This window comes from Pantoea sp. ICBG 985 (genome assembly GCF_002928365.1).
GTDB lineage: Bacteria > Pseudomonadota > Gammaproteobacteria > Enterobacterales > Enterobacteriaceae > Pantoea > Pantoea dispersa.
In genome coordinates, this window is record NZ_POWM01000005.1 from 1 (window position 1) to 57,671 (window position 57,671).

The 57,671-nt window shown below is 58.7% G+C and carries 46 protein-coding genes, 1 rRNA gene and 1 riboswitch; of the genes, 31 read left to right on the top strand and 16 right to left on the bottom strand.

Annotated elements, in window-relative coordinates:
* From rrf to aceK, 5 genes are all read left to right on the top strand, one after another.
* A 5S ribosomal RNA gene (rrf, locus tag C1Y42_RS15345) occupies positions 1-113 on the top strand; the annotation flags it as partial.
* Between the two features lie 299 nt (positions 114-412).
* Entirely contained in the window at positions 413-1,342 is a 930-nt protein-coding gene (metA, locus tag C1Y42_RS15350) for a homoserine O-succinyltransferase (RefSeq protein ID WP_031279798.1), read from the top strand.
* A 270-nt stretch (positions 1,343-1,612) separates the two neighbouring features.
* Positions 1,613-3,211 carry a malate synthase A gene (gene aceB, locus C1Y42_RS15355; RefSeq protein ID WP_104093892.1) on the top strand — a complete coding sequence of 533 codons (1,599 nt, stop codon included), beginning with the start codon at positions 1,613-1,615 and terminating at the stop codon, positions 3,209-3,211.
* Between the two features lie 16 nt (positions 3,212-3,227).
* The gene (gene aceA / locus C1Y42_RS15360; RefSeq protein WP_059012753.1) at positions 3,228-4,532 is read left to right on the top strand and encodes an isocitrate lyase; all 1,305 of its coding nucleotides are present in this window, start codon (positions 3,228-3,230) and stop codon (positions 4,530-4,532) included.
* Positions 4,533-4,598: 66 nt separating this feature from the next.
* Positions 4,599-6,335 (top strand): bifunctional isocitrate dehydrogenase kinase/phosphatase, encoded by a 1,737-nt coding sequence (aceK, locus tag C1Y42_RS15365; RefSeq protein ID WP_104093893.1) that lies wholly within the window; start codon positions 4,599-4,601, stop codon positions 6,333-6,335.
* On the opposite strand, the gene iclR is transcribed toward aceK, so the two are convergent.
* A complete protein-coding gene (gene iclR / locus C1Y42_RS15370) occupies positions 6,332-7,162 on the bottom strand; it encodes a glyoxylate bypass operon transcriptional repressor IclR (RefSeq protein WP_058757603.1) in 831 nt (276 codons plus the stop codon). The two genes, aceK and iclR, sit on opposite strands and share 4 nt — an antisense overlap.
* Positions 7,163-7,358: 196 nt before the next feature.
* Here iclR and metH point away from each other — a divergent pair, with 196 nt between their 5' ends.
* Complete coding sequence (gene metH / locus C1Y42_RS15375) at positions 7,359-11,042, top strand: methionine synthase (RefSeq protein WP_104093894.1); 3,684 nt, start codon at positions 7,359-7,361, stop codon at positions 11,040-11,042.
* 149 nt (positions 11,043-11,191) lie between these two features.
* Here the strand turns inward: metH and C1Y42_RS15380 are convergent, their stop codons facing one another.
* The 5 genes from C1Y42_RS15380 to pgi form a co-directional block, all read right to left on the bottom strand.
* The gene (locus C1Y42_RS15380; protein ID WP_058780911.1) at positions 11,192-13,282 is read right to left on the bottom strand and encodes a YjbH domain-containing protein; all 2,091 of its coding nucleotides are present in this window, start codon (positions 13,280-13,282) and stop codon (positions 11,192-11,194) included.
* Entirely contained in the window at positions 13,282-14,019 is a 738-nt protein-coding gene (locus C1Y42_RS15385; RefSeq protein WP_021508033.1) for a capsule biosynthesis GfcC family protein, read from the bottom strand. The genes C1Y42_RS15380 and C1Y42_RS15385 overlap by 1 nt, the downstream gene beginning before the upstream one ends.
* The gene (locus tag C1Y42_RS15390) at positions 14,016-14,663 is read right to left on the bottom strand and encodes a YjbF family lipoprotein (RefSeq protein ID WP_104093895.1); all 648 of its coding nucleotides are present in this window, start codon (positions 14,661-14,663) and stop codon (positions 14,016-14,018) included. The genes C1Y42_RS15385 and C1Y42_RS15390 overlap by 4 nt, the downstream gene beginning before the upstream one ends.
* A 78-nt stretch (positions 14,664-14,741) precedes the next feature.
* A complete protein-coding gene (gene yjbE, locus C1Y42_RS15395) occupies positions 14,742-14,990 on the bottom strand; it encodes an exopolysaccharide production protein YjbE (protein WP_021508031.1) in 249 nt (82 codons plus the stop codon).
* Positions 14,991-15,631: 641 nt separating this feature from the next.
* The gene (pgi, locus tag C1Y42_RS15400) at positions 15,632-17,278 is read right to left on the bottom strand and encodes a glucose-6-phosphate isomerase (RefSeq protein WP_021508030.1); all 1,647 of its coding nucleotides are present in this window, start codon (positions 17,276-17,278) and stop codon (positions 15,632-15,634) included.
* 381 nt (positions 17,279-17,659) lie between these two features.
* Positions 17,660-17,854, top strand: a riboswitch (Lysine riboswitch).
* Between the two features lie 110 nt (positions 17,855-17,964).
* Between pgi and lysC the strand changes: the two genes are divergently transcribed.
* Together lysC and panS are read left to right on the top strand one after the other, a co-directional pair.
* Positions 17,965-19,320 carry a lysine-sensitive aspartokinase 3 gene (lysC, locus tag C1Y42_RS15410; protein WP_021508028.1) on the top strand — a complete coding sequence of 452 codons (1,356 nt, stop codon included), beginning with the start codon at positions 17,965-17,967 and terminating at the stop codon, positions 19,318-19,320.
* Positions 19,321-19,582: 262 nt separating this feature from the next.
* On the top strand, positions 19,583-20,506 hold the full coding sequence (gene panS, locus C1Y42_RS15415) for a ketopantoate/pantoate/pantothenate transporter PanS (protein ID WP_058769993.1): 924 nt from the start codon (positions 19,583-19,585) through the stop codon (positions 20,504-20,506).
* Between the two features lie 190 nt (positions 20,507-20,696).
* Here panS and C1Y42_RS15420 read toward each other — a convergent pair whose 3' ends face one another.
* The gene (locus C1Y42_RS15420; RefSeq protein ID WP_031279795.1) at positions 20,697-21,290 is read right to left on the bottom strand and encodes a YhgN family NAAT transporter; all 594 of its coding nucleotides are present in this window, start codon (positions 21,288-21,290) and stop codon (positions 20,697-20,699) included.
* Positions 21,291-21,508: 218 nt separating this feature from the next.
* Between C1Y42_RS15420 and asd the strand changes: the two genes are divergently transcribed.
* The 6 genes from asd (at position 21,509) to glgP (ending at position 32,410) form a co-directional block, all read left to right on the top strand.
* Positions 21,509-22,618, top strand: coding sequence for an aspartate-semialdehyde dehydrogenase (gene asd, locus C1Y42_RS15425; protein ID WP_104093896.1), 1,110 nt, complete (start codon positions 21,509-21,511; stop codon positions 22,616-22,618).
* 358 nt (positions 22,619-22,976) lie between these two features.
* Positions 22,977-25,163, top strand: coding sequence for a 1,4-alpha-glucan branching enzyme (gene glgB, locus C1Y42_RS15430; RefSeq protein ID WP_058757592.1), 2,187 nt, complete (start codon positions 22,977-22,979; stop codon positions 25,161-25,163).
* Positions 25,163-27,142 carry a glycogen debranching protein GlgX gene (gene glgX / locus C1Y42_RS15435; RefSeq protein WP_104093897.1) on the top strand — a complete coding sequence of 660 codons (1,980 nt, stop codon included), beginning with the start codon at positions 25,163-25,165 and terminating at the stop codon, positions 27,140-27,142. Before glgB ends, glgX begins: the two co-directional genes overlap by 1 nt.
* A gap of 10 nt (positions 27,143-27,152) precedes the next feature.
* Complete coding sequence (gene glgC / locus C1Y42_RS15440) at positions 27,153-28,445, top strand: glucose-1-phosphate adenylyltransferase (RefSeq protein ID WP_104093898.1); 1,293 nt, start codon at positions 27,153-27,155, stop codon at positions 28,443-28,445.
* A gap of 62 nt (positions 28,446-28,507) precedes the next feature.
* A complete protein-coding gene (gene glgA, locus C1Y42_RS15445) occupies positions 28,508-29,941 on the top strand; it encodes a glycogen synthase GlgA (protein WP_058757589.1) in 1,434 nt (477 codons plus the stop codon).
* 21 nt (positions 29,942-29,962) lie between these two features.
* Complete coding sequence (gene glgP / locus C1Y42_RS15450; protein WP_058769996.1) at positions 29,963-32,410, top strand: glycogen phosphorylase; 2,448 nt, start codon at positions 29,963-29,965, stop codon at positions 32,408-32,410.
* A gap of 84 nt (positions 32,411-32,494) precedes the next feature.
* Here the strand turns inward: glgP and C1Y42_RS15455 are convergent, their stop codons facing one another.
* Positions 32,495-33,052 (bottom strand): DcrB family lipoprotein, encoded by a 558-nt coding sequence (locus tag C1Y42_RS15455; protein WP_059009882.1) that lies wholly within the window; start codon positions 33,050-33,052, stop codon positions 32,495-32,497.
* Between the two features lie 115 nt (positions 33,053-33,167).
* Positions 33,168-33,833 carry a 7-cyano-7-deazaguanine/7-aminomethyl-7-deazaguanine transporter gene (locus C1Y42_RS15460; protein ID WP_021508018.1) on the bottom strand — a complete coding sequence of 222 codons (666 nt, stop codon included), beginning with the start codon at positions 33,831-33,833 and terminating at the stop codon, positions 33,168-33,170.
* A 303-nt stretch (positions 33,834-34,136) separates the two neighbouring features.
* Between C1Y42_RS15460 and tusA the strand changes: the two genes are divergently transcribed.
* Entirely contained in the window at positions 34,137-34,388 is a 252-nt protein-coding gene (tusA, locus tag C1Y42_RS15465; RefSeq protein ID WP_021508017.1) for a sulfurtransferase TusA, read from the top strand.
* An 18-nt stretch (positions 34,389-34,406) separates the two neighbouring features.
* Here tusA and C1Y42_RS15470 read toward each other — a convergent pair whose 3' ends face one another.
* Together C1Y42_RS15470 and C1Y42_RS15475 are read right to left on the bottom strand one after the other, a co-directional pair.
* The gene (locus C1Y42_RS15470; RefSeq protein ID WP_104093899.1) at positions 34,407-36,674 is read right to left on the bottom strand and encodes a zinc/cadmium/mercury/lead-transporting ATPase; all 2,268 of its coding nucleotides are present in this window, start codon (positions 36,672-36,674) and stop codon (positions 34,407-34,409) included.
* Between the two features lie 92 nt (positions 36,675-36,766).
* Complete coding sequence (locus C1Y42_RS15475) at positions 36,767-37,396, bottom strand: lysoplasmalogenase (RefSeq protein ID WP_104093900.1); 630 nt, start codon at positions 37,394-37,396, stop codon at positions 36,767-36,769.
* A gap of 162 nt (positions 37,397-37,558) precedes the next feature.
* Here C1Y42_RS15475 and C1Y42_RS15480 point away from each other — a divergent pair, with 162 nt between their 5' ends.
* Complete coding sequence (locus C1Y42_RS15480) at positions 37,559-37,915, top strand: DUF2500 domain-containing protein (RefSeq protein ID WP_021508014.1); 357 nt, start codon at positions 37,559-37,561, stop codon at positions 37,913-37,915.
* Between the two features lie 43 nt (positions 37,916-37,958).
* Here the strand turns inward: C1Y42_RS15480 and C1Y42_RS15485 are convergent, their stop codons facing one another.
* A complete protein-coding gene (locus C1Y42_RS15485) occupies positions 37,959-38,225 on the bottom strand; it encodes a DUF1145 family protein (protein WP_021313674.1) in 267 nt (88 codons plus the stop codon).
* Positions 38,215-38,814: a 16S rRNA (guanine(966)-N(2))-methyltransferase gene (gene rsmD, locus C1Y42_RS15490; protein WP_104093901.1), complete on the bottom strand. Its 600-nt coding sequence runs from the start codon at positions 38,812-38,814 to the stop codon at positions 38,215-38,217. Before rsmD ends, C1Y42_RS15485 begins: the two co-directional genes overlap by 11 nt.
* Before the next feature lie 231 nt (positions 38,815-39,045).
* Here rsmD and ftsY point away from each other — a divergent pair, with 231 nt between their 5' ends.
* From ftsY to rpoH, 4 genes are all read left to right on the top strand, one after another.
* Entirely contained in the window at positions 39,046-40,563 is a 1,518-nt protein-coding gene (gene ftsY, locus C1Y42_RS15495; RefSeq protein ID WP_104093902.1) for a signal recognition particle-docking protein FtsY, read from the top strand.
* A 5-nt stretch (positions 40,564-40,568) separates the two neighbouring features.
* Entirely contained in the window at positions 40,569-41,237 is a 669-nt protein-coding gene (gene ftsE / locus C1Y42_RS15500; RefSeq protein ID WP_021508011.1) for a cell division ATP-binding protein FtsE, read from the top strand.
* Positions 41,227-42,213, top strand: a complete 987-nt coding sequence (gene ftsX / locus C1Y42_RS15505) for a permease-like cell division protein FtsX (RefSeq protein WP_104093903.1) — start codon at positions 41,227-41,229, stop codon at positions 42,211-42,213. Before ftsE ends, ftsX begins: the two co-directional genes overlap by 11 nt.
* 240 nt (positions 42,214-42,453) lie before the next feature.
* Entirely contained in the window at positions 42,454-43,311 is an 858-nt protein-coding gene (rpoH, locus tag C1Y42_RS15510; RefSeq protein ID WP_021508009.1) for an RNA polymerase sigma factor RpoH, read from the top strand.
* Positions 43,312-43,588: 277 nt separating this feature from the next.
* Here rpoH and panM read toward each other — a convergent pair whose 3' ends face one another.
* On the bottom strand, positions 43,589-43,975 hold the full coding sequence (panM, locus tag C1Y42_RS15515) for an aspartate 1-decarboxylase autocleavage activator PanM (protein WP_058770001.1): 387 nt from the start codon (positions 43,973-43,975) through the stop codon (positions 43,589-43,591).
* Positions 43,976-44,378: 403 nt separating this feature from the next.
* On the opposite strand from panM, the gene C1Y42_RS15520 reads away from it, so the two are divergent.
* The 10 genes from C1Y42_RS15520 (at position 44,379) to ugpQ (ending at position 54,643) form a co-directional block, all read left to right on the top strand.
* The gene (locus tag C1Y42_RS15520; protein WP_021508007.1) at positions 44,379-45,506 is read left to right on the top strand and encodes a branched-chain amino acid ABC transporter substrate-binding protein; all 1,128 of its coding nucleotides are present in this window, start codon (positions 44,379-44,381) and stop codon (positions 45,504-45,506) included.
* 150 nt (positions 45,507-45,656) lie between these two features.
* The gene (livH, locus tag C1Y42_RS15525; protein ID WP_010615899.1) at positions 45,657-46,583 is read left to right on the top strand and encodes a high-affinity branched-chain amino acid ABC transporter permease LivH; all 927 of its coding nucleotides are present in this window, start codon (positions 45,657-45,659) and stop codon (positions 46,581-46,583) included.
* Positions 46,580-47,851 (top strand): high-affinity branched-chain amino acid ABC transporter permease LivM, encoded by a 1,272-nt coding sequence (locus C1Y42_RS15530; RefSeq protein ID WP_058780903.1) that lies wholly within the window; start codon positions 46,580-46,582, stop codon positions 47,849-47,851. Before livH ends, C1Y42_RS15530 begins: the two co-directional genes overlap by 4 nt.
* Positions 47,848-48,615, top strand: a complete 768-nt coding sequence (gene livG, locus C1Y42_RS15535; protein WP_104093904.1) for a high-affinity branched-chain amino acid ABC transporter ATP-binding protein LivG — start codon at positions 47,848-47,850, stop codon at positions 48,613-48,615. The genes C1Y42_RS15530 and livG overlap by 4 nt, the downstream gene beginning before the upstream one ends.
* A 1-nt stretch (position 48,616) precedes the next feature.
* Complete coding sequence (livF, locus tag C1Y42_RS15540; RefSeq protein WP_010615896.1) at positions 48,617-49,330, top strand: high-affinity branched-chain amino acid ABC transporter ATP-binding protein LivF; 714 nt, start codon at positions 48,617-48,619, stop codon at positions 49,328-49,330.
* Positions 49,331-49,721: 391 nt separating this feature from the next.
* On the top strand, positions 49,722-51,038 hold the full coding sequence (gene ugpB / locus C1Y42_RS15545) for a sn-glycerol-3-phosphate ABC transporter substrate-binding protein UgpB (protein WP_058757579.1): 1,317 nt from the start codon (positions 49,722-49,724) through the stop codon (positions 51,036-51,038).
* A 61-nt stretch (positions 51,039-51,099) separates the two neighbouring features.
* Positions 51,100-51,990 (top strand): sn-glycerol-3-phosphate ABC transporter permease UgpA, encoded by an 891-nt coding sequence (ugpA, locus tag C1Y42_RS15550; RefSeq protein WP_104093905.1) that lies wholly within the window; start codon positions 51,100-51,102, stop codon positions 51,988-51,990.
* Positions 51,987-52,829, top strand: a complete 843-nt coding sequence (gene ugpE, locus C1Y42_RS15555) for a sn-glycerol-3-phosphate ABC transporter permease UgpE (RefSeq protein WP_021508002.1) — start codon at positions 51,987-51,989, stop codon at positions 52,827-52,829. The genes ugpA and ugpE overlap by 4 nt, the downstream gene beginning before the upstream one ends.
* Entirely contained in the window at positions 52,830-53,903 is a 1,074-nt protein-coding gene (locus C1Y42_RS15560) for a sn-glycerol-3-phosphate import ATP-binding protein UgpC (RefSeq protein ID WP_021508001.1), read from the top strand.
* Positions 53,900-54,643 (top strand): glycerophosphodiester phosphodiesterase, encoded by a 744-nt coding sequence (ugpQ, locus tag C1Y42_RS15565; RefSeq protein ID WP_021508000.1) that lies wholly within the window; start codon positions 53,900-53,902, stop codon positions 54,641-54,643. Before C1Y42_RS15560 ends, ugpQ begins: the two co-directional genes overlap by 4 nt.
* Here ugpQ and C1Y42_RS15570 read toward each other — a convergent pair.
* The gene (locus tag C1Y42_RS15570) at positions 54,640-54,936 is read right to left on the bottom strand and encodes a DUF2756 domain-containing protein (protein ID WP_058780901.1); all 297 of its coding nucleotides are present in this window, start codon (positions 54,934-54,936) and stop codon (positions 54,640-54,642) included. The two genes, ugpQ and C1Y42_RS15570, sit on opposite strands and share 4 nt — an antisense overlap.
* 203 nt (positions 54,937-55,139) lie before the next feature.
* Between C1Y42_RS15570 and ggt the strand changes: the two genes are divergently transcribed.
* Positions 55,140-56,891: a gamma-glutamyltransferase gene (gene ggt / locus C1Y42_RS15575; protein ID WP_021507998.1), complete on the top strand. Its 1,752-nt coding sequence runs from the start codon at positions 55,140-55,142 to the stop codon at positions 56,889-56,891.
* A 57-nt stretch (positions 56,892-56,948) separates the two neighbouring features.
* Here ggt and C1Y42_RS15580 read toward each other — a convergent pair whose 3' ends face one another.
* Complete coding sequence (locus tag C1Y42_RS15580) at positions 56,949-57,452, bottom strand: GNAT family N-acetyltransferase (protein ID WP_058770006.1); 504 nt, start codon at positions 57,450-57,452, stop codon at positions 56,949-56,951.
* Positions 57,453-57,671: the final 219 nt, after the last annotated feature.

Genomic DNA, 57,671 nt, shown 5'->3' on the forward strand with positions numbered 1-57,671 from the left:
GGCGGCAACAGCGCGGTGGTCCCACCTGACCCCATGCCGAACTCAGAAGTGAAACGCCGTAGCGCCGATGGTAGTGTGGGGCCTCCCCATGCGAGAGTAGGGAACTGCCAGGCATCAAACCAGTAAAGAAGCCCCGGACGAGAGTCCGGGGCTTTTTTACGTCCGTACTCCGGCAAATTTCCCGCTAAAAACCCTTCCATAACGACTTATTTAATCCTGAAAAAATTCTAACGCACTTTTTTCCCGACCTCATTCCTGCTGCTCACCGCGCGGCGCTCGGGGCTATTGCCGCTCAATGCTGAAACATTTTCATAAACCGCATGAAGACTCGACATCCAGCGACAGCCAGGCTAATCTCGGGCATCTGGATGTCTAAACGTTTATATGGTTATCAGCAAGAGGTCAGCAGGTTATGCCAATCAGGATCCCCGACGAATTACCGGCAGTGAATTTTTTGCGTAATGAGAATGTCTTTGTCATGACTTCATCGCGCGCCAGTGTTCAGGAGATTCGTCCGCTTAAAGTGTTGATCCTTAACCTGATGCCTAAGAAAATTGAAACCGAAAACCAGTTTCTGCGCCTGCTCTCTAACTCGCCGCTGCAGATCGATGTTCAGCTGTTACGCATCGACAGCCGCGAGTCGCGCAACACGCCAAGCGAGCATCTGAACAACTTCTACTGCAACTTCGACGATATCGCTAACGATAACTTTGATGGCCTGATTGTCACTGGCGCGCCGCTGGGGCTGGTTGATTTCAATGATGTTGCCTACTGGCCACAGATTCAGCGCGTGCTGCACTGGGCGAAAGAGCACGTCACTTCTACGCTGTTCGTTTGCTGGGCGGTGCAGGCGGCGCTTAACATCCTGTATGGCATTCCTAAACAGACGCGACAGAACAAGCTGTCTGGCGTCTATGAGCATCAGATCCTTCATCCGCACGCGCTGCTGACGCGCGGATTTGATGACAACTTCCTCGCGCCGCATTCACGCTATGCTGATTTCCCCAGCCAGCTGATCCGTGACTACACCGATCTTGAGCTGTTTGCCGAATCGGAAAGCACCGGTGCCTATCTGATGGCGAGTAAAGACAAACGCCTGGCCTTTGTTACCGGCCATCCGGAATATGACGCTCTTACGCTGTCGGGTGAGTACCATCGGGACTACGAAGCCGGCCTGCACCCTGAGGTGCCGTTCAACTACTTCCCGCAGGACAATCCGGAATTGCCGCCGCGCGCCACCTGGCGTAGCCACGGCAACCTGCTGTTCTCCAACTGGCTCAACTACTACGTCTACCAGATTACGCCATTCGATCTGCGTCACATGAATCCAACGCTCGAGTAAAACGCCTGCTAAAAGCGCGTTTAAACCTGCCGTGACAGCCGCGTGTTGTCGCGGCTTTTTTTTGCCTTTTTTCTATGATGGAACGTATTGCCTTTATTTCGTGAGATTAAATTACAGTTAAATCAGATAAATAAAATCAAATAAACAATAAAATGGAAATAGTTTTTGAAATTAAAATAAAAATGATTATGCTCTGATCTTGCCGGTTAAAAAACACCCTACAGCCCGATCCTGTCGTTAGAAAAAGGATCAAACCAGGAGGCAGCCCGCATGACAGACACGGTTATCAGCCCGACACTGACCTTTAGCCAGCCCTTTACCCACGCGGAGAAGCAGCTGCTGACGCCCGAAGCCATTGATTTCCTGCACTCGCTGGTAGTGCGCTTTGCACCCGAGCGCGAGCGTCTGCTGAAAGCGCGTCAGCAGCGCCAGCAGCGCTACGATCAGGGGGCGTTGCCAGACTTCGATTCGGAAACCGCTTCCATTCGGCAAAGTGACTGGCAGGTGAGGCCCATTCCTCAGCTACTGCGCGATCGCCGCGTCGAAATCACCGGTCCGCCAGATCGCAAAATGGTGATCAACGCGCTGAACGCTAACGTCAAAGTGTTCATGGCCGATTTTGAGGATTCTCTGGCACCGACCTGGCAAAAACTGCTTGATGGCCAGCTGGCGCTGCGCGATGCGGTTAACGGCACGCTGAGCTTCACCAGCGAAAACGGCAAGATCTACCAGTTACGATCCGATCCGGCGCTGCTGATGTGCCGGGTTCGCGGCTTACATCTGGATGAGAAGCATGTTGAGTGGCGCGATCGGGCCATTCCCGGCGGGTTATTCGACTTTGCGCTCTATCTGTTTCACAACGTCACCGCGCTGCTGGATAAGGGCCACGGTCCGTGGTTCTATCTGCCGAAAACCGAGCATGCGGCGGAAGTGGCATGGTGGCGGGAAATCTTCCGCTTCAGTGAAGATCGTTTCGATCTGCCGCGCGGCACCATCAAAGCCACGGTATTGATCGAGACGTTGCCCGCGGTATTCCAGATGGATGAGATCCTGTGGGAACTGCGCGATCACGTGGTTGGCCTCAACTGTGGTCGCTGGGATTACATCTTCAGCTACATCAAAACGCTGGGCCAGCATGGTGACCGCATTCTGCCGGATCGTCAGCAGATCAGCATGGACCAGCCGTTCCTCGAGGCTTATTCGCGCCTGCTGATCAAAACCTGTCACCGGCGCGGTGCGCTGGCGATGGGCGGCATGTCGGCGCTCATCCCGGCCAAAGACACTGAACGCAACGCCTGGGTGATGCAGAAAGTGCAGGAGGACAAAGCACGTGAAGCGGGCAACGGCCATGACGGTACCTGGGTCGCGCATCCAGGCCTGGCGGATATCGCCATGGCAGAGTTTGACCGTCAGCTGGGCGATCGCCCCAATCAGCTGCACGTCAGTCGTGAACAGGATACGCCGATCACCGCCGAGCGCCTGCTGCGCCCGTGCCGTGGTCAGCGCACCGAAGCCGGGATGCGCGCCAACATCCGCGTTGCGCTGCAATATCTGGAAGCGTGGATCAGCGGCAATGGCTGCGTGCCTATTGATGGGCTGATGGAGGATGCCGCTACCGCGGAGATTGCCCGCACCTCCATCTGGCAGTGGATTCACCACAAGCAAATCCTCAGCGATGGTCAGCTGGTGACCGCCGCGCTGTTCGAACAGTTTCTTGATGAAGAGCTGGCGGCCCTGCGCCACAGCCTGGGTGACACGCGCTTTGACGCCGGTCGCTATGAAGATGCGGCTGCGCTGATGGCGCAAATCACCACCGACGAACAACTGGTTCCTTTCCTCACCCTGCCGGGCTACCGCCTGCTGCCCTGACTCTGGAGATACTGCTATGTCAAATCGTACCCAACAGATCGCTCAACTGGAAAACAGCTGGCTGGCATCACGCTGGCAGGGCATTACCCGTCCTTACAGTGCCGAAGAGGTCATTAACCTGCGCGGCTCCGTTAATCCCGCCTGCACGCTGGCGGATCGCGGCGCGAGAAAGCTGTGGGCACTCCTGAATGGCGAGGCGAGCAAAGGCTATATCAACAGCCTCGGTGCCCTGACCGGCGGGCAGGCGGTGCAGCAGGCGAAAGCCGGCATTGAGGCGATTTATCTCTCCGGCTGGCAGGTGGCGGCCGATGCAAACCTGGCCGGGCAGATGTATCCGGACCAGTCGCTGTATCCGGTCAATTCGGTGCCGAACGTGGTGGAACGTATCAACCAAAGTTTTCAGCGCGCCGATCAAATCCAGTGGGCGAGCGGACTGTCGCCGGACGATGACGGCTTTATCGATTACTACCTGCCGATTGTCGCCGATGCGGAAGCCGGATTTGGCGGGGTGCTCAATGCTTTTGAGCTGATGAAAGCGATGATTCAGGCCGGTGCCGGCGCGGTGCACTTTGAAGATCAGCTGGCGGCGGTGAAGAAGTGCGGACACATGGGCGGCAAAGTTCTGGTGCCGACGCAGGAAGCGATTCAGAAACTGGTGGCGGCGCGGCTGGCGGCCGATGTGATGGATGTGCCCACGGTGCTGATTGCGCGCACCGATGCCGACGCTGCCGATCTGATTACCTCCGATTGCGACGAGCGTGATGCGCCGTTTATCACCGGGGAACGGACCGCTGAAGGCTTCTTTCGCACCCATGCCGGTATCGAACAGGCGATAGCCCGTGGCCTGGCGTATGCGCCGTATGCCGATGTGCTGTGGTGCGAAACTTCCACGCCGGATCTGGCGCTGGCGCAGCGCTTCGCCGAGGCGATTCACGCGCAGTATCCCGGCAAGCTGCTGGCTTACAATTGTTCGCCTTCGTTTAACTGGAAGAAGAATCTCGACGATCGCACCATTGCCCGCTTCCAGCAGGCGCTGAGCGAGATGGGCTACCGCTTTCAGTTCATCACTCTGGCCGGCATTCACAGCATGTGGTTCAACATGTTCGACCTCGCGCACGCTTATGCGCAGGGCGAAGGCATGCGCCACTACGTGGAAAAGGTGCAGCAGCCGGAATTTGCCGCACGCGAACGCGGCTACACCTTCTCTGCGCATCAGCAGGAAGTGGGCACCGGATATTTTGATCGCATCACCACGGTGATTCAGGGCGGCAGCTCGTCGGTCACCGCGCTGACCGGCTCCACCGAAGCCGCACAGTTCTGATCAGCGTACTCGCGGTGCGCAGCATGGCGCACCGTTTCACTGGCTCACGCTTGCCGGAGATTGCCGATGTCACCGAGAGAATCCCTTATCGCCCACACGATTCTGCAGGGTTTTGATGCGCAGTACGGTCGCTTTCTCGACATTACCGCAGGCGCGCAGCAGCGCTTTGAACAGGCGGACTGGCAGGCGGTGCAGCAGGCGATGAAAGCGCGTATCCATTTGTACGATCATCACGTCGGGCTGGTCGCCAATCAGTTGCGCATCCTCAACGAGATGGCCGACTGGGATGACGCCTTCTGGCTGCGGGTGAAAAGCCACTATGCCACGCTGCTGCCGGGCTATCCGCGTCATGAAATTGCCGAAAGCTTTTTTAATTCTGTCTATTGTCGCTTGCTGGGGCACAGCCACTTACTGCCTGAGCGGCTGTTTATCCTGCCGTCACAGCCGTACGCGCCCGCGCCGCCGGCGCAGCGACCGCTGTCGCGCCTGTACCGGCCGCAGCACAGCTGGCATGAGACGCTGCGTCAGGTATTGAATGACATTCCGTTGCGGCTGACGTGGCAGGATCAGACGCGCGACATCGGCTGGATTGTGCGTCATTTGCACGAGCAGTTCAGCGCGGCACAGCTGGCCAATGCCACGCTGGACGTCGCCAGCGAGCTGTTTTATCGCAACAAAACCGCCTGGATTGTGGCGCGGCTGCAGCTGAGCGCGGGCGAGATTGTGCCGTGCCTGCTGCCGATCCAGCGCGACGATGCCGGCCGGTTGTGGATTGATACCTGTCTCACCGACAGCAATGACGCCAGCATCGTGTTTGGCTTTGCCCGCGCCTATTTCATGGTGTATGCGCCGGTGCCGGCCGCGCTGGTGGCCTGGCTGCAGCCGATTTTGCCGGGCAAAACCCTCGCCGAGCGCTATATGGCGATTGGCTGCCAGAAACACGGTAAAACCGAATGCTATCGCGAATATTTAGATTACCTGGCGCACAGTCAGGAAGCATTCACCATCGCACCCGGCGTGCGCGGTATGGTGATGCTGGTATTTACGCTGCCCGGTTTTGATCGGGTATTTAAGGTGATTAAAGATCGCTTCGCGCCGCAAAAAGAGGTGACGGATGCGCAGGTGCGCGCCTGTTACCGGCTGGTCAAAGAGCATGACCGCGTCGGGCGCATGGCTGACACCCAAGAGTTTGAGCATTTCGCCATCCCGCGCGCGCGCATTCCGGCGGCGCTGATGGCGGAATTTGAGCGCGAGATTCCGGAAAAAATCGAGCTGCGCGATGACGTACTGATCATCCGCCACTTATGGCTGGAGCGTCGTATGCAGCCGCTTAACCTGTGGCTGATGCAGGCGACGCCGGAACAGCGCCAGCACGCCATTGAGGAGTACGGCGATGCGATTTGTCAGCTGGCGGCGGCCAATATCTTCCCCGGCGATATGCTGTTTAAAAACTTCGGCATGACGCGCCATGGCCGCGTGGTGTTTTACGACTATGATGAAATCCGCCCGATGACCGAGCTGGTGTTCCGCGATGTTCCGGCGGCGCGTTACGAAGAGGATGAGCTGCAGGCCGAGCCGTGGTACAGCGTCGGGCCGGATGATGTGTTTCCGGAAACCTTCCGCTACGCGCTGTGCAGCGAACCGGCGACCGGAAAACTGCTGCAGGCGCTGCATCCGCAGTTGTTCGATCCTGGCTGGTGGCGCGCCCTGCAGGCGCGGATCCGTGCCGGGCATATTGAAGAGGTGATGGCGTGGCGCGCCGGACAGCGTTTCAGCGCGCGCTACGCGTCAGTGGCCGCCTAGCGGCCGGCATAGCTCAGCGTCACCTGCTTCGCCGCGCGGATCACCAGCGCCCCGAGTTCGGTAATGCGGTCGTCGGTCATACGCGCCAGCGGGCCGGAGATGGAGATGGCGGCAAACGGTTCGCCGTGTTCATCATAAATCGGTGCCGCCACACAGCGCAGGCCGAGCGCGTGCTCTTCGTCGTCGTGCGAAAAACCCATCTTACGGATCAGCGCCAGATTCTCCTTCAGGCTATGCGGCGACATCAGGGTTTTCGGCGTGTAGTGATGTAATCCCTTCTGATGCAGCAGGGCGGTGACCTGATCATCGCTGAGGTGAGCGAGAAACGCTTTGCCGGCACCGGACGCATGCATCGGCAACTTGCCGCCAATCGGCGCTGACATGCGCATCAGCTGGGTGCACTGTACCTGGTCAATAATCACTGCCTGATAATCACTGAGATCCAGCACCGCCAGATTCACGGTTTCGCCGGCTTCTTCCATCAGCCGGCGCAGAATCGGGTGCACAATCGCCAGCAGATTGCGGCTCTGCAGAAAACTGCTGCCGACCACAAAAGCATGAGCGCCAATGGTCCATAAACCGAGGTCGCCCACCTGATGCACAAATCCCTGCTGCTGCATGGTGGTCAGCAGGCGATGAGTGGTGGAGTTGGGAAGCCCGGCCTGTTGCGCCAGCTCGGTCAGCGCCACGCTACCGTGTGATTCGGCAATCAGCTCCAGTAAACGCAGCCCGCGCGTCAGAGATTGTACCTGGCCGCCGGCAGGGGCACTGGCCGCCGGAGCCGTACGGGGTTTTTTGCCGCGTTTCGCGGGCGCAGGGGTTGCCATAACATCTCCACAGCCATTGCAGGTATGGAAACCATTTTCGTTTTTAATGGTATGAATGCAAACGCTGGCTGACTGGTCGGATCTGCTGGTCATTTTGCCGCCGGTGGCCGCAAACGGGTGACTTTTGCTCATTTGAAAGTTGTGCCAGTATGACTGGCTGGCATTTAGTCAGCGTAATGACGTGGATGGGGCAAGAGTGAGCAATAAAACCGCAACGCTACAGCAGCAGCTGGCACAACGCATCATGATTCTGGACGGTGGCATGGGCACCATGATCCAGAGTTACAAACTGGATGAGCAGGATTTTCGCGGCAGCCGCTTCGCTGACTGGCCGTGCGATGTGAAGGGCAATAATGACCTGCTGGTGCTGAGTAAGCCGGACGTCATTCGCGAAATCCACGATGCTTACCTGGCGGCTGGCGCGGATATTCTCGAAACCAACACCTTCAACGCCACCCCGATTGCCATGGCCGACTATGAAATGGCCGCGCTGTCGGCGGAGATCAACTTCGAAGCGGCGAAACTGGCGCGCGCCTGCGCCGACGCGTGGACGGCAAAAACGCCCGATCGCCCGCGCTACGTTGCTGGCGTGCTCGGCCCGACCAACCGCACCTGCTCGATCTCGCCTGACGTCAACGATCCCGCGTTTCGTAACATCACCTTCAATCAGCTGGTGGACGCCTACCGCGAATCGACCCATGCGCTGATTAGCGGCGGTGCTGACATCATCATGATCGAAACGGTGTTCGATACCCTGAATGCCAAAGCGGCGATCTATGCGGTACAGAGCGAGATGGAAGCGATGGGCGTGACGCTGCCGCTGATGATCTCCGGCACCATTACCGATGCGTCAGGCCGCACGCTCTCCGGCCAGACCACGGAAGGATTCTACAACTCACTGCGCCACGCGGAGCCGCTGTCGTTCGGCCTCAACTGCGCGCTTGGTCCGGACGAACTGCGCCAGTATGTGCAGGAGCTGTCGCGCATTGCCGAAGGCTATGTCAGCGCCCACCCCAACGCCGGTCTGCCGAATGCCTTCGGCGAATATGATCTTGATGCGGCGACGATGGCGGCGCAGATTGGCGAGTGGGCGCGCGCCGGTTTCCTCAACATTATCGGTGGCTGCTGTGGCACCACGCCGCAGCACATTGCGGCGATGGCGGCAGCGGTCGAGGGCGTGCCACCGCGGCCGCTACCGGAAATAGCCGTCGCCTGCCGTTTGTCTGGCCTCGAACCGCTCAATATTCAGGCCGATTCACTGTTCGTCAACGTGGGTGAGCGCACTAACGTGACCGGCTCGGCCAAATTTAAGCGCCTGATTAAAGAAGAGAAGTACAACGAAGCGCTGGACGTGGCGCGCCAGCAGGTGGAAAACGGTGCGCAGATTATCGATATCAATATGGATGAAGGCATGCTGGATGCGGAAGCGGCCATGGTGCGCTTTCTCAATCTGATTGCCGGTGAGCCCGATATTGCGCGTGTGCCGATCATGATCGACTCCTCGAAATGGGAGGTGATTGAGAAAGGCCTGCAGTGCATTCAGGGCAAAGGCATCGTCAACTCCATCTCGATGAAAGAGGGCATCGAGCCGTTTATTGCGCACGCGCGCAAAGTGCGGCGCTACGGCGCGGCGGTGGTGGTGATGGCGTTCGACGAAGTGGGCCAGGCGGATACCCGCGCGCGCAAAATTGAGATCTGCCGCCGCGCCTACCACATCCTCACCGAAGAAGTCGGTTTCCCGCCGGAAGACATCATTTTCGACCCCAATATCTTTGCCGTCGCCACCGGCATCGAAGAGCACAACAACTACGCGATGGATTTCATCGGTGCCTGTGAAGACATCAAACGCGAACTGCCGCACGCGATGATCTCCGGCGGCGTCTCCAACGTGTCGTTCTCGTTCCGCGGTAACGAACCGGTGCGCGAGGCGATTCACGCGGTGTTCCTCTACTACGCCATCCGCAACGGCATGGACATGGGCATCGTCAACGCCGGTCAGCTGGCAATTTATGACGATCTGCCGGCGGAGCTGCGCGATGCGGTTGAGGACGTGATCCTCAACCGGCGCGACGATGGCACCGAGCGACTGCTGGCGCTGGCGGAGAAGTATCGCGGCAACAAAGACGAGGGTGAGCAGGACAAGCAGCAGGCCGAATGGCGCAGCTGGGACGTGGTGAAGCGGCTGGAATATTCGCTGGTGAAAGGCATAACCGAGTTTATCGAGCAGGACACCGAAGAGGCGCGCCAGGCCGCGGCACGGCCGATTGAAGTCATTGAAGGGCCGCTGATGTCCGGCATGAATGTGGTCGGCGATCTGTTTGGCGAGGGCAAAATGTTCCTGCCGCAGGTGGTGAAATCGGCGCGCGTGATGAAGCAGGCGGTGGCCTACCTCGAACCCTTTATCCAGGCGAGCAAAGAGGCCGGCCGCAGCAACGGTAAAATCGTGCTGGCGACGGTAAAAGGCGACGTGCATGACATCGGCAAAAATATTGTTGGCGTGGTGCTGCAGTGTAACAACTACGAAATCATCGACCTGGGCGTGATGGTGCCGGGCGACAAAATCCTGAAAACCGCGCGTGAGGAAAACGCCGACATCATCGGACTTTCCGGCCTGATTACCCCGTCGCTCGACGAGATGGTGAACGTGGCGAAAGAGATGGAGCGCCAGGGCTTTACGCTGCCGCTGCTGATTGGCGGGGCCACCACCTCGAAAGCGCACACGGCGGTGAAGATTGAGCAGAATTACAGCGGCCCGACGGTCTATGTGCAGAACGCCTCGCGCACCGTCGGCGTGGTCTCATCGCTGCTGTCGCCCACGCTGAAAGAGGCGTTTGTGGCGCGCACGCGTAAAGAGTACGAAACCGTGCGGATTCAGCACGCGCGTAAAAAGCCGCGCACGCCGCCGGTCACGCTACAGGCCGCGCGCGATAATCATTACGTCATTGACTGGCAACGCTACACGCCACCGGTGGCGCATCGCACCGGCGTCAGCGCAGTGGAGGCCAGTATCGATACGCTGCGCAACTACATCGACTGGACGCCGTTTTTTATGACCTGGTCGCTGGCCGGCAAATATCCGCGTATCCTGGAAGATGAGGTGGTGGGCGAAGAAGCCACGCGGCTGTTTGCCGATGCCAATGCGATGCTGGATAACCTCAGCGCGCAGGGCACGCTCAGGCCGCGCGGCGTGGTTGGTATTTTCCCGGCTAACCGGGTTGGCGACGACATTGAAATCTACCGTGACGAGACCCGGCGCGAGGTGCTGTGCGTCAGCCATCATTTGCGTCAGCAAACGGAAAAAACCGACTTCGCCAATTATTGTCTGGCGGACTTCGTGGCGCCGAAATCCAGTGGTAAAGCAGATTATCTCGGCGCGTTTGCCGTCACCGGCGGGCTGGAGGAGGATGCGCTGGCGGCGGCGTTCGACCAGCAGCACGATGATTACAACAAAATCATGGTGAAAGCGGTGGCGGATCGCCTGGCGGAGGCGTTTGCCGAATACCTGCATGAGCGCGTGCGTAAGGTGATCTGGGGCTATGCCGCCCATGAAAATCTCAGCAACGACGAGCTGATTCGCGAAAATTACCAGGGCATTCGTCCGGCGCCGGGCTATCCGGCCTGTCCGGAACACACCGAGAAGGCACAAATCTGGCAGCTGCTGGATGTGGAGCATCACACCGGCATGAAACTGACCGAATCTTTTGCCATGTGGCCCGGTGCCGCGGTGTCCGGCTGGTATTTTAGTCATCCGGAGAGTAAATATTTCGCCGTGGCGCAGATTCAGCGCGACCAGGTGGAAGATTACGCGGCGCGTAAAGGCATGAGCGTCAGCGACGTGGAACGCTGGCTGGCACCGAATTTAGGCTACGACGCGGATTGATGAATTGCCGGCGCAGAGCGCGCGCAATCAACTGCGCCCTATTGCTTGCGCAATAAATTGCGCCGCTACAAATACGTGCACACTCTGTAGCGGCGCGATTCATCGCGCGTTTTTTTAAAACCGGCGCGGGTTTAACCCCGCGCTACGATTTAATTAAAACGCGCATCGCGATCGGCGGTCAGATCGTACAGCTGGTACTTACGGCCCAGCATCTGACCACCGTCACGCGTCAGCGGCACCCAGTTCACCTGCGCACGGCCACGGGTTGGCGAGACGGTAAACAGATCCATCGGAATCGAAATATAGAAACCTTTGGTGAAATCCCCTTCGCCATACGCTTCGGCTGACACGTTGGTTTTGGTGGCGTAGAAGCCGACCATTACGCCGCTGTCAAAGCGCTTCGACACATCCAGCGTGACCCCTTTGTCCTTCGCCAGATATTCACCGACGCTGGCTTTCACCAGCACATCCTGCATGAACCACGGACGCCAGTAAGCGGTAAGGTGCCCGGTCGGCGCCTTGTAATCGGTGAACTGCATCATGTTGTCCCAGTCACGCTGCTTCACGTAGTTCGCATCGAGACCAAAAGCCCAGTTGCTGTCCACCGGGCGATACAACAGTTCGCCGCCCACGCCGCCGTACATGGTTTCCAGATAGCCACCGTACACCTGGCCGTAGAAGCCATTGCCGAGATAGCGCATGTAGTTGGCCTGCAGATCATTCACGTAAACGTTGTTCTCCACGTAGTCGCGAATGTGGGTGCGCACGCGCGGCAGCGTCGAGTCGGCTGGCGCGCCGTTGTAGTTGAACTTGTCATAGTTATTGGCGATGTTGCCAAACAGGCTGCCGCCAATCAGCCAGTGATCGGTCAGCCAGTAATCGACATTGCCCATTACGCCGAGCTGGTACATGTAGAAGCTTTCCGGACCGCCGACCGACTGGTTCAGCACCGGCGACAGGCTGTAGTTAAGGCGATCCTTACGGATGAAATAGCCCTGTTCGGTGGTGCCCGGATCGATCGGTTCTTCACGCGTCTGCTGCAGCGGCTGCTCGTGGCCGAGCGGATAGCCGCGCAGTTCGTTATTCAGGCTGGCCACATCGGTGCGCGTGGTGACCTGCGGCATGTTAAAGCGCGACTCGGTGACTTCAATCGTATCAATGCCAGCCGGCAGATTGTTCATGATGATGCGGTTAGCGCGGTCAACGCCTTCGCGCGTGTCGCGATATTTGGTCTGCTCACCGGAAACGTACAGCGTGCGGCCTTTAGTCTGGATGCGCGGACCATCCAGTCCGGCATTGTATTTCAGATCGGTAAGCTGATTAGCGACCACCGTCGGCTGCAGCAGATCGCCCTGCGGCTGTGGCTGATAAGCCGGTTTTGCGCTATCAAGGTGCGACTGGTGTAACGAATTAAAGTTGGTGCGCACGGTCACGCCAAACATAAAGGTATTGCCGCGCTCGTAGCTGGCGTTGATATCCGCCCAGTCGGTAAGGCGATAGATTGCGCCAACGTTGACCTTACTGCGCTGCTCCAGCCTGCCGGCAAAATCGTCCTGATAATCGTTGCCTTCATACTCCAGCTTGAGACGCAGCGGCTGCCACGGCGTCTGGTATTCGATGCCACCAAACAGTGCCGCCGGACCGTGGAACATCTGCGAGCCGTTAATGGAACCCGCCGAACCGCCGCCGGTGCGGCTGCAGAAGCTATCGCTGTAGGAGCAGAACGGGTTTTTGATGGTGCCGCTGTTGCCGAGATAGCCCCAGCCCAGGCCGAGGCTGAAATCAAACGGTCCCCAGGCTTTACTCGCCACCAGATATTCACTGTCGAACAGGCCGGTACCGCCCAAATCGCGCGAACCCACCGCCACTTCCGGCAGCCAGAAGCTCTCCTGCCACAGGCGCAGCTTCAGGTCGAAGGCTTTGTCTTTATAGCTCTGGTTGCCGCTGAAGCCTTCCACCGCACTGTAGCGGCGGGTGCGTACGTCGGTATAGCGCACCGTGGTTTCCAGCCACGGGAACAGCTGCAATGACGCAGAATAGTAACGATATTGATCGTTATCGCGGAAGTTCAGGCTAAATTCGCCCTCTTTTGCCATGCGCGCGGTCGGCGTTTGCATCAGGCCCACGCCGCCAAAATCAGATTGTGAAGGACCGACCGGTTCCGGCCAGGTTTCCGCCTGCACCTGGCATGCGGCGGCGACAGAAGCAGCCAACAGGCTGAGGAGTAATTGTTTTTTCATCAGTCTGGCATCCGGTGAGTCAGAACGGAAAGCATGCGCGCATTCAAATCAGGCTGGCCCCAGGGCAGGCTCCATGTGGAAAAGCCCAGCCAGATGGTGCTGCCAGGCTCGACTTCAACATGCCGCTGATTCCAGTAAGCGATCGGCACCTGCTGCGTCTCACCTGACGGCGCAATCACCGTGGCCACGCTGCGTTCGGCACCCGATAAACGCGCATGCGGCGCGAGGTAGTCACGCACCGTGCGTCCTGGCTGCCAGCTCTCACTGCCGGGATGGCTGAGTGCGCCCATCACCCGTACCTGCGTCGGCGCTGCCACGATGTACAGGTCGTAGCTGCCCTGCAGTTTACGGTTGGCTTCCGGACGCAGCCGCACCCAGTCGGGATCGAGCGAAGTAAACTGGCGCCCGGTAACCTGCAGAGCGCTGAGCTGCTGGATTACGCTGCCGATGGTTGCGGCCAGTGAAGTACCGCTGTCGGCCTGCCAGGCGCGCAGATCCGCCAGCAACTGAGCGTGCTGCTGCTGCGCCACGGCGGTCGCACCGCGTTCGGCAATCACCGTGCCCGGCCACCAGCTGTGCAGCGCCGGGTTCGTTACCAGTTCGCTAAGCGTGCTGGCATGATCGATCTGGAAACTGCGCTGATCGTGCGCAGGGTGTACCGTCACCTGGCTATCCGCCAGCGCGTGGCTGGCCGCCGTGAGGGCGAGTGCCGCCAGCAAAGAATTGATTTTTTTCATGATTTCGCCGGCTTCAGAAGGGTGGTTGCAATCGGGAACTGGTCAGCCGCCAGCATCTGCTGCGCCTGCAGCACCGTACCGTCGCGGTTATCGATCCAGAAGGTGTTCTGCCAGCTGACGCCGGGGCTCTCCATCTCTACCGTTTCGTGCCAGACGCGGCAGGGCACCCGCTCGCCGGCGAGGTTCAGCACTTCATCGTCGCCGCGCTGAAAGGTGGAGTGAGCGGTGGCGGCACGCACGTTGTTCTGCTCGCGCCACTGCACGACGCGCGTCCACTGCGCGCCATTTTGCAGCCGCAGCGCATCGGCCAGCGGATCCTGCGCCAGGTTACTGACGGCCTGCAGGTTATCGCGCAGGCCGAGGGTTTTCACCAGGCGGCCGTGCTGCATCACCAGCATGGCTTTATCCTGGGTTACCCATTTCTGCTGGCCGTTTTCCAGATAGCCCAGCACCACAAAGATGCGCGGACCGCTGTCGACGCGCGCATACAGGCTGGCATAGGGCAGATTAGCGATTTGTTCATCGCTGACGGTGACATCGTCCGGACCGCTGATGGCGAGCATCACGGTCTGTTCGAGGCCTTTTTGCGTTTGTGTGCAAGCCTGCAGCAACAGGCAAAGAAGCAGCAAAGTGAGTCGGCGCACTGTGTATCCCTGTCTCAATAGAGGCAAAAAAACAAAAAATAACCACACGACTGTGTGGTTATGTTTAAAGGTGCTACATCAACGAGTGGTGCTCGTTGTGGTAGTGGTTGTTGTACCGGTATTTGCACCGTCGCCACCGCCAGCAGCGGCAACGCCGAGACCCACTAACGCACCGAGTGCGCCGATACCCACAGCGGTGGTCGCACCGGTCGAGATTGCTCCCGCCTGCGCGCCTGCTGCAGCACCGGCTTCTTCCGGTGCGGCAATCGCAGCGGAAGAAACGGCAACGTAAAGTAAGGCTGCACCGGCAACCATCAGTTTTTTCATAACAACGTTTCCTGCATCTTGATAAAACGTGAATGAAGGATATTACCCGTCATACCGTACGCTGCCGTCCGATGGCCGCTGGGCCGCATGCAGCTGGCTAACCGTGGTCAGCGCGCAATAATGTTTCCCGGGCCGCCGGGCGACAGCGGGGAAGTATTCAGGGCAGCCTTGAAGGCGCGTTCAGTATAGGGCAACAAATTACCAGAGTTCAGCGCCAGAAAAAGAGGGGGATTAAGCAGGACATTTCTGGTGATAAATAAGGCGAATTGGCGTTAGCTGCTTTTTTTAATTGCGCTTTTTTCGCTGGCTGGAATATTTACGCAGGACGTTATAGCACAGCAGCATTTTTCACTTTTGCATTAAAAAATGGCACGGAATAGGAATAATCAGATTTTCCTGAAAGGGTTAAAATAGAAAGGCAAATTTAATCAGTTGCTTAGGTGGATGAGGTGGACAAATCAGATCCATTTTTTATCAGATAAGCCCGCCACGCATGATGGCATCTTCCGATTTTCCTTAGGGCATTTTAAGAATTATCTAACCGCAGCGTGGCAGCAAAATCCGCTTATTTTCCGCGGGGCGGTATATCGGAGCAAAAAAAAGGCGGCATGTGCTGCCGCCTGATGAGCCTGGGGGTGAAATTAACGCCAGGATTTGTAGCGATTAATTAAGCCATTGGTGGAGCTATCGTGGCTGTTAATCTGCGCATCGTTTTCCAGCTCCGGCAGAATGCGGTTAGCCAGCTGTTTGCCCAGCTCAACGCCCCACTGATCGAAGGTGAAGATGTTGAGAATCGCGCCCTGAGTGAAGATCTTGTGCTCGTACAGCGCAATCAGCGCGCCGAGGCTGAACGGAGTAATTTCACGCAGCAGAATCGAGTTGGTCGGGCGGTTACCTTCAAACACCTTGAACGGCACGATATGCGCGACGGACTCCGCTGATTTACCGGCATCGGTAAACTCTTTCTCTACCACCTCGCGGGCTTTACCAAACGCCAGCGCTTCGGTCTGAGCAAAGAAGTTGGAAAGCAGCTTCTGGTGGTGATCGGCCAGCGCGTTGTGGGTCTGCGCCGGCGCAATGAAGTCGCATGGAATCAGCTTGGTGCCCTGATGGATCAGCTGATAAAACGCGTGCTGCCCGTTGGTGCCGGGTTCACCCCAGATAATTGGGCCAGTCTGGTAATCCACCGGGTTGCCGTCGCGGTCGACGTACTTACCGTTGGATTCCATGTTGCCCTGTTGGAAGTAAGCGGCAAAACGGTGCATGTACTGGTCGTACGGCAGAATCGCTTCGGTTTCGGCACCGAAGAAGTTGTTGTACCAGATACCGATCAGCGCCAGCAGCACCGGCAGGTTTTGCTCCGCTGGCGTGTTCGCAAAGTGCTGGTCCATGGCATGCGCGCCGCTCAGCAGCTGTTCGAAGTTTTCGAAGCCGATGGACAGGATGATCGACAGACCAATCGCGGACCACAGTGAGTAGCGGCCGCCGACCCAGTCCCAGAACTCGAACATGTTGGCGGTATCAATACCAAATTCGCCGACCGCTTTCGCGTTAGTTGAGAGCGCGGCAAAGTGCTTCGCCACGTGCTGCTGATCGCCGGCGGTGTTCAGGAACCAGTCGCGCGCGCTGTGGGCGTTGGTCATGGTTTCCTGCGTGGTAAAGGTTTTCGACGCCACGAGGAACAGCGTAGTTTCCGGGCTAAGCGGTTTCAGCGTTTCGGCAATGTGCGTGCCATCAACGTTGGAAACAAAGTGCATGTTGAGGTGGTTTTTATACGGACGCAGCGCTTCGGTCACCATGAACGGGCCGAGGTCTGAACCGCCGATACCGATGTTCACCACGTCAGTAATCGGCTTGCCGGTGTAGCCTTTCCACTCGCCGCTGATGATGCGCTCTGAGAAGGCTTTCATCTTCGCCAGCACCGCGTTCACTTCCGGCATTACATCTTTGCCATCCACGAGAATCGGCGTATTGCTGCGGTTGCGCAGGGCCACGTGCAGCACGGCGCGATCTTCGGTGCGGTTAATCTTCTCACCGGAGAACATGGATTTGATGGCGCCCGCCAGATCGGTCTCTTTCGCCAGCGCCTGGAGTTTGTCGAGGGTTTCCTGGGTGATGCGGTTTTTTGAGAAATCCACCAGCATCTGATCATCAAAGGTGGCAGAGAATTTCGCAAAACGATCGGCATCCTGCGCAAACAGGTCGGCAATCTCTACCGATTTCATCTGATCAAAATGCTGCTGCAGCGCTTTCCAGGCTGCGGTTTGTGTCGGATTGATATTTTTCATGGCAACACTCTTGTTGATATAAGAACCGTCATTCCATCCGGGCGCATCCTGTCTGGCCCGGCATGCTGAGCATTTGTTACGGCTTGCACGCGTTTCAGTATGACCACAGTTGCAACTGAAAGGAAAAAATTTGTGACGCCAGCCGCAGCGTTTCAGGTAAATCCGGCGGCGATTGTCGGCCGGTTCGCCGCGCATTACTCTGCGCGGCATCAGCAAAACACCGGTTTTTTCGCACCGCTGACTACTTTAGGCGGCTGGCGGCTGCCGGGTTTGTTTAGCAATGCGCTGCATAAGTGTAAAAATGAATTTTCCCGGCGCCGCAAGGCTGGACAGCGGAACAATTAATCAGTATTTTGTGCGCGCGACTTGCACCTCCGGGTGCAAGCCAGAAGAGGCGCGTCGCCCAGGCAGTGTGTTTGAGGATCCGTATCCGGCGAGAACACATCAGGGGGTGCGACGCCGAGGTGGTGCAACATGCGGAGTGTTGTGCTGTCGGCTGCAGGGGCTGAATCCTCTGGGTTGTCACCAGAAGCGTCCGCAGTCGGACGTTTCGCAAGGTGAAGTGCTTTTGGTGACTCATCTCCTGATCTTGTCTGTCCAATTCTGCTCTTCTCTTGTGCCAAGGCTGTTACCCGATCTTCTCTTCCGCGAATGGGAGGAGATAACCTGACACGAGGTTTTGTTACATGTCTCAATCGTTGATCGTGGCAAAATTTGGCGGCACCAGCGTTGCCGATTTCGATGCCATGAACCGCAGCGCGGACGTCGTGCTGTCTGATGCCAATACCCGTCTGGTGGTGCTCTCTGCCTCGGCGGGCGTGACTAACCTGCTGGTTTCGCTGGCTGAAGGCCAGGAACTCGAGCAGCGCGCTTATCTGCTGGATCAAATCCGCACCATTCAATACGCCATCATCGATCGCCTGCAGTCGCCGGACGTCATCCGTCAGGAGATTGATCGCATGCTGGAGAACATCATCATGCTGGCGGAAGCGGCGGCCTTAGCCCGTTCGACCGCGCTAACCGATGAGCTGGTGAGCCACGGCGAACTGATGTCGAGCCTGCTGTTCGTCGAGATCCTGCGCGAGCGCCAGGTGAATGCCGAGTGGTTTGACGTCCGCAAAGTGATGCGCACCAGCGACCGTTTCGGCCGCGCCGAGCCGGATGTGGCCGAGCTGAAAACGCTGGCAGCGGCTCAGCTGCAGCCGCGCACCGCAGAAGCGCTGGTGATCACGCAGGGCTTCATCGGCAGCGAAGGCAAAGGCCGCACCACCACGCTCGGCCGTGGCGGCAGCGATTACACCGCTGCGCTGCTCGGCGAAGCGCTGCAGGCGACGCGTGTGGATATCTGGACCGACGTGGCGGGCATCTACACCACTGACCCGCGTGTGGTGCCGCAGGCGAAACGCATCGAAGAGATCACCTTTGAAGAAGCGGCGGAGATGGCGATCTTCGGCGCGAAAGTGCTGCATCCGGCGACGCTGCTGCCGGCGGTGCGCAGTGATATTCCGGTGTTTGTCGGCTCCAGTAAAGATCCGGCGGCGGGCGGCACGCGCGTCTGCAACGAGACTAAAAATCCGCCGCTGTTCCGCGCACTGGCGCTGCGGCGCAAACAGACGCTGCTGACGCTGCACAGCCTGAACATGCTGCACGCGCACGGTTTCCTGGCGGAAGTGTTTGCTATCCTGGCGCGCCACAGTATTTCGGTTGATCTGGTTACCACCTCGGAAGTGAGCGTGGCGCTGACGCTGGATACCACCGGTTCAACCAGCACCGCCGACAGTCTGCTGACCCAGGCGCTGCTGACCGAGCTCTCATCCCTGTGCCGGGTGGAAGTGGAAGAGAATCTGGCGCTGGTGGCGATCATCGGCAACAACCTGTCGAAAGCCTGCGGCGTCGGCAAAGAGGTATTCGGCGCGCTGGAGCCGTTTAACCTGCGCATGATTTGCTACGGCGCAAGCAGCTACAACCTGTGCTTCCTGGTGCCAACGCCGGACGCGGAAGAGGTGGTGCGCGCGCTGCATAAGAATCTGTTCGAATCTTAATTGACGCATAAGTCACCTGAAGCCGGACAATGTCCGGCTTTTTTTATTTCTGCCGTTCAGCCTGACGCTATTTCGGACAAATGCCAGCGGAATGCCTATGCCTGCCCGGCGATCTTTAGCAGCCGATAGGCATTTTCTGTCGTCGGCCACGCTTATGATAATGAAATGTTATGATCCGGCGCAGGTCGCTGCGGTCGTTCCCCGCGCGCCGTTTCATCTGTGGCAAAAAACCAATTAAGTAAAACGCTAAGGACATTTCTTCATGCTCGCCAAACTCACCCGCCTGTTTCCGCTCTGGGCCGTACTGCTGTCCGTTGCAGCCTATTATTCGCCGTCCACCTTCCTCGGCATCGGGCCGTGGGTAACCTACCTGCTGATGCTGATCATGTTCGGCATGGGCGTGACGCTCAACATTGACGATTTCAAACGCGTGCTGGTGCGTCCGGCACCGGTGGTTGCCGGCACGTTCCTGCACTATCTGGTGATGCCGCTGGCGGCCTGGGCGCTGGCGAAACTGTTCCAGATGCCGCCGGATCTGGCCGCCGGGATGATCCTGGTCGGCAGCGTGGCCAGCGGGACAGCCTCGAACGTGATGATTTATCTGGCGAAGGGCGATGTGGCGCTGTCGGTGACCATCTCCTCGGTTTCGGCGCTGGTGGGTGTGTTCGCGACGCCGCTGCTGACGCGCTTCTACGTAGATACCCACATTCAGGTTGATGTGGTGGGCATGCTGCTCAGCATCGTCAAAATCGTGGTGATCCCGATTGGGCTTGGCCTGATTATTCACCACTCCATGAACAGCGTGGTGCGCCGCGTTGAGCCGTATCTGCCGGCGTTTTCGATGGTGTGTATTCTGCTGATCATTAGCGCGGTGGTCGCCGGTAGCCAGGGCTTTATCGGCTCGGTAGGGCTGATGGTGATCGCGGCGGTAATCCTGCACAACGCCATTGGGCTGCTCGGCGGCTACTGGGGTGGCAAGCTGTTTGGCTTTGACGAATCCACCTGCCGCACGCTGGCGCTGGAAGTCGGTATGCAGAACTCCGGACTGGCGGCCACGCTAGGCAAACTGTACTTCTCACCGCTGGCCGCACTGCCCGGCGCACTGTTCTCGGTGTGGCACAACCTGTCCGGTTCGCTGCTGGCGGGTTACTGGTCGGGTAAAACGATTGAGAAGAAGCAGAAATAACGGGGCATGCGTACCGGTGGTCATCAATGGCGATCGGTTACGCACCATCGTCCTGTTGATGCCGGTGCGCATAAATGCGCACCCTACAAATACGCGCAATGATCTTGCAGAGGCGCAATAAATGCGCCCTCAGCAAAACGCGCAATAATCTTGTAGGGTCGCCATTCATGGCGACCGCAAACGCGAAACATTACAGTTTCAGGTAAACCCGAATCCCGTCCAGGAACATCTGCGTCGCCAGCATAATCAGGATCAGGCCCATTAATCGCTCCAGCGCGTTGACGCCTTTATCCCCCAGCAGGCGCAGGAACAGGCCGGACATCAGCAGAATCACTACCGTGACGCCCCAGGCAATCAGCAGGGCGCCGACCAGGTGCGTCATCTGATTGGGATACTGGTGTGACAGCAGCATCAGGGTGGCGAGCAGTGAGGGCCCGGCGACCAGCGGGATCGCCAGCGGCACCAGGAACGGCTCTTCACCGGCGGGCAGGCCGCTGGTGCTGGTCTCGCCGGACGGAAAAATCATGCGAATGGCGATCAGAAACAGAATGATGCCGCCGGAAATCGATACCGTTTCGGTGCGCAGATTAAGAAACGCCAGGATGCGTTCACCGGCGAACAGGAACAGCAGCATCAGAATCAAGGCGATCAGCATCTCGCGCATCAGCACTACGCGGCGGCGCTTCGGCTCCAGGTGCTTCAGCACCGACATGAAAATCGGCAGGTTGCCCAGCGGGTCCATAATCAACAGCAACAATATGGTCGCGGATATCATTTCAGTCATCAGAGGTAAACCATCCCTTCAGGTCGGCCACAGCCGTTATAAGTTGTACTGCTGAAAAAGTTAGCGCAATCGAATTAATTCACTTGCCAGAAGTGCTGCATTTTGTAGAGTTGTGGGTCATAGGTAAACCTGATTATTACGCAGACTGGCGCGTTGCTGGCGCTGGTCTTTTTTCGCACCACCCAGGCCCCGGCCCGAGTTCCTGAGACGGACAGAAAATGAAGAATGTAGGTTTTGTTGGTTGGCGTGGCATGGTCGGCTCTGTGCTGATGTCACGTATGAGCGAAGAACGCGATTTCGATGTGATCAATCCGGTCTTCTTCTCCACTTCGCAACTGGGTCAGGCTGCGCCGACGTTTGGCGGTAAGTCGACCGGTGCGCTGCAGGATGCGTTTGATATTGAGGCGCTGAAGGCGCTGGATATCATCATCACCTGCCAGGGCGGCGATTATACCAGTGAAGTCTACCCGAAGCTGCGCGAGAGCGGCTGGCAGGGCTACTGGATTGATGCGGCCTCCACGCTGCGCATGAAAGATGACGCCATCATTATTCTTGATCCGGTCAACCATCAGGTGATTCGTCAGGGCCTCGACAGCGGCATCAAAACCTTTGTCGGCGGTAACTGCACCGTCAGCCTGATGCTGATGTCGCTGGGCGGACTGTTCGCTAACGACCTGATCGAGTGGGCGTCGGTGGCGACGTATCAGGCGGCCTCCGGCGGCGGCGCGCGCCATATGCGCGAACTGCTGACCCAGATGGGCATGCTGCACGACCACGTTGCGACTTCGCTGCAAAATCCGGCCTCCGCTATTCTCGACATCGAGCGCAGCGTGACTGACTTTACCCGTTCCGGCACGCTGCCGACCGACAACTTCGGCGTACCGCTGGCCGGCAGCCTGATCCCGTGGATCGACAAGCAGCTGGACAACGGCCAGAGCCGCGAAGAGTGGAAAGGCCAGGCGGAGACCAACAAAATTCTCTCGACCCGTCACACCATTCCGGTCGATGGCCTGTGCGTGCGCGTCGGCGCGCTGCGCTGCCACAGCCAGGCGTTCACGTTGAAGCTGAAGAAAGATGTGCCGCTGAACGAAATCGAACAGTTGCTGGCCGCGCACAACGAGTGGGTGAAAGTGGTGCCGAACGATCGCGACATCACCATGCGTGAACTGACGCCCGCCGCGGTGACCGGCACGCTGACCACGCCGGTGGGCCGTCTGCGTAAGCTGAACATGGGGCCGGAGTATCTGTCGGCCTTTACCGTCGGCGATCAGTTACTGTGGGGCGCTGCCGAACCGCTGCGTCGCATGCTGCGTTTGCTGATTGACTAAGCGCAGCGCGAATCCAGACAGGCCGGGGTTTCCCGGCCTTTTTTCTTTCCACGGGAGTGCAAAACTTAACCCAAATTGCGCCCGACAAGTGATCAGCTTCCCCTTTTTGCTCGCCCGATAACAATTTTTTGCGTTCCACCCTGGCTTCTGCCAACCCCAAGCTATGATTTAACAGTGATGTGCCGGTTGTTAACTGTTTTTACTTTGCGAATGGAATAGTTGTTGTACACGGCCAGGATCTTTCCCACGGAGGGTGTCCTTCCTTGCTGCTGTATGTATGGCTCATGAAAAGCAGCGCACCTATAGCGACAATCCTGTCTCTCCGGTCGCCTGCGCAAAAAATCATAGGAAGAAAGTCATGTCAGAGCTTCCCGATCGCCATGCGATCAATGCCCTTTTCGCCGGGAATTATGCCGACCCCTTCTCAGTACTGGGGATGCACCAGACCACACAAGGTCTTGAAGTGCGTGCGCTGTTACCGGATGCATCCGAAGTCTGGGTGATTGAAACCAACACCGGCCGCAAATGCGCCCAGCTTAAATGTCTTGATTCGCGCGGCTTCTTCAGCGGCGTGATCCCGCGCCGTAAAAACCTGTTTCGCTACCAGCTGGCAGTCAACTGGCACGGCCAGCAAAACCTGATCGACGATGCCTACCGCTTTGGCCCGCTGCTGGCGGAGATGGATGCCTGGCTGCTGGCCGAAGGCACGCACCTGCGGCCGTATGAAACGCTCGGCGCGCACGGCACCACCATTGATGGCGTTGCCGGCACGCGCTTCGCCGTCTGGGCCCCGAACGCGCAGCGCGTTTCGGTGGTGGGCGAGTTTAACTTCTGGGATGGCCGCCGCCATCCGATGCGTTTCCGCCGCGAACTCGGCATCTGGGAGCTGTTTGTCCCCGGCGCGGTTAACGGCCAGCTGTACAAATTCGAGATCATTGATGCGCACGGTCAGATGCGCATCAAAGCCGATCCGTTCGCCTTCGAGGCGCAAATGCGTCCGCAGACCGCCTCGATGATCTGCGGCCTGCCGCCGAAGCTGGAGATGCAGCCACAGCGCAAAATCGCCAACGGCTTTGACCAGCCGATCTCCATTTACGAGGTGCATCTCGGTTCGTGGCGTCGCCACACCGACAACAATTTCTGGCTGAGTTACAAAGAGCTGGCCGAACAGCTGGTGCCCTATGTCAAAGAGATGGGCTTTACCCATATCGAGCTGTTACCGATCAACGAGCATCCGTTCGACGGCAGCTGGGGCTATCAGCCACTCGGCATGTACGCGCCGACGCGCCGCTTCGGCACGCGCGATGAGTTTCGTCACTTTATCGCCGCTGCCCACGAGGCGGGTCTCAACGTACTGCTCGACTGGGTGCCAGGCCACTTCCCCAGCGACGATTTTGGCCTCGCCAAATTCGACGGTACCGAGCTGTACGAGCACAGCGATCCGCGCGAAGGCTACCATCAGGACTGGAATACGCTGATCTACAACTTTGGCCGACGCGAGGTCAGCAACTATCTCTCCGGCAATGCGTTGTACTGGATGGAGCGCTTCGGCATTGATGGCCTGCGCGTCGATGCGGTGGCGTCGATGATCTATCGCGACTACAGCCGCAAAGAGGGTGAGTGGGTACCTAACCAGTTTGGCGGCCGTGAAAACCTCGAAGCCATTGCCTTCCTGCGCCATACCAACCGCACGCTGGGCCGCGCCGCACCCGGCAGCATCAGCGTGGCGGAAGAGTCTACCGATTATCCGGGCGTGACGCGGCCATCCGAAGATGGCGGGCTGGGCTTCTGGTTCAAATGGAACCTCGGCTGGATGCACGACACCCTCGACTACATGAAGCTCGATCCGGTGCATCGCCGCTACCATCATCAGCTGATGACCTTCGGCATGCTGTACAACTACACGGAAAACTTCGTGCTGCCGCTGTCGCACGACGAAGTGGTACACGGCAAAAAGTCGATCCTTGACCGCATGCCGGGTGATACCTGGCAGAAGTTTGCCAACCTGCGCGCCTATTACGGCTGGATGTGGGGCTTTCCCGGCAAAAAACTGCAGTTTATGGGCAACGAATTCGCTCAGGGACGCGAGTGGAACCACGACACCAGCCTCGACTGGCATCTGCTGGAGGGGCTGGATAACTGGCACCACGGCGTGCAGCGTCTGGTACGTGACCTGAACCACAGCTATCGCCACTTTTCGCCGCTCTATCAGCTCGATTTCGATGCCAGCGGCTTCGAGTGGCTGGTGGTCGACGATCACGAAAACTCGGTCTTTGTATTTGTGCGCCGCGACCGCGAGGGCAACGAACTGATTGTCGCCAGTAATTTTACGCCGGTGCCGCGCCACAACTATCGCTTCGGCGTGAATCAGCGCGGCGGCTGGCGCGAAGTGCTGAACACCGATCAGCATGATTATCACGGCAGCGATCTGCGCAATCACGGTATCGTCCATACCGATGACATCGCCAGCCACGGGCGCGCGCAGTCGCTAAGCCTGACGCTGCCGCCGCTCGCCACACTGTGGCTGGTGCGGGAGGGCGATTGATGCTCCAGCCGGGCCAGCCGGTACCGCCGGGCGCCCATTATGACGGGCGCGGCGTCAACTTTACGCTGTTCTCGCGCCACGCGGAGCGGGTGGAGCTGTGCCTGTTTGATGAACAGGGGAGTGAACAACGCTTCCCTCTGCCGGCGCGCAGCGGTGACATCTGGCACGGCTATGTTCCGGCGCTAAAGCCGGGCCAGCGCTATGGCTACCGCGTGCATGGGCCGTGGCAGCCAGAGCGCGGTCATCGTTTCAATCCGGCCAAACTGCTGGTCGATCCCTGTGCCAAAGCGGTGTCTGGCGCGGTGCCAGACGACGCGCGCCTGCTGGGTGGTGAGTGGCAGCAGGATGATGCCAACAGCGCTGGCGTTGCGCCCAAATCGCTGGTGATCGCCGACGATTTTGACTGGCAGGACGATTGTGCGCCGCGCACGCCGTGGGGCAAGACGGTGATTTACGAGGCGCACGTTCGCGGCCTGACGCAGCAGCATCCGGAAATTCCGGAAAGGCTACGCGGGACATATGCGGCGCTGGGGCATCCTGCTATGGTGAGCTATCTGCGCCGGCTGGGTATCACCGCGCTGGAGCTGCTGCCGATAGCCGCGTTTGCCAGCGAGCCGCGCCTGCAACGGCTCGGCCTGAGCAACTACTGGGGCTATAACCCGTTTGCGCTGTGGGCGCTGCATCCGCATTACGCGGCGGGTGAAGCGGGCCAGACGCCGCTGCAGGAGTTTCAGCAGGCGGTAAAAGCGCTGCACGCGGCGGGCATTGAAGTGATTCTGGACGTGGTGTTCAACCACAGCGCCGAACTGGAAGAGATTGGCCCGATACTGTCGCTGCGCGGCGTCGACAACGCCAGCTATTACTGGCTGGGCGATAACGGTGAATATCACAACTGGACCGGCTGCGGTAATACGCTGAACCTCAGCGATCCGCAGGTGCTTGACTGGGCGCTGGGCGCGCTGCGTTACTGGGTGCAAACCTGCCACGTTGACGGCTTTCGTTTCGATTTGGCCAGCGTGCTCGGGCGCACGCCGGATTATCGCCAGGATGCGCCGCTGTTTGTGGCCATGCAGGCCTGCCCGGTGCTGTCGCAGGTGAAGCTGATCGCTGAACCCTGGGATATCGGCCCCGGCGGCTATCAGGTGGGCAACTTTCCGCCCGGCTTCGCCGAATGGAACGACCATTTTCGCGATACGGCGCGCCGCTACTGGCTGCACGGTGAGTTGAGTAACGGTGATTTTGCCCGCCGCTTTGCCGGCTCCAGCGATGTATTTCAGCGCGCGGCGCGTCTGCCGCACGCCAGCATTAATCTGATCACCGCGCACGACGGCTTCACGCTGCGTGACGTGGTGAGTTATAACCAGAAGCATAATCAGGCCAACGGCGAGGATAATCGCGACGGCAGCAGCAGTAATTTCAGCCATAACCATGGTTTTGAAGGGCTGCAGGGCAACTTCGATGTGGTCGAGCGGCGGCGGCGCAGCGTGCATGCATTGCTGACCACGCTGCTGCTGGCGCAGGGCACGCCGATGCTGCTGGCCGGTGACGAACGCGGTCACAGCCAGCACGGCAACAATAATGCGTACTGTCAGGATAATCCGCTCACCTGGCTGAACTGGCAACAGGATGATTTTGGACTGGTCGACTTCACTGCCGCGTTAATCCGGCTGCGTCAGCATATTCCCGCGCTGACGCAGGACAGCTGGTGGCAGGAGGGCGATGGCAACGTGCAGTGGTTGAATGCCAGCGGCAAACCACTGGAAAGGGATGAGTGGGAACAGGGGATGCACAGACTGCAGATCCTGCTCTCCGGCCGCTGGTTACTAACGATAAACGCCACGGATTCGGTGAGTGACCTTGCCTTACCAGACGGAGAATGGCGAGCCATTCCTCCTTTCGCCGGGGAAGATAACCCCATCCTGACAACTGTCTGGCACGGGCCCGCACACGGCGTGTGTGTGTTCCTAAAGCAATCATAAGGAGTCAGACATGGTGAAATTAGATAGAAACGACCCCCTGATGCTGGCGCGCCAGCTCCCTACACAGACGGTTGCCCTGATCCTTGCTGGCGGGCGCGGTACGCGCCTGAAAGATCTTACCGCCAAACGCGCCAAGCCTGCCGTGCACTTCGGCGGCAAGTTCCGCATCATCGACTTTGCGCTCTCCAACTGTATCAACTCCGGGATTCGGCGCATCGGCGTCATCACCCAATATCAGTCACATACGCTGACGCAGCACATTCAGCGCGGCTGGTCCTTGTTCAACGAAGAGATGAATGAGTTTGTCGATCTGCTGCCGGCGCAGCAGCGCGCCTCGACCGAATACTGGTATCGCGGTACCGCCGATGCGGTCACGCAGAATCTCGACATCATTCGCCGCTATAACGCGCAGTACATCGTGATTCTCGCCGGGGATCACATCTACAAAATGGATTACTCGCGCATGCTGCTCGACCACGCCGATCGTGGCGCTAAGTGCACCATCGCCTGTCTGCCCGTACCGCTGCATGAGGCCACCGCGTTTGGTGTGATGGCAGTCGATGCGGACAACAATGTAATCGATTTCGTTGAGAAACCGGCGCAGCCGCCGTCCATGCCGGGCGACGACAGCAAAGCGCTGGCCAGCATGGGCATTTACGTGTTCAACGCCGATTACCTCTATGAGCTGCTGGAGGAGGATTTGCAGATCGCCGACTCGAGCCACGATTTCGGTAAAGATCTGCTGCCGAAGATCGTCGCCAGCGGCGAAGCCTACGCGCACTCCTTCACGCTGTCGTGCGTACAGAACGACGAAAACGCGGAACCTTACTGGCGCGACGTCGGTACGCTGGAAGCTTACTGGCGCGCCAACCTCGATCTGGCCTCGGTGACGCCCGAACTCGATATGTATGACCACGAATGGCCGATTCGTACCCACATGGAGCCGCTGCCGCCGGCCAAATTTGTCCAGGATCGATCCGGCAGTCACGGCATGACCATGAACTCGCTGGTCTCCGGCGGCTGCATTATCTCCGGCTCGGTGGTGGTGAATTCGGTGCTGTTCCCGCGCGTGCGCGTTAACTCGTTTTGCAATATTGATTCGGCGGTGCTGCTGCCCGATGTGGTTATCGGGCGATCGTGCCGTTTGCGTCGCTGCGTCATAGACCGTGCCTGCGTCATTCCGGAAGGCATGGTGATTGGCGAAAATCCGGATGAGGATAGTCGCCGTTTTTACCGTTCAGAAGAGGGCATCGTACTGGTGACGCGCGCCATGCTGGCCAAATTGGCCGCTGCGGGTCAGTAAGTGACGAAAGGCAAAGAACATTGCCGCGTGGAACGCGGGCGATAACACAATAGGGGTTCAGGATGCAGGTTTTACATGTCTGTTCAGAGCTTTTCCCGCTGCTAAAAACCGGCGGACTGGCTGATGTCGTCGGCGCATTGCCTCAGGCACAAATTGCCGAAGGTATGGACACGCGGGTGCTGATTCCGGCGTTTCCGGATCTGCGTAAAGGGATTCCTGATACCGAAGTGGTGGCGGAGCTGCAAACCTTTGCCGGGCCGGTCCGCTTGCTGTTTGGGCCCTTCAACGGCGTGGGGATATATTTGATTGATGCGCCGGGACTGTACGATCGTCCCGGCAGCCCGTACCACGATACGTCGCAGTTTGCCTATGTCGATAACTACCTGCGCTTTGCGCTGCTCGGCTGGATGGCGGCCGAGCTGGCCAGCGGGCTGGATACTTACTGGCAGCCGGACATCGTGCACGCGCACGACTGGCACGCCGGTCTGGCTCCGGCCTATATCGCCGCACGCGGACGTCCGGCGAAAACGGTGTTTACCGTGCATAACCTGGCGTATCAGGGGCTGTTTTCCGCGCGGCATCTGGACGAAATCCAGATCCCGCGCGCCTATTTTGAAATGCACGGGCTGGAATTCTACGGCCAGATTTCTTACCTAAAGGCCGGCCTGTTTTATGCCGATCATATAACTGCCGTCAGCCCGACCTATGCGCTGGAGATCACCCGGCCGGAGTTCGGCTACGGCATGGAAGCGCTGCTGGAGCAGCGGCTGCGCGAAGGACGGCTGAGCGGGATTCTCAACGGCGTCGATCCCGGCATCTGGGATCCGGCACACGACCTGCTGCTCACTGCCCGCTACGACCGCGACACGCTGGAGAGCAAAGCGGAGAATAAACGTCAGCTGCAGATTGCCATGGGGCTGAAGGTCGATGACAAAGTGCCGGTGTTCTGCGTTATCAGCCGTTTAACCAAACAGAAAGGGCTGGATCTGGTGCTGGAAGCGCTGCCGGGACTGCTGGCTCAGGGCGGGCAACTGGTGCTGCTGGGCCAGGGCGATGCGGAACTGCAGCAGGGCTTCCTCGCCGCAGCCGCTGAGCATCCGGGCAGCGTCGGCGTGCAAATTGGTTATCACGAAGCCTTCTCGCACCGCATTGTCGGTGGCGCGGACGTCATTATGGTGCCCAGCCGTTTCGAACCGTGCGGTCTGACGCAGTTGTACGGCCTGAAATATGGCACGCTGCCGCTGGTCAGGCGCACCGGTGGACTGGCGGATACCGTACAGGACAGCTCGCTGGAAAACCTCGCCGACGGCGTAGCCAGCGGCTTCAGCTTCGAAGACAGCAATGCCTGGTCACTGCTGCGCGCGATTCGTCGTGCTTTTGTTTTATGGTCCCGTCCTTCACTCTGGCGTTATGTTCAGCGCCAGGCGATGGGGATGGATTTTAGTTGGCAGGTGGCAGCACAAGCCTACCGCGATCTTTATCAACGCTTGCTGTAATGAGAGATTGGGATACCGCATATGAACGCACCTTTCACCTATGCCTCACCCACGCTGACGGTTGACGCCCTCAAGCACTCAATCGCCTATAAGCTGATGTTTACCATTGGTAAAGATCCGTCGATCGCCAACAAGCATGAGTGGCTGAACGCCGCGCTGCTGGCGGTACGCGATCGCATGGTGGAGCGCTGGCTGCGCTCCAGCCGTGCGCAACTGTCGCAGGATGTGCGCCAGGTTTATTACCTGTCGATGGAGTTTCTGATGGGGCGCACGCTGGGCAATGCCTTGCTGGCGATGGGTATCTATGACGACCTCAATCAGGCGCTGGATGAGATGGGACTCGACCTCAGCGAGCTGATGGAAGAAGAGAACGACCCCGGGCTCGGCAACGGCGGTCTTGGCCGGCTGGCGGCCTGCTTCCTCGACTCGCTGGCCACGCTGGGCCTGCCCGGGCGCGGCTACGGCATTCGCTACGATTACGGCATGTTCAAACAGAACATTGTTGACGGCCAGCAGCGTGAATCGCCGGATTACTGGCTGGAGTACGGCAACCCGTGGGAGTTCCAGCGCTTTAACACCCGCTACAAAGTGCGTTTTGGCGGGCGGTTGCAGCATGAAGGCAGCCGGGTGCGCTGGGTTGAGACCGAAGAGATCGTGGCGATGGCCTACGATCAGATCATCCCTGGCTTCGACACCGATGCCACCAACACGCTGCGGCTGTGGGGCGCGCAGGCCAGTAACGAAATCAACCTCGGCAAGTTTAATCAGGGCGACTACTTCGCGGCGGTGGAAGATAAAAACCACTCGGAGAACGTGTCGCGCGTGCTCTATCCCGATGACTCGACCTACTCCGGACGCGAGCTGCGTCTGCGCCAGGAGTATTTTCTCGTCTCCGCCACGGTGCAGGATATCCTCAATCGCCACTGGCAGATGCATGAAACCTGGGACAACCTGGCCGACAAAATTGCCATCCACCTCAACGATACCCATCCGGTGCTGGCGATTCCCGAGCTGATGCGTCTGCTGATTGATGAGCACAAGTTTACCTGGGACGACGCCTTTGAAGTCACCTGCCAGGTGTTCTCGTACACCAACCATACGCTGATGAGCGAAGCGCTGGAGACCTGGCCGGTGGACATGATCGGCAAGATCCTGCCGCGTCACCTCAGCATCATTTTCGAAATCAATGACTACTTCCTGAAGACCATTCAGGACTACTATCCGGACGACTGGGATCTGATGGCGCGCATCTCGATCATCGACGAAAACGATGGTCGCCGCATCCGCATGGCGTGGCTGGCGGTGGTGGTTAGCCACAAGGTCAACGGCGTGTCGGAGCTGCACTCTAATCTGATGGTGCAGTCGCTGTTCGCCGATTTTGCCCGCCTGTTCCCGGGGCGCTTCTGCAATAAAACCAACGGCGTGACGCCGCGCCGCTGGCTGGCGCTGGCCAACCCGGCCTTGTCAGAGGTGCTGGATGACGCGATTGGCCGCACCTGGCGTACCGATCTGGCTCAGCTGAGCGAGCTGGTGCCGCACATTGACTATCCGGCGTTTATTGAACAGATTGCCGATGCCAAGTTCGCCAACAAAAAGCGCCTCGCGGAGTGGGTGGCGAAGAATATGGATATCGTGCTGGATCCGCAGGCGCTGTTCGACGTGCAGATCAAGCGTATTCACGAATACAAACGTCAGCTGCTGAACGTGCTGCACGTCATCACGCGTTACAACCGCATCAAAGCCGATCCGACCGCAGAGTGGGTGCCGCGCGTCAATATCTTCGCCGGGAAAGCGGCGTCGGCCTATTACGTCGCCAAGCACATCATTCACTTGATCAACGATGTCGCCAACGTGATCAACAACGATCCGCAGGTGAAGAACAAGCTGAAGGTGGTGTTTATCCCTAACTACGGCGTCAGCCTGGCGCAGATCATCATTCCGGCGGCGGATCTCTCCGAGCAGATCTCTACCGCCGGCACCGAAGCCTCCGGCACCAGTAACATGAAATTTGCGCTAAACGGCGCGCTGACCATCGGTACGCTGGACGGGGCCAACGTGGAGATGCGCGAGCACGTCGGCGCAGAGAATATCTTTATCTTCGGCAACACCACGCCGCAGGTGGAGAAGCTGCGCACTGAGGGCTATAACCCGCGCAAATACTATGAAGAGGATGCGGAACTGCACCAGGCGCTGACGCAAATCGCCAGCGGCGTCTTCAGCCCGCAGGAGCCGGGGCGCTACCGTAACCTGTTCGACGCGCTGGTCAACTTTGGCGATCACTATCAGCTGCTGGCTGATTACCGCAGTTACGTGGATACCCAGGATAAGGTGGATAAGCTTTATCGTCAGCCGGAAGAGTGGCAGCGGCGTGCGGCGCTGAACATCGCCAATATGGGTTATTTCTCCGCCGACCGTACCATTCAGGAGTACGCGGATGAGATCTGGCATATTTCGCCGGTGAGGTTATAAACGAGGCACATTCTGTAGCGGCGCAATTCATTGCGCGGTTTTTAACAACGCGCGATAAATCGCGCCGCTACCGTTGGTGCAAACTTACTTCAGAGTAATACTCTTCACAATCGCATCGGCATCGCTCTGCGCCTGCTGCTGATTGTCGGCGGGCAGGGTGATCTGCAGCGTCAGCAGTTTACCGTCCACCTTCGCCAGAATAACCGAGGACCAGGAGGTCTGGTTATTGGCGGAAATCACCGTATCCAGCTGCTGTGCCGGCTGGTCTTTCAGCGTCACCGCTTTGTTCGACACCACCTGCAGCTGCGGATCGCGGTTGCGCTGCTGCTGCTCCAGACGCTGAGCCAGCGCATCCAGTGCTTCACTGGTCGGATCGCCCGCAATCACGATAATTGCGCGCTGGCCGGTTTCATCGGCATACACGTGCATATTGGTGGATTCCGAACCCAGCTTGCCGCTCTTATCTGACATGCCTGCTGGCAGGCTGAAGCTCAGCTTACCGTCCATCAGGTTTACTGTCTGTGCTGACTGACTGGCGCTGGCGCCGTTGCTGTTTGCCGCCGTGTCGTCTTTCTTCTGATCACACGCCGCCAGGCCTAACACCAGCAGGCCGATGCCCGCATATTTCACTAAGTTACGCATTCTTATCCCTTCGTAAGGTTTCCATCAGCCGTTATCAAAACGGAATCGGTGCTTAAAAGCAATCAGCGCTTTGTCAGGAAATCTTAGCGTGCCGTGGCGTTTCGTCTACGTTCAATTAGCCGAAATTCATCTGGCGCTGAGCCGAACGTTCCGCCAGGCGCTTAAGTGCCGCATTGAGCAGAACACCGTAAGCAGGCAGGAAGAAAACCATGCAGATCAGCACTTTGAAGCTGTAATCCACCAGTGCGATCTCCACCCAGTGACTGGCCATGAACGGGTCCGGACTCTTATAAAAGGCGATAAAGAAGAAGGCCAGCGTATCGCTGATATTGCCGAGGAACATGGCACAGGCAGGCGCAATCCACCACTGCGGCAGTTTACGCAGGCGGTTAAACACGTGCACATCAAGGATTTGCCCCAGCGCATAGGCCATAAAGCTGGCGCAGGCGATACGCGCCACGAACAGATTGACCTCCTGCAGCGAGGCCCAGCCCTGCCACGCGCCCTGATAAAACACGCACGACACGATGTAGGAGATAAACAGCGCCGGAATCATCACCGCAAGGATAATGCGCCGTGCCAGCGGTGCGCCAAAAATACGCACGGTGAGATCGGTGGCGAGAAAAATAAACGGGAAGCTAAACGCACCCCAGGTGGTGTGGAAACCGAAAATCGCGACCGGCAGCTGCACCAGATAGTTACTGGAGGTAATCACCAGCAGGTGAAACAGCGACAGCCAGAATAGCGCATGCATGCGCTGACGAGCAGAGAAGTTGATCATAAAGGCCTTTTTTAAAAATGGGGTGAGGGAACCCATCCTCTTCATACTTCAGGTTTTATGTGCGTTGGCTGCGCCTGCTCACCCCAGTCACTTACTTCAGTAAGCTCCTGGGGTGAGCAGGCTTGCCGCCTTCCTAAAACCTGAATTATTTTGAGGAATTGGCAGTAACATTAAAAAATCGGACGGCATCTTAGCGTGTTGCGCAACAAATGCAATGGTTAATTTTAACGCAATCGTTCTCGCCTTGCGCGCGCGCTGTAGCGCGTTAGAATGAGCGCCCACCCTGAATAAAGACAGAGAATCATGAGCGATCCTTTTTCCGCTGCGGACCATACGCTTGATGCGCTTGGGCTGCGCTGCCCGGAGCCGGTGATGATGGTGCGCAAAACCGTGCGTACCATGCAGGCGGGCGAAACGTTGCTGATCATCGCCGACGATCCGGCGACCACGCGTGATATTCCCGGCTTCTGCCGCTTTATGGAGCATCAGCTGCTGGCACAGCAGACCGAGAGCCTGCCGTACCAGTATCTGATCCAGAAAGGCGCGGATGCCTGATCGCGGCATCCGCCCGCCTCAGCGCTGACGCAGCAGGCGCAGCGCGTTGGCGGTGACCAGCGCGGTGGCACCGGAATCGGCCAGCACCGCCAGCCACAGGCCGGTAAAGCCGAGCAGCGTGGTGACGAGGAAAATCGCCTTCAGCCCCAGCGCCAGCGCAATATTCTGACGGATAATGGCGCGCGTGCGGCGTGCCAGCTGCACGGTGCGCGGCAGAATCGCCAGGTTATTTTGCGTCAGAGCCGCATCGGCCGCTTCCAGCGCCACATCAGTGCCGCTGCCCATGGCAATCCCCAGCGTCGCGGCCTTCATGGCTGGCGCATCGTTGATGCCATCGCCGACCATCGCCAGCGGCTGCTGTTCGCCCAGTTCACGCACGGCGGCTACCTTATCCGCAGGCAACAGACCGGCGCGATAGCTGATGCCGAGTTCGGCGGCAATCGCGGCGGCGGCGCGCGGGTTATCGCCGGTCAGCATCACGCTGCGAATTCCCAGCGCCTGCAGCGCCGCCAGCGCACTGCGCGCCTCCTCGCGCAGCAAATCCTGCAGCGCCAGCAGCCCGATCGGCTGTGCTTCGCGCAACAGCACCACCACGGTTTTGCCCTGTGCCTCCAGCTGTGCAATCTGTTGCTGCTGCGCGTCACTCAGCGCTGCCGCATCACGCGGTGCCAGCAGTTGATGCATCACGCCGTTGATCTGCGCGCGAATGCCGCTGCCGGCCAGCGTTAGCTGATGCTGCGCCGGCGGAATCACCTGCTGCTGGCGCTGTGCTTCCGCCACTATCGCCCGCGCCAGCGGATGGCCGGAGCCCTGCTCAATGGCGGCCGCAAGGCTGAGCAGCTGTTGCTGTGCATCCGCGCCAAACGGCTTTACGTCGGTGACCTGCGGTTTACCGGCGGTCAGGGTGCCGGTTTTATCAAACGCCAGCGCCTGCACCCGGCTGAGGCGTTCGAGCGCCGCGCCGCCTTTAATCAGCGCGCCCTGGCGAGCCGCCGCCGCCAGGCCGGAAGTGATAGCGGCAGGCGTGGAGATCACCAGCGCGCACGGACAGCCAATCAGCAGCAGCGTCAGCCCTTTGTAGATCCATGGCAGCCAGGCGCCGAATCCGAGCAGCGGCGGCAGCACCATCACCAGCAGTGCCAGCAGCATGATGGCCGGCGTGTACAGGCGGCTGAAGCGATCGATAAAACGCTCCACCGGCGCGCGGTGACTTTCGGCCTCTTCAATCAGCTGCAGAATGCGGTCGATAGCGCTGTGGCCCGGCTGTGAGGTCACGCGCAGCGTCACCAGCCGATCCACGCTGGTGGCGCCTGCCATCACGGCATCGCCCGGCTGATGGGCCACCGGTAGCGATTCGCCGGTCAGCGCGCTTTCATCAAAGCTGGCGCTGGCGTGCAGCAGCTCGGCATCGGCGGGCAGACGACCGCCTGCTGCCACTTCAATCACATCGCCGGGCTGGAGCGCCGCCAGTGCTACCTGCTCACGCTGTGTGCCATTGACGCGCGTGGCGGTGTCCGGACGCAGCGCCATCAGCGCGGTGACGCCACGGCGCGCCCGCGCGGCGGCATAGGCTTCCAGCCGTTCTCCCAGCTGGAATAGCAGCAGCACCATGGCAGCTTCGGCATGGGCGCCAATCACCAGCGCGCCCGCGGCGGCGAGGGTCATCAGGGTTTCAATGCTGAACGGTGAGCCGCTGCGTATGGCCTGCCACGCGCTGCGGGCTACCGGCACCAGACCGACCAGCGTGGTAAGCACAAACAGGCGATCGCCCCACAGCGGCGTGAGCTGGCTCAGCAGCCAGCTGGCGATCATCAACAGCGTGAGCAGTATGAGCGAGGCATTATCGCGCCAGCGGCGCGCCGCCGGTGCGGGGTTCTCAGTGGATTTCAGGCTAAAGCCGGCGTGGTTAACGGCCTGTTCGATAGCCGGACGAATATCGCTGTGCGCCTCCACCAGCAGATTTTCACTGGCGAATATCACCCGCGCGCTGGCGACCTGCGGCAGCTTTTGCACGGCGGTTTCGATTTTGCGGGCGCAGCTCGGGCAGTCCATGCCGGCAATCTGCCAGCGGAACTGATAGGACGCGGATGCGCGCCTGTCGCTGTCGGCGTCGCCGCCGCCGGGACTGTCGTCATTGCTGGTGCAGCAGCCGCAATCACTGGACGCGGCCACCGGCTGCGCGGCGGAAATCTTCAGGGATGCAGGCTGAACGCTGCGTACCGCGCACAGCGGTTTTGGTTGACGGTGTGATTTGCCACAGCGGCAAGAGTGGGCATGTTGATGCATGTGACCTCCGGTTGCAGAAGCGGGCCGATGCCCGCAGTCTGCATGCTACACTCTGGAGTGGACTCCAGAGTCAAGCGGTGAGGTCACTTTTTTCAGTACAGCCACAGTGAACGCACAATCATGAAGTGACCGGCGAAGTAGCAGGCGGCAACGATGGCGCTGTCAGCGCTGAAGCGGCGGCGATAGTGCGAGATAAACCACACGATATTAGCCAGCAACAGTAGCACGGCCCCCACTAGCAGCGAGAAGCTGTAATCGGTCGGACGGAAGAAGTAGTTTTCCGCCGCCATCCAGTTCATCACCAGCGTCATGCCAATCAGCGTACAGATCGGCCAGCGCAGCGTATCCAGTTTTGACCAGATAATGGCGATCGCGATGATACCAATCACCAGGAAGGTGAGCGGAATCGGCCAGAAGAAGCTCATGGTCATGTGCGCGGCAAAGCTGATGGTGTACAGCAGATGCGAAAGGAAAAAGGCGCCGAGCGCATACAGCATCTGCTGACGCGGCAGCAGGGTTAACGCATCGCCCACCAGCGTGGCGACCAGGCCAGCCAGAATCAGGTAGTCGGTGGTGTTAAGCGTGGGAGCCTGCCACGCCCAGGCAACCAGCAACAGCAGCGTAACGGGTTTGAACAGCCAGCGCTGCCACTGCGGGCCGCGGTAGGAGGCATCGACATACAGCCAACCGGAAAAAAGGACTGCAAGGAAAGACCAAAGCATTTTTTCTCCCTTTTGTGAACGTGTCGCCCACATTGATGAATTTTCCCAAAATCGCGATCTCAGTTTAAGTTACTGGCGGCAAATGTGACAATCGGGCAACTCTGGTTGTATGCTTTGGCGTCTTTTATCTGTTAACCCCCGACGTAAAGTGCGAGAGAAAACATGAGCAAACCACCGCTAATCTTTTTTATCGTCCTGGCTGTAATTGCCATCCTGGCAACCCGTCAGTTTATCAAGCAGCGCCGCGAAGCCGCGGTCAACGACGCTTCACCGGTGCGCTCAATGAGTGTGGAAGTGAAAACCAAGCGAGAGTTTCCGGCCCCCAATCGCCGTTCGCGTCAGCGCGAAGAGATTGTGGCGGAAGAGATGAAGTATGAAGCCTGGTTCCATCCGCTGAACGGCGCCGGTGATTTTAAGGTCAACGTCAGCGCCAGCGATTATCACCAGATGGACAAAGGCGTGAAGGGCGAGCTGAAAATGCAGGGCACGCGCTTTGTCAGCTTTACCCCGGCGCAATAGGCACTAAAGCGCACGGGGCTGAAGCCGCGCGCGCTGTCTTGAGTTACGACGGATAGTGCTTTTTCTGCCACGCCAGCAGTTCAAATACGCCAAAGAAGAAGATTTTCGCCTGCGTGGCGCGGCTCAGCTTTGGCGCTTCCTTTGGTTGCGTGGCACGCAGCAGCACCAGCTGCAGGCCGTGCATCACCACCATAAAGAACAGCGCAACATGGACAAAGTAGCGCAGCGGCGTCGGGAAGGGGTGCACCAGGTTAAGCAGCAGAAATGCCCAGACGCAAATCATCAGCAAACGTCCCAGATTAAGCCACATCATCGGTCTCCTGTTGGCGTTGATAGAGGCGATAGGCCACCTGACCGGCAATCTTCTCGCGATACAGATCCCAGTTAGCCGGTGCCAGCGGGGTGCCGTGCTCCACTTCGCTCTCAACATAAATCAGCGCGTGGGCGGCGAGCCAGCCATTGTTCTCCAGCAGCGTTAGTGTCTCCTGCAGCAGGCCTTTGCGGAACGGCGGATCAACAAACACCACGTCGAATGGCTCGCCAGGCTGGCTTAGCCACTGCAGCGTATTGGTCTGGACGACGCTGGCGTTACTGGCGCGCAGCGTGTGCAGGTTTTGCGTCAGCTGCTGCGCCACGTGACGTTCCAGTTCCAGCAGGATCGCGGAGGCGGCATAGCGCGATAGCGCTTCTAAGCCCAGCGCGCCGCTGCCGGCATAGCAATCGAGGCAGCGCGCCTGCTGGATATCCGGCGCCAGCCAGTTGAATAGCGTTTCACGCACGCGATCGGTGGTCGGGCGCAGGCCGGCGCTGTCCGGCACCGGCAATTTGCGGCCGCGCCACTGTCCGCCAATCAGGCGAATCTGGCCTGCCGCGCCGCTGTTGCGGGGGGATTTACTCATTTCGCTCACAACTCGTCATAATTTGTTGCGTAGTTTAACGGGCGTAGCAGGCAGAAGAAACGTTAAAAAAGGGTGCTGTGGTGCGCTGGCAGGAAAGTGTTAGACTACTAAGTTGATAAAGCGGACGTAATTGCCTGATTTTTACGCCGCTCACGCGCGAAAAAGTGAATTTTTTATCCCCTGGGAACAGCGTGCTACCGGGAATAAGCCATCGAGGAGTGTGGTCACACAATGGCAAAAGAGAAAAAACGCGGCTTTTTTTCCTGGCTGGGCTTTGGCAAAGAAGAGCAGCAGCCAGCGGAAGAGCAGGCGCAGCAGCAGCCGACCGATCAACCGGCACCCGCCGCTGAAGAGAGCGCGTTAGCAAGCGCCGAAGCGCAGGCCGCCGAAACCGTGATCGTCACTGAGCAGGTGGCAGAACAGCAGGCCGAATCGTCGGTTCACGCCGACGCTGAAACGCATCCCGTTGCGGAAGCAGAAACCGCAGCCGAATCCGATGCTAACGCTGATGACGCAGAAACCGCTGCCGTCAGCGCGATTGAAGAAGAGTTACTGCCGGAAGATCATCCGCAGCCGGAGCTGATGCCGGTTGAAGAGGAGCCGCAGGCTGAAGAACTGATTATTGAAGCACCGGTTTTCTCTGAGGAGCCTCAGCCAGAGGACGCAGAGGACGCAGACGCACCGCTGAGCGATGAAGAACTGGAAGCGCTGGCGTTAGCGGAAACCTACGCCGAAGACGCGGCTGAAGAGCGCGTGGCGACAGACACCGTGAGCGATCTGCCGCTGGCGGCCGCGCCGATTGTGGCTCAGGAGCAGGAGCGCCCCACCAAAGAGGGCTTCTTTGCCCGCCTGAAACGCAGCCTGGTCAAAACGCGTGAAAACCTCGGATCCGGCTTTATCAGCCTGTTCCGCGGCAAAAAAATCGATGACGAGCTGTTTGAAGAGCTGGAGGAGCAGTTGCTGATCGCCGATGTCGGCGTGGAAACCACGCGCCGCATCATCACCAGCCTGACGCAACAGGCCAGCCGTAAGCAGCTGCGCGATGCCGAAGCGCTGTATGGCCTGCTGAAGGCTGAAATGGCCGGCATTCTGGAAAAGGTTGATGCCCCGCTGGACGTGGCGGGCAAAACACCGTTCGTTATCCTGATGGTCGGCGTTAACGGCGTGGGTAAAACCACCACCATCGGTAAGCTGGCGCGTCAGTATCAGGCGCAGGGCAAGTCCGTCATGCTGGCGGCGGGTGACACCTTCCGCGCGGCGGCGGTAGAGCAGCTGCAGGTCTGGGGCCAGCGCAACAATATTCCGGTGGTCGCGCAGCATACGGGCGCGGATTCTGCGTCGGTTATTTTTGACGCCATCCAGGCGGCGAAATCGCGCCACGTTGACGTGCTGATCGCCGATACCGCTGGCCGCCTGCAGAACAAAGCGCACCTGATGGAAGAGCTAAAAAAAATCACCCGCGTGATGAAGAAGCTGGACGAAGAGGCACCGCATGAGGTGATGCTGACGATTGACGCCAGCACCGGCCAGAACGCCATCAGCCAGGCGAAGCTGTTCCACGAAGCGGTCGGCCTGACCGGTATCACCCTGACCAAGCTCGACGGCACCGCAAAAGGTGGCGTGATCTTCTCGGTGGCCGATCAGTTTGGCATTCCGATTCGTTATATCGGTGTCGGGGAAGGCATCGAAGATTTACGGCCGTTTAAGGCCGCCGACTTTATTGAGGCACTGTTTGCCCGAGAGGAATAATTGGCATGATTCGCTTTGAAGAGGTCAGTAAGGCTTATCTGGGAGGACGCCAGGCGCTGCAGGGCGTGGATTTCCATTTGCGTCCCGGTGAGATGGCGTTTCTGACCGGCCACTCAGGCGCGGGGAAAAGTACCTTACTGAAGCTGATTTGTGGCATTGAGCGCCCGAGCGCCGGGCAAATCTGGTTCAGCGGTCACGATATTTCCCGGCTGCGTCACAGCGAAGTGCCTTTCCTGCGCCGCCAGATCGGCATGATTTTCCAGGATCACCATTTGCTGATGGATCGTTCGGTCTACGACAACGTAGCGATTCCGCTGATTATTTCCGGGGCCAGCGGCGAGGATATTCGCCGTCGCGTGTCGGCGGCGCTGGACAAAGTCGGCCTGCTCGACAAAGCAAAAAGTTATCCGATTCAGCTCTCTGGCGGTGAACAGCAGCGCGTCGGCATTGCCCGCGCGGTAGTGAATAAACCGGCCGTGCTACTGGCGGATGAACCGACCGGTAACCTCGATAACGCGCTGTCGGAAGATATTTTGCGCCTGTTTGAAGAGTTCAACCGCGTGGGCGTTACGGTACTGATGGCGACGCACGACATCGGGCTGATCGCACGCCGCAATTATCGCGTGATGACGCTTAATCAGGGACGTCTGCACGGAGGCCACGATGGTCAATAAACGTAACAAGCGTCCGGCTGCGCCGAAAGCGGCGAAGCAGCCGTCAAAGAGCAAAGCGCTGAAGGGCGGCTGGCAGGAGCAGTGGCGCTACGCGTGGCGCGGTACCCTGTCCGACATGTATCGTCAGCCGCTGGCGACGCTGCTGACGGTAATGGTGATCGCGATTTCGCTGACGCTGCCCAGCGTGTGCTACATGGTGTGGAAAAACGTCAGCCAGGCCGCCGCACAGTGGTACCCGGCGCCGCAGCTGACGGTTTACCTCGACAAAGCGCTGGATGACACGGCGGCAGAGAACGTGACCGCCGAGCTGAAAAAGCTCGATGGCGTGGACAAGGTGAACTACCTGACGCGTGAAGAGGCGCAAAGCGAGTTCCGCAACTGGTCCGGCTTTGGTGGTGCGATGGATATGCTGGAGCAGAACCCGCTGCCGGCGGTGGCGATCATCACGCCGAAGCTGAACTTCCAGAACTCCGATACCATGGCCAATCTGCGCGATCGCGTGGCGAAAGTGCAGGGCGTGGATGAAGTGCGCATGGATGACAGCTGGTTTGCGCGTTTAGCCGCACTCACCGGGTTGGTGGGGCAGGTGGCGTCAATGATCGGCCTGCTGATGGTGGTGGCGGTGTTCCTGGTGATTGGCAACAGCGTGCGCCTGAGCATTTTTGCCCGGCGTGACACCATCAACGTACAGAAGCTGATTGGCGCGACCGATGGCTTTATTCTGCGGCCTTTCCTCTACGGCGGCGCGCTGCTAGGTTTCAGCGGTGCGGTGCTGTCGCTGATTCTGTCGGAAGTGCTGGTACTGCGCCTGCAGTCGGTGGTGGCGCAGGTCGCCTCCGTCTTCGGCACCAGCTTCGCGCTGGAGGGCTTTTCATGGGATGAAGGTCTGCTGCTGCTGTTAATCACGGCCATCATCGGCTGGATTGCCGCGTGGCTGGCAACGGTGCAACATTTACGTCGTTTTACGCCGCAGTAACCCATAGCAACGATTTTTTGATATACTCTTCCTCTGCTGCCGACGACCTGGGAGCAGAGGATTTCTCCGATTTCCCCCGCCGTCATCTGTGTGTAAAATATTCACTGCTATAATTGAACTTGTGGATAACTTTGACGTCCAAGTAGCACAGATTGCTTTTGGTTTTCACGCGTCGTTGACATAATGTAACGGCTGCGCAGGGAAACGAGCAGCAAGTCCATTGAATTTGTGAGGGTTTGAATGACCAAAGAAATGCAAACTTTAGCGATTGCTCCTCTGGGCAACCTGGAATCTTACGTCCGGGCTGCTAACAACTGGCCGGTATTAACGGCAGAAGAGGAAAAAGCACTGGCTGAGCGGCTGCATTACCAGGGCGATCTGGATGCAGCTAAGACGCTGATCCTGTCTCACCTGCGCTTTGTTGTTCATATCGCTCGTAACTATTCCGGTTACGGCCTGCCGCAGGCGGACCTGATCCAGGAAGGTAACATCGGCCTGATGAAGGCGGTGCGTCGCTTCAACCCGGAAGTCGGGGTGCGTCTGGTGTCGTTTGCCGTGCACTGGATCAAAGCGGAGATTCACGAGTACGTGCTGCGTAACTGGCGTATCGTGAAAGTTGCCACCACCAAAGCACAGCGCAAACTGTTCTTTAACCTGCGTAAAACCAAGCAGCGTCTCGGCTGGTTCAATCAGGATGAAGTCGAAATGGTGGCGCGCGAGCTGGGTGTCAGCAGCAAAGACGTGCTGGAAATGGAGTCGCGCATGGCGGCCCAGGATATGACCTTCGACATGTCATCTGATGACGATGCGGGCGAAGGCAAGCCGATGGCACCGGTGCTGTATCTGCAGGATAAAACCTCTGACTTTGCCGACGGCATTGAAGAGGATAACTGGGATGCGCACGCTGCTGACAAGCTGAGCGATGCAATGCTGAGCCTTGATGAGCGTAGCCAGCACATTATCCGTGCTCGCTGGCTGGATGATGACAACAAAACCACGCTGCAGGAGCTGGCCGACCAGTACGGTGTGTCTGCCGAGCGCGTGCGTCAGCTGGAAAAGAACGCCATGAAGAAACTGCGTATGGCGATTGAAGCCTGATTAACGGCTGACAGATAAATGGGGCGACCACCGGGTCGCCCTTTTTTATGCGCGCAATAACCTGCGATGACTTATGACCTGTGCGGATTACAGCACGGTCGCCATGAATGGCGACTCTTCAGGACGCGCATTCATAGGCATCGTTAATCACGATCCCACGCAATCTGTACGCTCGTTCGCAATCCCCGTAGGGTGCGCATTCATGCGCACCGTTAATCACGCTCCTGCGCCACATACGTATTCATGCGCACCGCTCTGCACGGCGTAAATTCGCCGCTTAACGCACCCACCCGTCGCTCTGCGCGCGAAAGCCACACGCCTGCATAAACGCCGCGCGCACGCGCTGATCGTCTTCGCCGTCATCGGCAACCCACCAGTGATCCAGCGCGCTGTTCTGCGCTATCGTCTCTTCCAGCAGATATTGCCCTACGCCGCGCCGCCGCGTGACTTCACGCACTTCCAGCTGCGTAATCTTGCCCAGCGTGCCGCGAATCTCCAGCCGCAGCGCCCCAAGCAGGCGATCGTTAAAGCGCGCCGCATACAGCCGCTGCGCTTCACTGAGGCTGGCTTCCAGCTGCGCGATATCCTGCTGCGGCCAGACTTTGGCTAAATCCAGTCGATCCTGCGGCGTCAGCGTGTTGATGCGCTGAATAGTGAGCTTCATAACCCTTACCTGTACTGGCAGAAAGGCCTTAGTGTAGCGAATTTAGACAGTCAGAGCGCTGTCACTTTTTTGCGATGAAAAGAGGTCAAATGCCAGCCACTTTGCCAGGATTGTGGAGTAAGCCAGCATCGATCGCTGAAAAAGCCAGCATAACGCGCTGGCCTGGTGGTGAAAAACCGGCCATAAAAACCAGAGTAATCTGCTGTTCCCGTCAGCTTTTACTGAATATGTCAGTTGATTTACAGAAGAAAGTTCCTGTTTAATAACCTGAAAAATAAAGCCTTCTTAACAAAAAATGCCAGAAAAGAGCGCTAACTCATTATTCTCAAATCAGTTTTGCTCTTTGACTGGCAGATAAATAACCAATCACAACAGACACGACACAACAGATGGGGAAGTTCGCATGAAAATGAGTAAAGGACGCGCATTACTGGCGGGTTGCGTAGCGCTGGCGATGAGCCATGCGGTACTGGCGAAAGACATCAAAATTGCGATTGTCGGTGCGGCAACCGGCCCGGTGGCGCAGTACGGTGACATGCAGTTCACCGGTGCGGCCCAGGCGATCAAGGACATCAACGCCAAAGGCGGCGTAAACGGCGACAAGCTGGTCGGCGTAGAATATGACGACGCCTGTGACCCGAAACAGGCGGTTGCGGTGGCCAACAAAGTGGTCAATGACGGTATCAAATACGTTATCGGCCACCTGTGCTCCTCCTCCACTCAGCCAGCATCAGACATTTATAACGATGAAGGCATTCTGATGATCACCCCGGCGGCTACCGCGCCTGAACTGACCGCGCGCGGCTATGCCGACGTGATGCGTACCACCGGTCTGGATTCCGATCAGGGCCCGACCGCAGCCAACTACATCCTCGATCAGATCAAACCAAAACGTATTGCCGTGGTGCATGACAAGCAGCAGTACGGTCAGGGCCTGGCGGAATCCGTGCAGAAGACCCTGAAGGCGAAAGGCGGCAACGTGGTGCTGTTCGAAGGGATCACCGCTGGCGATAAAGACTTCTCCACGCTGATTGCGCGCCTGAAGAAAGAGAACGTCGACTTCGTTTACTACGGCGGTTACTACCCGGAGCTGGGCCAGATTCTGCGTCAGGCCAAAACCGCCGGTCTGAAAGCCGGCTTTATGGGACCAGAAGGGGTCGGCAACGCTTCCCTGTCTAACATCGCGGGTGACGCCTCTGAAGGCCTGTACGTGACGCTGCCGAAGCGCTACGACCAGCTGCCAGACAACAAAGCGATTGTGGACGCGATCAAAGCCAACAGCGCATCAAACCGCAAAGATCCAACCGGCCCGTTCGTCTGGACCACCTATGCGGCTATTCAGTCACTGGTGGCGGGCATTGAGCGCAGCAAAAGCGATGAGCCTGATGCGATTGCTAAAAACCTGAAAGAGGGTGCGCCGGTGCCCACCGTGATGGGTAACCTGAGCTGGGACCAGAAGGGCGATCTGAAGGGCTTCGAATTTGGCGTCTTCAAATGGCACAAAGACGGTTCTTCTACCGCAGTTAAGTAAGCACGCTCCTGAATTGTCCCTCTCCTGATGGGCGAGGGCAGGGTGCGGCACCGCGCACGCGCGCTGAATGAGGCGCTGCGACGCGGTGCTCTCACCCTAACCCGGTGCCGAACGCACCGGGGATTTCCCGTTTACATGCAGGTCCTCACTATGTCCGAGCAGTTTCTCTATTTCATTCAGCAGATGTTCAACGGGGTCACCCTCGGGAGCACCTACGCGCTGATCGCCATCGGTTACACCATGGTTTATGGCATCATCGGCATGATCAACTTCGCCCACGGCGAGGTGTACATGATCGGCAGTTATGTCTCCTTTATCGTGATTGCCGCCCTGATGATGATGGGTATCGACACCTCGTGGCTGATGATTGCCGCCGGGTTCGTGATGGCGGTGATTATCTCCAGCGCCTACGGCTGGAGCATTGAGCGCGTGGCGTATAAGCCAGTGCGCTCCTCCAAACGCCTGATCGCGCTGATCTCGGCGATTGGTATGTCGATCTTTCTGCAGAACTACGTCAGCCTGACGCAGGGCTCGCGCGATCTGGCGCTGCCCAGCCTGATCACCGGCCAGTGGACGCTGGGTGAGAGCAACGGCTTTGCCGCCACGCTCACCACCATGCAGCTGGTTATCTGGGTCGTCACCTTCCTCGCGATGCTGGCGCTGACCCTGTTCATTCGTTATTCGCGCATGGGCCGCGCCTGCCGTGCCTGCGCTGAAGACCTGAAAATGGCCAGCCTGCTGGGCATCAACACCGACCGCGTGATCTCACTGACCTTTGTGATCGGCGCAGCGATGGCGGCCGTGGCTGGCGTGCTACTGGGGCAGTTTTACGGCTCCATTAACCCGTTCATCGGCTTTATGGCCGGCATGAAAGCCTTTACCGCGGCGGTACTGGGCGGCATCGGCAGCATTCCGGGCGCAATGATTGGCGGCCTGGTGCTGGGCATTGCGGAAGCGCTGACGTCAGCCTATCTGTCGACCGAATATAAAGACGTGGTGTCATTCGCGCTGCTGATCGTGGTGCTGCTGGTGATGCCAACCGGTATCCTGGGCCGTCCGGAGGTGGAGAAAGTATGAAACGCCTCGGTCTGGTTAACGCCGTGGTCTCCACGGTGATGCTGCTGGTGCTCGCCAGCTTCTTTATGGGCATGCGCCTCGATCTCGACGGTACCAAACTGGTGGTGGCGAATGCAGGCGCCGTGCGCTGGAACTGGATCTTCCTCGGCTGCGCAGTGGTGTTTGTATTCCAGCTGCTGCGTCCGCTGTTGCAGGGCAAGCTCAAACGCAGTGGCAAAGGGCTGGTGCTGCCGGGTTTTGACGGTTCGACACCAAAGCAAAAACTGCTGATGCTGCTGGTGATTGTTGCCGCCGTCGCCTGGCCCTTCTTCGTGTCGCGCGGCAGCGTGGATATCGCCACCCTGACGCTGATCTACGTGATGCTCGGCCTCGGCCTGAATGTGGTAGTGGGCCTGTCCGGCCTGCTGGTGCTGGGCTACGGCGGCTTTTACGCCATCGGTGCTTATACCTTTGCGCTGCTGAATCACTATTACGGCTTTGGCTTCTGGGAGAGTCTGCCGCTGGCGGGTATTGTCGCCGGTGCCTTTGGCCTGCTGCTGGGCTTCCCGGTGCTGCGGCTGCGCGGTGACTATCTGGCGATTGTGACGCTCGGCTTTGGTGAGATCGTGCGTATTCTGCTGCTGAACAGCACATCAATCACTGGCGGTCCCAATGGAATCGCGCAGATTCCCAAGCCGAGCCTGTTTGGTATTGAATTTGGCCGGCGCGTCAGTGAAGGCGGCTGGACCACCTTCCACGATCTGACAGGCCTGGCGTACGATCCCAATCACCGCGTGATTTTCCTTTATCTGGTGGCGCTGCTGCTGGTGGTGCTGACGCTGTTCGTCATCAATCGTCTGCTGCGCATGCCGCTGGGGCGTGCGTGGGAAGCGCTGCGTGAAGATGAGATCGCCTGCCGTTCGCTCGGTCTCAGCCCAACGCGCATCAAGCTGACGGCCTTTACCATCAGCGCGGTGTTCGCCGGTTTCGCCGGTACGCTGTTTGCCGCGCGTCAGGGCTTTGTCAGCCCGGAATCTTTTACCTTTGTCGAGTCCGCGTTTGTGCTGGCGATTGTGGTGCTGGGCGGCATGGGTTCGCAGCTGGCGGTGATCCTGGCCGCGATTCTGCTGGTGGTGTCGCGCGAGCTGATGCGTGATTTGAACGAGTACAGCATGCTGGTGCTCGGTGGGTTGATGGTGCTGATGATGATCTGGCGTCCGCAGGGGCTGCTGCCGATGAAGCGTCCGCACCTGAAGCTGAAACAGGCAAAACAAGGAGAGCAGGCATGAGTCAGCCTTTATTAGCCGTTGAAGGCCTGATGATGCGCTTCGGCGGCCTGCTGGCCGTCAACAACGTGGCGCTGGAACTGCATCCGCAGGAGATCGTCTCGCTGATTGGCCCGAACGGGGCGGGGAAAACCACGGTATTCAACTGCCTGACCGGTTTCTATAAGCCAACGGGCGGCACCATCGAACTGCGCGATCAGCCATTGCAGGGCCTGCCGGGGCAGAAGATTGCGCGCATGGGCGTGGTGCGAACTTTCCAGCACGTGCGCCTGTTCCGTGAGATGACGGTGATTGAAAACCTGCTGGTGGCGCAGCATCAGCATTTGAAAAGCGGCGTGTTCTCCGGGCTGTTTAAAACCCCGGCGTTCCGGCGTGGCGAGAGCGAAGCGCTGGACCGCGCGGCCAGCTGGCTGGAGCGCATTGGCCTGCTGGAGCTGGCTAACCGCCAGGCCGGCAATCTGGCTTACGGCCAGCAGCGCCGGCTGGAGATCGCCCGCTGCATGGTGACGCGTCCGGAAATCCTGATGCTCGACGAACCGGCCGCCGGCCTCAACCCGCGCGAAACGCACGAGCTGGATGAGCTGATCGCTGAACTGCGCGGCGAACACAAGGTGACGGTGCTGCTGATTGAACACGATATGAAGCTGGTGATGGGCATTTCTGATCGCATTTATGTGGTGAATCAGGGAACGCCGCTGGCCAACGGTACGCCGGAAGAAGTGCGTAACAACCCGGATGTGATCCGTGCTTATTTAGGTGAGGCGTAACATGGCGAACCCGATTTTAACTTTGCAGGGCGTCAGCGCGCACTATGGCCCGATCCAGGCACTGCATAACATTAATCTGCACATCAGTCAGGGCGAAATCGTGACGCTGATTGGCGCGAACGGCGCGGGTAAAACCACGCTGCTCGGTACGCTGTGTGGCGAACCGCGCGCCACCAGCGGCACCATCACCTTTGATGGTAAAACCATTACCGACTGGCAGACGGCAAAAATCATGCGTGAAGCGATTGCCATCGTACCGGAAGGCCGGCGCGTATTTTCGCGCATGACGGTGGAAGAGAACCTGGCGATGGGCGGCTTTTTCGCGACGCGTCAGCAGTATCAGGAGCGCATTGAGCGCGTTTATCAGCTGTTCCCCCGGCTGGCGGAGCGCAAAGTGCAGCGCGCCGGCACCATGTCCGGCGGTGAGCAGCAGATGCTGGCGATTGGCCGCGCGCTCATGAGCCAGCCGCGCCTGCTGCTGCTGGACGAGCCGTCGCTGGGTCTGGCGCCGATCATTATCCAGCAGATTTTCGACACCATCGAACAGCTGCGTAAAGAGGGCATGACCATCTTCCTCGTCGAGCAGAACGCCAACCAGGCGCTGAAGCTGGCCGATCGCGGCTACGTGCTGGAGAATGGTCACGTGGTGCTGGAGGATAGCGGTGAAGCGTTGTTATCCAATGAAGCGGTGAGAAGCGCGTATTTAGGCGCCTGACCTGGCTTTGGTCATGACGTTGGTGCGGTGATTTGCCCTCACCCTAACCCTCTCCCGCACGCGGGAGAGGGAACCGTACGGCAGCGTTTTTCAGGCCAGGTTGCTATCCTGACATCCTCCCGGACTTCTCTCGCCCTGCAGAAGAAGGCATCAGCGCACCGCCTTTTAGCCCCCCTCCCTGTGGGAGAGGGCCGGGGTGAGGGCATCAGCGCGCACGGCCTTTCATCTCCCTCTCCCTGTGGGAGAGGGCCGGGGTGAGGGCATCAGCGCGCACTAACCCCGTCATATTCCCGTCATAATCCTGTTATTTTTCCGTCATTTCCCCGTGTCATGTTACTTCGCGAACAAAAAATGCGTGATATCGCGCGCGCCACAAGCACAGGAAACCCTTATGTCCGCTTTTACGCTTCGTCCCCGCCTGATGAGTCTGCTGCTCGGTCTGGCGATCAGCGGTAATGCGCTGGCTGCTACCGAAATCCCTTTCTGGCACTCAATGGAAGGCGAGTTAGGCAAAGAAGTCGATTCTCTGGCACAGCGTTTTAACCAGGCTCACCCGGATTACAAAATCGTTCCGACCTACAAAGGCAACTACGAGCAGAGCCTGGCCGCGGGTATCGCTGCGGTGCGCAGCGGTAAGGCACCGGCCATTCTGCAGGTTTACGAAGTGGGCACCGCCACCATGATGGCCTCTAAAGCCATCGTGCCGGTGCATGAAGTGTTTAAAGACGCCGGCGTGCCGATGGACCCGAAACAGTTTGTTCCTGCGGTTGCCGGTTACTACAGCGACAGCAACGGCCAGCTGATCTCACAGCCGTTTAACAGCTCCACGCCGGTGCTGTACTACAACAAAGACGCGTTCAAAAAAGCCGGTCTTAACCCGGATCAGCCACCGAAAACCTGGCAGGCGCTGGCGCAGGATGCCGCCGCGCTGCGTAAAGCCGGCATGAGCTGCGGCTATGCCAGCGGCTGGCAGGGCTGGATTCAGATCGAAAACTTCAGCGCCTGGCATGGCCTGCCGGTTGCCACCAAAAACAACGGCTTTGACGGTACCGACGCGGTGCTGGAGTTCAACAAACCCGTGCAGGTGCGCCACATCCAGCTGCTGGAAGAGATGAATAAGAAAGGTGATTTCACCTACTTTGGCCGTAAAGATGAGTCGACGTCCAAGTTCTACAACGGCGACTGCGGTATCACCACCGCCTCATCCGGTTCGCTGGCCGACATTAAGCATTACGCCAAATTCAACTTTGGCGTGGGCATGATGCCGTACGATGACACCGTGCCGAACGCACCGCAGAACGCCATTATCGGTGGCGCCAGCCTGTGGGTGATGAAAGGCAAAGATGCAGCGACTTACAAAGGCGCGGCGGAGTTCATGAAGTTCCTCGCCCAGCCGGATATCGCGGCAGAATGGCACCAGAAAACCGGTTATCTGCCGATCACCACCGCGGCTTATGAGCTGACCAAACAGCAGGGCTTCTATGACAAAAACCCGGGCGCCGACATCGCCACGCGGCAGATGCTGAATAAAGATCCGCTGCCGTTCACCAAAGGGATGCGTCTGGGTAACATGCCGCAGATTCGTACCATCGTCGACGAAGAGCTGGAAGGCGTGTGGACCGGCAAACAGTCGCCACAGGCAGCGCTGGACAACGCGGTGAAACGCGGCAACGAACTGCTGCGTCGCTTTGAACAGCAAGTGAAGTAATTCCGTAATGGCGGGATGGACGGGTAAGTCCGTCCCGCTGTCTCTTTCTGACGAGCCTGCTATGTCCTCATCATCACGTCCGGTTTTCCGCGCCCGTTTGTTGCCGTATCTGCTGGTGGCCCCGCAGCTGGCGATCACCGCGATCTTTTTTCTCTGGCCCGCCGGAGAGGCGCTGTGGTACTCGCTGCAAAGCATCGATCCGTTTGGCATCTCCAGCACCTTTGTTGGCCTTAATAACTTCCGCCGCCTGTTCAGTGACGACTACTACCTTGATTCGTTCTGGACCACCCTCGTGTTTAGCGCGCTGGTGACGGTATGCGGCATGACATTCTCGCTGCTGCTGGCGGCGCTGGTGGATTACGTTATCCGGCTGAAAAAGCTCTATCAGACGCTGCTGCTGCTGCCGTATGCGGTAGCGCCGGTGGTTGCGGCAGTGCTGTGGATGTTTCTGTTCAATCCGGGGCTGGGGCTGTTCAGCCATCTGCTGAACCAGTTTGGCTACAACTGGAACTATGCGCAGAACAGCGGTCAGGCGATGTTCCTGATTGTACTTGCGTCGATCTGGCAGCAAATGAGCTACAACTTCCTGTTTTTCTTTGCCGCGCTGCAGTCCATTCCTAAATCGCTGGTGGAAGCCGCGGCGATTGACGGTGCCGGACCGGTGCGCCGTTTCTTTCATCTGTCGCTGCCGCTGATTACGCCGGTCAGCTTTTTCCTGCTGGTGGTGAATCTGGTTTACGCCTTTTTCGACACCTTCCCGGTGATCGATGCCGCTACCGGCGGCGGGCCGGTCCAGGCCACCACCACGCTGATCTACAAAATCTATCGCGAAGGCTTCACCGGACTCGATCTCTCGTCGTCCGCCGCGCAGTCGGTGGTGCTGATGCTGCTGGTTATCGGCCTGACCATTCTGCAATTCCGCTTTGTCGAGCGTAAGGTGCAATACCAATGATTGAAAACCGACGCGGGCTGGATATCTTCGCCCACACGCTGCTGGCGCTGGGGGTGCTGACCATTCTGTTCCCGCTGTACGTGGCGTTTGTCGCCGCGACGCTGGATAACAACGCGGTGTATCAGGTGCCGATGACGCTGGTGCCGGGCCCGCATCTCATCGACAACATCACCCACATCTGGCGCGATGGCGTCAACGGCAGCGCGGCGTTTGGCCTGATGATGCTGAACAGCCTGATCATGGCGCTGGGCATCACCGTGGGCAAAATCACGGTGTCGATGCTCTCGGCGTTTGCGCTGGTGTGGTTTCGCTTTCCGCTGCGCACGCTGTTTTTCTGGCTGATCTTTATCACCCTGATGCTGCCGGTAGAAGTGCGTATTTTCCCGACGGTGGAGGTGATCTCCACGCTGCACATGCTGGACAGTTACAGCGGTCTGACATTGCCGCTGATGGCCTCCGCGACCGCCACGTTCCTGTTCCGCCAGTTTTTTATGTCGCTGCCGGATGAGCTGATTGAAGCGGCGCGCATTGACGGCGCCAGTCCGATGCGTTTTTTCTGGGATATCGTGCTGCCGCTGTCAAAAACCAATCTCGCCGCGCTGTTTGTCATCACCTTTATTTACGGCTGGAACCAGTATCTGTGGCCGCTGCTGATCATCAACGATGCCGGCCTGAGCACTGCCGTGGCGGGGGTGAAAAGTATGATCAACACCAGCGGCGGTCCGACGCAGTGGAACGAAGTGATGGCGGCGATGTTATTAACCCTGATCCCACCGGTGGTGGTGGTGCTTGTGATGCAGCGCGCTTTTGTGCGTGGCCTGGTGGAGAGTGAGAAATAGATGGCAGCGGTAACCCTTCAGACCGTTACGAAATCGTATGACGGCAAAAACCAAATCATTCAGCCGCTGAACATCACCATCAATGACGGTGAATTTATGGTGATGGTCGGCCCATCCGGCTGTGGAAAATCGACGCTGCTGCGCATGGTGGCCGGGCTGGAGCGCGTCACGTCGGGCGATATCTACATCGATGATCGGCGCGTCACCGACATGGAGCCGAAAGATCGCGGCATCGCCATGGTATTCCAGAATTACGCGCTCTACCCGCACATGACGGTGGGAGAAAACATGGCTTACGGCCTGAAGATCCGCGGCATGGGCAAGGAACAGATTACCCAGCGGGTGATGGATGCGGCGCGCAGTCTGGAGCTTGATCACCTGTTGCAGCGCCGTCCGCGCGAGCTCTCCGGCGGCCAGCGTCAGCGCGTGGCCATGGGCCGCGCCATCGTGCGGGAACCGGCAGTGTTTCTGTTTGATGAGCCGCTGTCGAACCTGGATGCGCGCCTGCGAGTGCAGATGCGTCTGGAGCTGCAGCAACTGCACCGCCGGCTGAAAACCACCAGCCTGTACGTCACGCACGATCAGGTTGAAGCCATGACGCTGGCGCAGCGCGTGATGGTGATGAATAAAGGCGTGGTGGAGCAGGTGGGCACGCCGGTGGAGGTGTATGAGCGTCCGGCCAGTCAGTTTGTTGCGTCGTTCATTGGTGCGCCGGCGATGAACCTGCTACCCGGTCAGATCAATAGCGATGGCTCGCGCTTTACGCTCGACGCGCTCAACAGCCTGCCGCTCGGCGCCGGCAAAGCGCGATGGGCCAACCGTCCGCTGACGCTCGGCATTCGTCCCGAGCATATTCAGCTCAGCAGCCGTGAGGCCGGCGGTGTGCCGCTGGTGGTGGATACGCTGGAGATCCTCGGCGCGGACAATCTTGCGCATGGCCACATTGGCAACACGCGGCTGGTGGTGCGTTTGCCGCACAGCGAGCGGCCGCAGGCTGGCAGCAGCCTGTGGCTACAACTGCCGCCAGATGCGTTACACTTCTTCGATTCTACCCATGGAAAGCGTCTGGAATGAGTGTAAAAAACTGGCCCTATCCGCACATTGTTGCGCATCGCGGCGGCGGCAAGCTGGCCCCGGAAAACACCCTGGCGGCGATTGATGTCGGCGCGCACTACGGTCATACCATGATCGAATTCGACGCCAAACTGTCACAGGATAAGCAGATTTTCCTGCTGCACGATGACACGCTGGACCGCACCAGCAACGGCTGGGGCGTGGCGGGCGATCTGCCGTGGCAGCAGCTGGCGCAGCTGGATGCCGGCAGCTGGTTTAGCCGTGAATTTGACGGTGAACCGCTGGCATTGCTGAGCGAGGTGGCGGCGCGCTGCCGCCAGCATCAGATGATGGCCAACATTGAGATCAAACCCAGCAGCGGTACCGAGGTGGAAACCGGACGTGATGTGGCGCTGGCCGCACGAACGCTGTGGCAGGGACAAACGGCACCGCTGCTGTCCTCGTTCTCGTACGCGGCGCTGGAAGCGGCGATGCAGGCCGCGCCGGAGCTGCCGCGCGGCCTGCTGCTGGATGAGTGGCACGACGACTGGCAGGCGCTGACCGCCGCACTCGACTGCGTCTCCATCCATTTAAATCATCGCTTGCTGGACGCCGGACGCACCGCCGCGCTTAAAGCCGCCGGTCTGCGTATTCTGGTGTATACCGTGAATCAGCCCGCGCGGGCGCGCGAGCTGCTGAGCTGGGGCGTGGATGCCATCTGTACCGATCGCATTGATGCTATCGGCCCGGACTTCCGTTAATTGCCGTACTGCGTCTGCGCATTGCTGTTCTGCTGGCCCGGCTGCGACTGAATCACGCGCTGCCGGGCGCTATCGCGCCGCTCCTGCAGCTTACGCTGCATCTCCTGATTTTGCTGCTGCTGATCCTGACGCAACTGCTGCTGCTGTTGCTGCTGCTGGATCTGCATGCGCGTCTGCATCCGCTGCTGGCTTGGGTTATAGCCGGGTTGATTCGGTTGGTTAGTGTTGTTCAGCATGTTCGCCATGCCGCTCAGCGGCATCAGTGCCGCGATAACAATCAGCCATTTTTTCATGGTGTTCCTCCATCAGTGCGGCCTGCTGTGTGAGGTTGCTCGCCACCCGGCAGCAACCGCCGCAACCATAAGTTTATGCGATATCACAAACCCCAAAACCAGGAGTGCACCTAATTTGGCTTAACTGCTATCTTTTTTACAGTATTTGCAAACACTTGCAGCAATCAATAACAAATGTAAACAACTGAAAGGATGGTGGCGGGATGAGGATACATAACGGTGTGCGCCAGTTTGGCTGGGCGCTATTAATGAGTTTTACCGTGGTGCAGGGGGCGCAGGCAGCGCCAGCCAGCGCACCGCCGGTGTCATATGGCGTCGACAGCGACACCTTTCACCCGGTGAAAGCGCAGCACGGAATGGTTGCATCAGTGGACGCCATGGCAACCCGGGTGGGCGTCGATATCCTCAAACAGGGGGGTAACGCGGTAGATGCAGCGATTGCGGTGGGCTTTGCGCTGGCGGTCACTCACCCGCAAGCGGGCAACCTGGGCGGCGGCGGCTTTATGCTGCTGCGCACCGCTGCCGGCCGCACCACCGCCATTGATTTCCGCGAGATGGCGCCGGCGCGTGCCTCGCGCGATATGTTCCTTGATAAGCAGGGCAACGCGGATAGTAAGTTATCACTCACTTCTCATCTGGCTTCCGGCACGCCGGGCACCGTAGCCGGTTTTGCCCTGGCGGCGCAAAAGTACGGCACGCTGCCGCTCAGCACGCTGCTGGCGCCGGCGATCAAGCTGGCGCGCGACGGCATCATTGTTAACGATGCGCTGGCTGACGATCTCGCTACCTATGGTAAAGAGAACCTGATCAACCACGACAACAGTCGCGCCATTTTCTACAAAGCCGACGGTCAGCCTTACCAGAAGGGCGATCGCCTGGTGCAGAAAAACCTCGCGCACAGCCTGCAGCTGATTGCCCAGCAGGGGCCGGATGCGTTCTACAAAGGCAAAATTGCCGATGAGATCGCTGCCGAAATGGCGCAGCACGGCGGACTGATTGGCAAGGCGGATCTGGCGGCCTACCGCGCAGTGGAACGCAAGCCGGTAAGCGGCAGCTACCGTGGCTACGAGGTGTTCTCCATGCCGCCACCGTCGTCCGGCGGCATTCATATTGTGCAGATCCTCAATATCCTGGAAAACTTCGACCTGGCGAAATGGGGCTTCGGCAGCGCGGACGCGATGCAGGTTATGGCCGAAGCGGAAAAATATGCCTACGCCGACCGCTCCGAGTATCTCGGCGATCCCGACTTCGTTAAGGTGCCGCAGCAGGCGCTGACCAGCAAAGCCTACGCCAAAACGCTGGCCCAGCAGATTGACGTCAACAAGGCGCGCCCCTCAGCCGACATCAAGCCCGGCAAGCTGGCACCGTACGAGAGCAATCAAACCACTCACTTCTCGGTGGTGGATAAAGACGGCAACGCGGTGGCGGTGACCTATACGCTGAATACCTACTTTGGCAGCGGCGTGGTGGCCGGAAACAGCGGCATTCTGATGAACAATGAAATGGATGACTTCTCCGCCAAGCCGGGCACGCCAAACGTGTATGGTCTGGTGGGCGGTGAGGCGAACGCGATTCAGCCGGCCAAACGTCCGCTGTCATCAATGTCGCCGACCATTGTAGCGAAAGACGGTAAAACCTGGCTGGTGACCGGCAGCCCGGGCGGCAGTCGGATTATCACCACGGTGCTGCAAATGGTGGTGAACAGTATCGATTTCGGCATGAACGTGGCGGAAGCCACCAATGCGCCGCGCTTCCACCATCAGTGGCTGCCGGATCAGCTGCGCGTCGAGAAGGGCTTCAGCCCGGATACGCTGCGTCTGCTGGAAGCAAAAGGTCAGCATGTCAAAGTGCTGCCGGCGATGGGCAGCACGCAGAGCATCATGATTGGCCCGGACGGCATGCGCTACGGCGCGTCCGACCCACGCTCGGTGGATGATTTGAGTGCCGGGTATTAACGTCGCGCAATAAATTGCGCCGCTACCTCACCGTGCACCGGCCGGTAGCGGCGCGATTCATCGCGCATTCCCTTTCAGACGCGCCATGTAGTGCGTATCGATCATCTGGCCGTCGCGGACCGCGAAACCTCTGGCGGTACCTTCAATCTCAAAACCAAACTGCTGATACAAACCCATGGCCTGGTGGTTATCCGCAAACACCGTCAGTTCAATCCGCGTGACCTGCAGCCAGTTGTCGCACAGATCCACCATCGCCGCCATCAGCGCTTTACCCACGCCGCGCCGATGGAATGCCGGATCAACGCCCATGCCGATAGTGGCGCAGTGACGGCGGCGTGCCACCGCCATAACTTCCAGCGTCAGCTGACCGACAACCTGCCCGTCAATACAGGCCACCAGCATGGTGACATGGGGACGGGGATTCGCGAGCCGCTCCTGCCAGAGTGACGGTGACTGATACGGCAGATGCAGCGTGCCCGCCTGGGTTTCCGGCTGGCTATAGATACGCGTCAGAACGGCGGCATCTTCGGGCGTTGCGTGACGAACAGTAACCTGACTCATAAAGCAGCTCCTTGCACTCAGTGAATGAAATCCCCTTTAACATCAGGGAATTCGCGCGCAACGTCAACGGTAAAAAAATCGGGAAAGGGCTTTACAGACGCGAATGATAATGATTATTATTGTCAACGCGAATCCGGCTGCGTCTCCTGACAAACCGGGTAAGCACGACATTGCTCACATTGCTTCCAGTGTTTCTTAGCCAGCTCGGGTGCTGGCTTT

Bases quoted from the DNA above. Each gene is read 5' to 3' on its own strand.
- metA (WP_031279798.1), top strand. From the start codon at position 413: ATGCCAATCAGGATCCCCGACGAATTACCGGCAGTGAATTTTTTGCGT.
- aceB (WP_104093892.1), top strand. From the start codon at position 1,613: ATGACAGACACGGTTATCAGCCCGACACTGACCTTTAGCCAGCCCTTT.
- aceA (WP_059012753.1), top strand. From the start codon at position 3,228: ATGTCAAATCGTACCCAACAGATCGCTCAACTGGAAAACAGCTGGCTG.
- aceK (WP_104093893.1), top strand. From the start codon at position 4,599: ATGTCACCGAGAGAATCCCTTATCGCCCACACGATTCTGCAGGGTTTT.
- iclR (WP_058757603.1), bottom strand. From the start codon at position 7,162: ATGGCAACCCCTGCGCCCGCGAAACGCGGCAAAAAACCCCGTACGGCT.
- C1Y42_RS15380 (WP_058780911.1), bottom strand. From the start codon at position 13,282: ATGAAAAAACAATTACTCCTCAGCCTGTTGGCTGCTTCTGTCGCCGCC.
- C1Y42_RS15385 (WP_021508033.1), bottom strand. From the start codon at position 14,019: ATGAAAAAAATCAATTCTTTGCTGGCGGCACTCGCCCTCACGGCGGCC.
- yjbE (WP_021508031.1), bottom strand. From the start codon at position 14,990: ATGAAAAAACTGATGGTTGCCGGTGCAGCCTTACTTTACGTTGCCGTT.
- pgi (WP_021508030.1), bottom strand. From the start codon at position 17,278: ATGAAAAATATCAATCCGACACAAACCGCAGCCTGGAAAGCGCTGCAG.
- lysC (WP_021508028.1), top strand. From the start codon at position 17,965: ATGTCTCAATCGTTGATCGTGGCAAAATTTGGCGGCACCAGCGTTGCC.
- panS (WP_058769993.1), top strand. From the start codon at position 19,583: ATGCTCGCCAAACTCACCCGCCTGTTTCCGCTCTGGGCCGTACTGCTG.
- C1Y42_RS15420 (WP_031279795.1), bottom strand. From the start codon at position 21,290: ATGACTGAAATGATATCCGCGACCATATTGTTGCTGTTGATTATGGAC.
- asd (WP_104093896.1), top strand. From the start codon at position 21,509: ATGAAGAATGTAGGTTTTGTTGGTTGGCGTGGCATGGTCGGCTCTGTG.
- glgB (WP_058757592.1), top strand. From the start codon at position 22,977: ATGTCAGAGCTTCCCGATCGCCATGCGATCAATGCCCTTTTCGCCGGG.
- glgX (WP_104093897.1), top strand. From the start codon at position 25,163: ATGCTCCAGCCGGGCCAGCCGGTACCGCCGGGCGCCCATTATGACGGG.
- glgC (WP_104093898.1), top strand. From the start codon at position 27,153: ATGGTGAAATTAGATAGAAACGACCCCCTGATGCTGGCGCGCCAGCTC.
- glgA (WP_058757589.1), top strand. From the start codon at position 28,508: ATGCAGGTTTTACATGTCTGTTCAGAGCTTTTCCCGCTGCTAAAAACC.
- glgP (WP_058769996.1), top strand. From the start codon at position 29,963: ATGAACGCACCTTTCACCTATGCCTCACCCACGCTGACGGTTGACGCC.
- C1Y42_RS15455 (WP_059009882.1), bottom strand. From the start codon at position 33,052: ATGCGTAACTTAGTGAAATATGCGGGCATCGGCCTGCTGGTGTTAGGC.
- C1Y42_RS15460 (WP_021508018.1), bottom strand. From the start codon at position 33,833: ATGATCAACTTCTCTGCTCGTCAGCGCATGCATGCGCTATTCTGGCTG.
- tusA (WP_021508017.1), top strand. From the start codon at position 34,137: ATGAGCGATCCTTTTTCCGCTGCGGACCATACGCTTGATGCGCTTGGG.
- C1Y42_RS15470 (WP_104093899.1), bottom strand. From the start codon at position 36,674: ATGCATCAACATGCCCACTCTTGCCGCTGTGGCAAATCACACCGTCAA.
- C1Y42_RS15475 (WP_104093900.1), bottom strand. From the start codon at position 37,396: ATGCTTTGGTCTTTCCTTGCAGTCCTTTTTTCCGGTTGGCTGTATGTC.
- C1Y42_RS15480 (WP_021508014.1), top strand. From the start codon at position 37,559: ATGAGCAAACCACCGCTAATCTTTTTTATCGTCCTGGCTGTAATTGCC.
- C1Y42_RS15485 (WP_021313674.1), bottom strand. From the start codon at position 38,225: ATGTGGCTTAATCTGGGACGTTTGCTGATGATTTGCGTCTGGGCATTT.
- rsmD (WP_104093901.1), bottom strand. From the start codon at position 38,814: ATGAGTAAATCCCCCCGCAACAGCGGCGCGGCAGGCCAGATTCGCCTG.
- ftsY (WP_104093902.1), top strand. From the start codon at position 39,046: ATGGCAAAAGAGAAAAAACGCGGCTTTTTTTCCTGGCTGGGCTTTGGC.
- ftsE (WP_021508011.1), top strand. From the start codon at position 40,569: ATGATTCGCTTTGAAGAGGTCAGTAAGGCTTATCTGGGAGGACGCCAG.
- ftsX (WP_104093903.1), top strand. From the start codon at position 41,227: ATGGTCAATAAACGTAACAAGCGTCCGGCTGCGCCGAAAGCGGCGAAG.
- rpoH (WP_021508009.1), top strand. From the start codon at position 42,454: ATGACCAAAGAAATGCAAACTTTAGCGATTGCTCCTCTGGGCAACCTG.
- panM (WP_058770001.1), bottom strand. From the start codon at position 43,975: ATGAAGCTCACTATTCAGCGCATCAACACGCTGACGCCGCAGGATCGA.
- C1Y42_RS15520 (WP_021508007.1), top strand. From the start codon at position 44,379: ATGAAAATGAGTAAAGGACGCGCATTACTGGCGGGTTGCGTAGCGCTG.
- livH (WP_010615899.1), top strand. From the start codon at position 45,657: ATGTCCGAGCAGTTTCTCTATTTCATTCAGCAGATGTTCAACGGGGTC.
- C1Y42_RS15530 (WP_058780903.1), top strand. From the start codon at position 46,580: ATGAAACGCCTCGGTCTGGTTAACGCCGTGGTCTCCACGGTGATGCTG.
- livG (WP_104093904.1), top strand. From the start codon at position 47,848: ATGAGTCAGCCTTTATTAGCCGTTGAAGGCCTGATGATGCGCTTCGGC.
- livF (WP_010615896.1), top strand. From the start codon at position 48,617: ATGGCGAACCCGATTTTAACTTTGCAGGGCGTCAGCGCGCACTATGGC.
- ugpB (WP_058757579.1), top strand. From the start codon at position 49,722: ATGTCCGCTTTTACGCTTCGTCCCCGCCTGATGAGTCTGCTGCTCGGT.
- ugpA (WP_104093905.1), top strand. From the start codon at position 51,100: ATGTCCTCATCATCACGTCCGGTTTTCCGCGCCCGTTTGTTGCCGTAT.
- ugpE (WP_021508002.1), top strand. From the start codon at position 51,987: ATGATTGAAAACCGACGCGGGCTGGATATCTTCGCCCACACGCTGCTG.
- C1Y42_RS15560 (WP_021508001.1), top strand. From the start codon at position 52,830: ATGGCAGCGGTAACCCTTCAGACCGTTACGAAATCGTATGACGGCAAA.
- ugpQ (WP_021508000.1), top strand. From the start codon at position 53,900: ATGAGTGTAAAAAACTGGCCCTATCCGCACATTGTTGCGCATCGCGGC.
- C1Y42_RS15570 (WP_058780901.1), bottom strand. From the start codon at position 54,936: ATGAAAAAATGGCTGATTGTTATCGCGGCACTGATGCCGCTGAGCGGC.
- ggt (WP_021507998.1), top strand. From the start codon at position 55,140: ATGAGGATACATAACGGTGTGCGCCAGTTTGGCTGGGCGCTATTAATG.
- C1Y42_RS15580 (WP_058770006.1), bottom strand. From the start codon at position 57,452: ATGAGTCAGGTTACTGTTCGTCACGCAACGCCCGAAGATGCCGCCGTT.